Here is a 57,671-nt window from a genome sequence, read left to right as displayed (position 1 = left end):
GCGCGGGATTGGCGCGGCGAGCTTCCGCAAGCGCCTCCTCCAGGCTGGAGGGTGTCGGCGGCGCCTCGCCCAGCGTCGCCAGATCGTCAGGCTCCGCGCCCACGACCGCAAGGAAGTGGGCCCGGCTGCGCTCTACCTCCCCCTCGGCTCGCGCGAGTCCCGCGCGCGCTTCGGCCAGACGCGCCTGCGCCTGGCTGAGGTCTGTGCGAGGGATTTCCCCACGCGAGAAACGCAGATCCGCCTGGCGCGCGACCTCCTGCATCTGGGCGACCTGGGCCTCGTTCAGCGCCAGCAGTTCCCGCGCGCTCAGCACGCCGACATAGGCGTCCGCGACCTGGGCCGACAGCAGCGCCCGCGCGCCGCCGGCCTGGGCCAGCGCCGCATCCTTCCCTGCCCTTGCCCGCGCGACACCGGCCACGATCGCCCCGCCCGCGAACAGCGGCTGGCGCAGCTCGACCGCGCCGGCGCGGGGATCCACATCGGCCTTGCCGAAGCCGAAGAAACCGCCGAGGTCGGTCTCGCCCGTCCCGGCCTCCCCGCTCAGCGTTACGGACGGCAGTCCAGCGGCGTAGGCCTGCGTCACCCGCGCCTTTGCGGCATCCGCCTGCGCCTCGCTCTGCGCCAGGGCCGGATTGTGGCGTCGGGCGAGCAGGATGGCCTCGTCCAGCGTCAGGGCCTGAACGGAGACGGGCGTGAGACACGCGGCGCAGGCGGCGAGCGCAGCCAGCCGTCGAAGGCTGTTCACCGGAACGCGGCCCCGGGCCGGACGCCCAGCTTCTTAAAGATCATGGCCGCGGGGCAAAATCCCGTGAATGCGGCCTGGAACATGTTCAGCCCCGCGAACACCGGCAAGGCGATCCACCACGGGTGGACGTAGTGCGCGAGCGCGACGCCCAGGAGGACCACGACGCCGGCGAAGGCGAAGACAGCGCGGTCGACAGTCATCTCTCAAGCTCCGGTCTGGGCGCCGGCCTTGGCCTGCGCGAGCGCCTGGCGGGTCCAGGCTGTGATCTGGTCGGCGTTCATCAGTCCGGCCGAGCGGGCGACAATCCGCCCGTCAAGAAACAGGAAGAGCGCCGGAATGCCCGTGACGCCAAGATCGGCGGCGGCCTGCTGCTCTTCTTCGGAATTGAGTTTCAGAAGCCGCACCTGGGGCTCCAGCTTCGCGGCGGCCGCTGCGAACTGCGGGGCCATCGCGCGGCAGGGGCCACACCAGGGCGCCCAGACGTCGAGCAGCAGGGCCACGCCCTTGGTGGAGTCCCGATGCTTCCGCAGCTGCGCGCCGTTCACCTCGAGTGGCTGGCCCGAAAAGACGACGGCCTTGCATCGACCGCAGCGGGCCTCGCGAGGATCCTTCCCATCCGGCGCCCGGTTCACGGCGCCGCAGTCCGGACAGACGAACTGGCGCATGGCGGCTCAGTCCTTCAGCTTGCGGACGCCCATGACGTCCAGCGCCAGCTTCTCGTAGAACGGCTCGCTCTCGCCGCGCTTCACCTTGCCGATGAAGTATTTCTCGAACCCCACCTTGGCGAGGTGGACCCACTTGCCGTGCGCCGACCAGTTGACGTTGCGCGGCGGGATCTGCGGCTGGGCCACGAGCGCGACGCCCCCGTCGCCGAAGTCGGCCAGGCAGATGGCGTTCCAGGTCGCCTCGCTGGTCGGTTCGTCGCCGGCAATGAGCTGGCGCAGATTGGCGGCGATGGCGGTCACCATGCTTTCGATCATGAAGCCCGTCTTCGGCACGCCCACCGGCACCGGGGTCTTGCCAGTGGGGGCGATGGCCACGCAGACGCCCAGGGCGAAGACGTTCGGGAACGTCGGGTTGCGCTGGTGCTTGTCCACCACGATGAACCCGCGAGGGTTGGCCAGCCCCTCGATGCCGCGCACCGCTTCGACGCCCCGGAACGCCGGCAGCATCATCGAGTAGGCGAACGGCAGGTCATGCGTGGCCTTCACCGCGCCGTCCTCGCCGACCTCCTCGACGTGCATCATGCCGGCCTCGACCGACGCCACCTTGGCGTTTGTGATCCACTTGATGTGGCGGTCCCGCATCTCGCTCTCGAGCAGGCCCTTGGTGTCGCCTACGCCATCCAGTCCGAGATGGCCGATGTAGGGTTCGGAGGTGACGAAGGTCATCGGCACCCGGTCGCGGACCTTGCGGCGCTTCAGCTCGGTGTCGAGGATCATCGCGAATTCGTAGGCCGGGCCGAAGCAGGACGCGCCCTGCACGGCCCCCACGACGATCGGGCCCGGGTTCGCGACGAACTGCTCGAAGGCCTGCGCCGCCCGTTCCGCGTGATCGACATGGCAGATGGACTGGGTATGCCCGCCGTGCGGGCCGAGCCCGGCGATCTCATCGAATGCGAGTTCGGGGCCGGTCGCGATGACGAGGTAGTCGTAGGCCAGACTGGAGCCGTCATTCAGCTCGAGCCGGTTTTCCTGGGGCGCGACCCGCTTCACCCCGACGCCGGTGAATCCGATCTTCCGCTTTTGGAAGACGGGCGGCAGGTCGACCTCGATCGCCTTGCGGGTCCGCCAGTTCACCGCGACCCAGGGATTGGACGGGACGAAATGGAAGGTGTCGCCGTTCGATACGACCGAAACCTCGGCCCTGTCGCCGACGGCGTCCTTGATCTCGAAGGCGGCGATGGAGCCACCGAGCCCGGCTCCCAGGACGACGATGCGCGGCTTGCCCATAGGCCAATCTCCTCCGGAGGCCCCAGCCGGCCGGCAGTCTGAGACGCGCCGGTCCGGAGGGCTTTGATGTGCATCACGTCCCGCCGGCTTGGGTCCGCGTAACGTGATGTCGATTGACTAAATATGTGAAATCGCGCATATACGCAAATATGAATTTTGACCCTCGCATGATGAAGGACTCGGCGGACGACGCCTGCGCCCTGCTGAAGGCGATGGCCAATCCGCACCGGCTGATGATCGTGTGCGCCCTGACGGAGGGCGAACAGTCGGTTGGCGCGCTCGCGCAGATGCTGGGCGCGCGCGAGACCCTGGCGTCGCAGCATCTGGGCCTCCTGCGCCGCGAGGGCGTCGTGTCCGCCCGGCGCGAGGGACAGCAGATCTTCTACGGCCTGCAGAGCGGCCCTGCCCGCGCGCTCGTCGAGACCCTGGCGCGCCAGTTCTGCTCGCTTCCACAAGCTTCCTAAGGAGCCATCCCATGTTCGGCGCCCCCAAGACCCGAGACCTGACCGCCCCAGAGGTGAAGTCCGCCCTGGACGAGCACCGCATCCTGCTCGTGGACGTGCGCGAGCCCGCCGAGTTCGCGGCCGAGCGCATCCACGGCGCCCTGAATTTTCCTCTCTCCACTTTCGATCCGGGGGCGCTGCCCGAGGCCGGCGACAAGCTGATCGTCTTCCAGTGCGGGACGGGCAAGCGCTCAGGAATGGCCGTGGAGCGGTGCCGAAAGGCTGGGCATGAGATCGACGCCCATCTCGCCGGCGGCATCACCGCCTGGAAGGCGGCCGGCCTGCCGACCGTCAGCCTCGACGTCGCCACCGGCCACGTCCGCGATCCCCGCTGACACACCACGTACGGGAGGCGGAGAGTCATGCCGAGCCGGCTTCACCTGGCGACCGCCGTCGCAGCCGCCGCCCTGGCGCTGGCGAGTTGCGGCCGCTCCGAACCTGAGACGCCGCGGGCCCAGGCGGCCCCGGCCGCCGGCCGACTGACGGTCCAGGTCCAGACCGTGGCCGACCTGAAGCCTGCCCCCGCCACACTGACGACGCGCGACATGGCCGATGCCCGCGCGCGCATTCCCGGCGTGCTCGTCTCGCTCAACGTCAAGGAAGGCGACGTTGTCCGTCAGGGTCAGGTGATCGCCCGCATCCAGGACGACCGGCTCAATCTCGAGACCAGCGCGTTCGACGCCCAGGTGCGCGCCGCCGCCGCCGAGGCCGAGCGCGCCCAGGCCGACCTCGCCCGGACGCAGGATCTCTTCGAGCACGGCGTCTACGCCAAGGCGCGGCTGGAGCAGGTCCAGGCCCAGGCGCGGGCCGCCAGCGCGGCGCTCGCCGCCGCGCGCGCCCAGCGGGGCGCCAGCGCCGAGCTCGCGGGCCAGGGCGCCATCGTCGCGCCTGCAGCGGGCCGGGTGCTCGGCGCCGACGTGCCGGTCGGCTCCGTGGTGATGCCCGGGCAGACGATCGCCAGGATCACTGCCGGCCCGCCGGTCGTGCGGCTGGAACTGCCCGAGGCCGACGCGGCGGCGCTCAAGGTCGGAGACACCGTGCGGCTCAGCGCCGAGGACCTGCCGGGCGCCGGTGGGCAGGGCACGATCATCCAGGTCTATCCGGCCGTCACCGGCGGACAGGTGATGGCGGACGTGACCGCCCCGAACCTGCCGCAGGACCGGGTCGGTCAGCGCGTCCGCGCCAGCGTCAAGATCGGCGAGCGCAAGGCCATCGTAATCCCCCGTCGATATGTCGCCACGCGGTTCGGCGTCGACTACGTGCGCCTCGTCCGCGCCGACGGAACCCTGTCGGAAACGCCCATCCAGACCGCGCCCGGCTCCGCCCCCGACAATGTCGAAGTGCTGTCCGGCCTCCGCGCCGGCGACGTCGTGAGCCCGGCGGCGGCGCGATGAATCTCGGGATTTCCGGCCGGCTCACGCGCGCGACGATCCGCTCGCCGCTCACGCCGCTCATCCTGATCGCGGCCATCGCGGTCGGGCTGCTCGCCCTGATGTCGATCCCCCGCGAGGAGGAGCCGCAGATCAGCGTGCCGATGGTCGACATCATGGTCGCCGCGCCCGGCCTGCGCGCGCCCGACGCGGTCGAGCTGGTGGGCAAGCCGCTCGAAGCGATCGTGAAGAGCGTCACCGAGGTCGAGCACGTCTACACCTTCGCCGACGACAACCAGGTGATGGTCACGGCCCGCTTCAAGGTGGGCGTCGATCCGGACGCGGCGGCGGTGCGCATCCACGAGAAGGTCCGCGCCAACTACGACCGCATCCCCGCCGGCATTCCCGAACCCCTGATCCAGACCCGCGGCATCAATGACGTGCCGAGCCTGGTGCTGACGCTGTCGCCCAAGCCCGGCGCGGCCGGCCAGTGGTCGGACCAGGCGCTCCACGAGATCGCCGGCAAGCTCCGCACCGAGGTGGCCAAGGTCGACGACGTCGGGCTCACCTTCATCGTCGGCGGCCGGCCGCAGGAGATTCGCGTCGAGCCCGACCCGGCCCGGCTGGCGCTGCACGGCGTGTCGCTGGGCGCGCTGATGGACACGGTCCGCCAGGCCAACCGCGCCTTCCCCGCCGGCCAGGTGCGCAACAGCGGCCAGGCGGTCGACGTCACCTCCGGCCGCACCCTGGCCAGCGCCACGGAGATCGGCCTGCTGGCCCTGCCGTCCGTCAAGGGCGAACGGGTCTATGTGCGCGACGTCGCGCGGGTGACCACCGCGCCGCGCGAGGACCAGGCCCGGGTTTGGCGACAGGTCCGCGCCGGCGATACCTGGACCGAGGGCCCGGCCGTCAGCCTGGCGATCGCCAAGCGCAAGGGCGCCAATGCGGTGGTGGTCTCGCACGCCGTGCTGCAACGGGTCGACAGCCTGAAGGGCACGCTGCTGCCCGCCAGCCTCGACGTGGCGGTGACCCGCGACTACGGCGAGACGGCCAACGAGAAGGCCAACGAACTCCTCTTCCACCTGGCGCTCGCCACCGTGTCGATCGTCGTGCTGATCGGCTTCACGATCGGCTGGCGCGAGGCAGGCGTGACCGCCGTCGTCATCCCCACCACCATCCTGCTGACGCTCTTCGCCTCGAACCTGATGGGCTACACCATCAACCGCGTCAGCCTGTTCGCCCTGATCTTCTCCATCGGCATCCTCGTCGACGACGCCATCGTGATGATCGAGAACATCGCCAGGCACTGGGCGATGAACGACGGCCGCAGCCGGATCGACGCCGCCGTCGAGGCGGTGGCCGAGGTGGGCAATCCGACCGTCGTCGCCACCCTGACTGTCGTGGCCGCCCTCCTGCCGATGCTGTTCGTGTCCGGCCTGATGGGGCCTTACATGGCGCCGATCCCGGTGAACGCCTCGGCGGCCATGGTCTTCTCGTTCTTCGTCGCCGTGGTGATCGCGCCCTGGCTGATGATCCGCTTCGCCCGCCAGACCCTGGCCGCGGGCGGCCACGGCGCTCACGACGAGGGAAAGCTCGGCCGCATCTATCGCCGCGTCGCCGGCCGCGTCATCGCCACGCGGCAGAGCGCCCTGCGGTTCCTGATCGGCGTGGGTGTCGCCACGCTCGTGGCTTGCGCCATGTTCGCCACCAAGACCGTGACGGTGAAGCTGCTGCCGTTCGACAACAAGTCCGAGCTGCAGGTGGTCGTCGACCTGCCGGAAGGCGCGTCCCTGGAGGACACCGAGCGCACGCTCGCCGAGGCGGCCGTTATCACCCGCACGCTGCCCGAGGTGGTGGCGATCGACAGCTACGCCGGCACGGCCTCGCCGTTCAATTTCAACGGCCTCGTCCGCCACTACTACCTGCGCAACCGGCCCGAGATGGGCGACCTCTCGGTGGCGCTCGCCCACAAGGCTGACCGCGACCGCAACAGCCACCAGATCGCGCTCGACCTGCGGAAACGCCTGGAAAAGCTGCGCCTGCCGGCCGGCGCGGCGATCAAGGTGGTCGAGGCCCCGCCCGGGCCGCCCGTCATGGCCACCCTGCTGGCCGAGATCTACGGGCCCGACGCCCCCACGCGGCGCGCCGTCGCCGAGCGGGTCAAGGCGATCTTCCAGGGTGTGCCCTACATCGTCGATGTCGACGACAGCTGGGGTCAGCCCCGCCCGGGCCTCCGGCTCGTCCCCGATCGTGATCGCCTGGAGGCGCTCGGCGTCAGCGAGCGCGAGGTGCACGACTCCATCGCCGCCGCCCTGGGCGGGCAGGTGCTGGGCTATGCGCACCGGGGCGAGAGCCGCGATCCGCTGGAGATCGCCGTCCGCCTCCCGCAGTCGGCCCGCACGTGGGGCGAAGGGCTCGCCACCCTGCCCGTCGCGCGGACCCGCGACGGCCGGTTGGTCGAACTGGGCGAGGTGGTCACCGCCAGCTCGGCGCCAGGCGCCACCCACATCTTCCGCCGCGACGGTCGCGACGTGGACATGGTCATGGCCGAACTGGCCGGAGCCTACGAGGCCCCGATCTACGGCATGCTCGAGGTCAACAAGGCGATCCGCGACGGGGAGTGGAAAGGCGTCCCCCAGCCCGAGATCCGCCTAAACGGCCAGCCCGACAGCGAGTTGAAACCCACTGTCCTCTGGGACGGCGAGTGGGAAATCACCTGGGTCACCTTCCGCGACATGGGCGCCGCCTTCGGCGTGGCCATCCTGGGCATCTACGTCCTGGTGGTGGCGCAGTTCAAAAGCTTCCGCCTGCCCCTGGTGATCCTGACGCCGATCCCGCTGACGCTGGTCGGGATCGTGATCGGCCACATCCTCTTCCGCGCCCCCTTCACGGCGACGTCGATGATCGGCTTCATCGCCCTGGCCGGGATCATCGTGCGCAATTCGATCCTGCTGGTGGATTTCATCCGCCACACCCAGGCCGAGGGGCGCCCCCTGCGCGACGTTCTGCTGGAGGCCGGCGCCATCCGCTTCAAGCCGATCCTGCTGACCGCCCTGGCGGCCATGATCGGCGCGGCCGTGATCCTGACCGACCCGATCTTCCAGGGCCTGGCGATCTCGCTGCTGTTCGGTCTCGCCTCATCGACCCTGCTGACCGTGCTGGTGATCCCCGCGATCTACGTCGTGCTACGCGACGACGGCCGGCCTGCGACAGCATGACATCGGCCGGAGCCGCTTGAATGTATTTGCGAACATTCTAAGTCACAAAGCGATGACCACCGCCCTCGCGCCCTCGCCCCACGACGTGGCCAACCTGCAGGACTGCGCCCACAGCGCGGCCCGGCTCCTGAAGCTGCTCGCCAGCGAACAACGCCTGCTTCTGCTCTGCCGCCTGCTGGAGGGAGAGTGCTCGGTGGGCGAGCTGGCCGAGCATGCGCGCCTCGCGCCCTCCGCCACGTCCCAGCACCTCGCGAAGATGCGCTCAGAGGGCTTGGTGAAGACCCGGCGCGAAGCCCAGACGATCTTCTACTCGCTCGCCGACCCCGCGGCGGTGCGGGTGCTGAAGACTCTTTCTGAGATCTACCGCCAGGACGCCGACGCGGGCTGCTGAGCCGCCGAGCCCCTACCCCGTGATCGACCGCCAGGCCACGTAGGCCGCGACCAGGAGGACGAGGCCGGCGAACAGCCGCCGCGCCAGCAGGGCCTGGCTCGCCAGGAGCCCCGCGCCGCGTACGCCGAGCGCACCGCCCGCCACTCCGCCGGCGATGAACAGGCCGGCGACCGGCCAGTCGACCTGGCCCGAGCTCGCGTAGTTCAGCGACGTCGCCGCGCCGAACAGGGCGACCGAGACCAGCGACGAGGCGGTGGCGTTGGCCAGCGTCATCCCCGTCGCCGCCATCAGGCCGGGCACGATCAGGAACCCGCCGCCGATGCCGAAGAAGCCGGCCGCCAGCCCCGTCAGAACGCCGATCGGCGCGAGTTTCATGGTCATCGCCCCGGTGATGTGAACCTCCGGGTCGCCCTCGGAGCGCGGCCGGCGCAGCATCGAGAGCGCGATGGCGGCCATGGCGAACGCGAAGGCCAGCAACAGCTTCTGGCCGTCCACGGCCTTGGCGAGGCTGGATCCCAGGAACGAACCCGCAAGTCCCGCGCTAGCGAAGACGATGGCGCAGGGCCACTTCACCCGGCCGCCGCGGGCGTGCCCGGCAAGGTTCATGGCGGCGTTCACCGCGACCGCGGCCGCCGACGTGCCGATGGCCACGTGCGGATCGCGAACGCCCACGACGTACAGCAGGAGCGGCGTGGCCAGGACCGATCCACCGCCGCCGAACAGGCCCAGCAGCGCGCCCACGAGCACACCGCTGGCGATGGCGGCGACGATGGCTGGAACGTCGAGACTGAGCATGACCGGGCCTTGTATCTGCGCATATTCGCATATATGTATCCTGGCGCGCTGACAAGAGAGGATGACGGTGATGACGACGACGATGACGAAGACGGACGACGCCCTCGCCGCGGCTGCCGCCATCGTCCAGGCGGCCCGCGCGGAACGGTCGCTGCGGCCGCAGGTGAAGGCCTTCTTCGACGAGGCCACCTTCACGGTGAGCTACGTCGTCCGCGATCCGGCTTCGACGGCCTGCGCCATCATCGACAGCGTGCTGGACTACGACCCCGCCGCGGGTCGCACCAGCCACGGGTCCGCCGACGAACTGATGGCCTACGTACGTGCCGAAGGGCTGGAGGTCGTCTGGCAGATCGAGACCCATGCCCACGCCGACCATCTCTCGGCCGCGCCCTACCTTCAGGAGGCGCTGGGCGGCCAACTGGCCATCGGCGAGCGGATCACGAAGGTCCAGGACACGTTCGGCAGGCTTTTCAACGCCGGGCCCGATTTCGCGCGCGACGGGCGTCAGTTCGACCACCTGTTCCAAGACGGCGAACGGTTCACGATCGGCGGCCTGCAGGGCGTCGCGCTGCACACGCCCGGCCACACGCCGGCGTGCATGTCCTACGTCATCGGCGACGCCGTGTTCGTGGGCGACACCCTGTTCATGCCGGACTACGGCACCGCCCGCTGCGACTTCCCCGGCGGCGATGCGGCCACGCTGTTCCGCTCGGTGCGACGCCTGCTGGAGCTCCCCGACGAGACCCGGGTGTTCCTCTGTCACGACTACAAGGCCCCGGGTCGCGACGCCTTTGTCTGGGAGACGACGATCGGCGTGCAGCGCACCTCCAACGTCCACGTCCACGAAGGCGTGAACGAGGCCGAGTTCGTGGCGCTGCGCGAGGCTCGCGACCGCACCCTGGACATGCCCCGGCTGATCCTGCCGTCGGTCCAGGTGAACATGCGCGGCGGACATCTGCCCGAGCCCGAGGACAATGGCGTCAGGTACCTGAAGATCCCGCTGAACGCCCTCTAGACAGCGCCGGCGGCGGTCGCCGCCGCTCTAAATCAAAGGTTTGAGCGCGTTCTGACCGCAAAACCGGTTCCCACTTTTGCGGAACGCGCTCTAGCGTCGCAGATCTCGAGGAAGCCCGCGGCCATGAACCGGGCCATCCGCTGCTTGATGGCGACGAAGTCCTCGGACTTGCATAGGCCGCCCGACAGCTTGTCGATCCGCCCCGTCCGCGCGAGCGTCACCATCAGGGCGCCGGTCACGAAGTGGTAGCCCCAGAAGATGTCCTCTTCGGCGCACTCCGGCAGCGCCTTCTTCAGCAGGTCGATCAGGCGCAGGACGACCGGATCGAAGTGCTTGTCCATCAGCTCGGCGCCCCACTCCGGGGTGTTCGATACCAGGGCGCCCAGCGCGCCATAGTTCTTCCAGCTCTCGCCGCCCTGGATGTAGAGGTCGAGGTCGGTGTCGAGAAAGGCGTGCAGTGCGCCCTCCACCGTCGGCGTGTCGCCCGCGGCGGCCTCGTACTCGTCCAGCGCCTTCATCCGCAGTTCGCTGGTGATCACCGCGCGCCGGGCGAACACGGCGTCGAACAGCGTCTTCTTGTCCTCGAAGTAGTAGTTCATCAGCGTGTGGTGCACGCCCACCCGCTGGGCCACGTCCTTCAGGGTGACGCCGTACAGGCCGTGCTTCGAGAAGAGGTGCTCGGCGGCGTCCAGAATCTGCTCGATCGACTCGGCGCGCTGTTCGGCCTTCTTGGAGGATCGCCGGGGTTTGGGGGTTTCGGGCACGCGGAGTTCTTTCAGACGGGGCGGGGGGAGCGTCAAGTGACTCGCCGGTGGCGGTCAGGACCGGGCCTGCTCTTTGGCAAGCACCCGCGCCAGCAGGAGAAAGAGCCCCACCGCCACTAGGTACATCGGCGCGAGGGCGTAGAACGCGACCTGCAGCGAGCCCGTCGGGTGGCTGTCGCGAAACGCATCGCTCACCGCCCCGACAACCGTTGGGCCGACCCCCATGCCGACCAGGTTCATCACCAGCAGCAGCAGCGCGCCGGACAGCACCCGCTGGTTCGGAGCCACCTCTTCCTGCACCAGGGTCACCGCGCACGACAGGTAGAAGTAGTTGAGGAAGGTCGGCCCTAGCAGGAACACCAGCGCCAGCGGCCAGGAAGGCGCCCAGACGAAGGCGAGGTAGGGCGCGACCGCGAGGGAGAGCGAAAGGGCCGGAACCAGCGCATAGGCCGTCCGGCTCTTACGCGCGTACCGGTCGATCACCCGCCCCGACGCGAAGATCCCGCCGCCCATTCCGACCAGCACGACCAGCGCGTACCAGAGGGATACGTCCGGCAGCGTCATGCCCTTCTCCCGCATCAGGAACAGGGTCGTGAAGTTGCCGGAGCCATAGGTGATGATCTGGGTCGCCGCGCTCGCCAGTGCGACGAGGACAAGGGAGGGCGTCGAGAAGAACATCCGGACCGTCGGCCAGAACGCGGCCTGGCCGGATGACGGGAGCGGAGCGGTCCCGGCCACGCGATCGAGGCGTCCGCGCTCGGGCTCCCGCACGCCGAACAGGACGACGAAGGCCGTCACGACGCCTATGGCGCCGAGGACGATGAACGCCATCCGCCAACTGTAGGCCGCCGCGATCGCGGCCCCGAACGCCACGCCCAGGGCCTGGCCGATCGGAGGCCCCAGGTTGAACAGGCCCAGCGCCGTTCCTCGGCGGCCGGGCGGGAAGTAGTCGCTGATGATGGCGTAGGACGGCGGCACCCCGCCCGCCTCACCCACGCCCACGGTCATCCGGGCGGCCACGAGCTGGGCATAGTTGGCCGAGAGGCCGCACGCGACGGTCGCCGCGCTCCACAGCCCGCAGGCGAAGGCCAGGACCCGCGCCCGGTTGGTGCGGTCGGCGAGCCAGCCCACCGGGATCGAGATCAGGCAGTAGAACAGCGCGAAATAGAGCCCGCTGATCAGGCCGAGCTGGCCGTCGGTGACGCCCAGCTCGTCCTGGATCGGCTTGGCCAGGATCGAGAGGAGCTGCCGATCCAGGAAGTTCAGGACATAGACGAAGCAGAGGATCACAAGCACCGGCCAGGCCCCTGGGGCGGGTCTCTGCGCCTTGGCGGGGGCCGCCGCGGAGGCGGCCTGATCTGCGGCGGCCACGCCTAGAAGTCTCGGCCGACACGGACCCCGATGGTGCGCGGCCGTTGCTCGGCGTATCGGCTGACGAGGAAGGCCTCGGGGTGGACGTAGGTGACCTTGCGGCTGTTGAAGAGGTTCTCGACGTAGGCGCCGACCGTCCACCGGTCGAAGGCCACCGCGAAGGTCGCGTTCACGTTGGTGTAGGCCTCGGTGTAGTCGTACGTCGGCTGCAGCACGCCGGGACGGCCGGGGACATAGGGGAACATGCCCGGGAACTTGCCCACCCGCTGGACCGTGGCCGACAGGTTGGCCCGGGCCTCGGGCGCAAGATCGAAGGCATAGTTGAAGAAGGCCGCACCCTGGAACCTGGGCGAGGCGAGCCGGACGCCCTCGCCGGCCCCCGAGATGGCCGCCTCGGTCGGCGTGAGCTTGCTCACCTCGGCCTCGTTGAAGGCTCCGTTCACACCGATCGTCAGGCCCTCGGCGGGCGCGCCAACGATCTCGAACTCCAGCCCGCGGCTGAAGGCTGCGCCGATGTTGGTGGCGAACTGGACCGAGTCAGAGACGCGGTTGGCCTGCACCTGGATGTTCTTCCAGTCGATCCAGTAGGCGGCCAGGTTGGCGGTCAGGCGGCCATCGAGGAAGCGGCCCTTCAGGCCGATCTCGTAGTTGGTGAGGTCGTCGGAATCCGCGCCCGCCGGGATGATGATGTCGCTCGGGTTCACGACGCTGGGCCGGCCGGCGAAGCCGTTCACCACCGGGGTGCGGAAGCCGGTCGCGAGGGTGGCGTAGGTCGTGATGTTCGGCACGGGCTTGTATGAGACGCTGATCTTGTACGAGGGCCCGGTCTCCTTGGCCTTCACTCCGGTGACGGGCGCCACCTGCGTGACGGTCAGCGCGCGCCCATTGCCGGGCGTGAGCGCCTGCAGGAGGTAGTTGCTCGTGTACCCGCCCTCGACGAAGGACTGGGCCTCGAAGCCGCCGTAGCGCAGGCCGCCGGTCACCCATAGCTGGTCGCTGAACCTGTAGGTGACCTCACCGAAGCCCGCGAGCTCCTGCGACTTCGTGTGGTTGTACTGTCGCTGGTAGTACTCGCCGGGCAGGCCGGTGAAGCCTCGAAAGGCCAGATAGTCGGGCCGGGAGCGATAGTTGTAGTCGACGTCCAGGCGGCGATCGAGGAAGAAGCCGCCGACAACCCAGTCCCATCGCCCCCCGGGGTCGGACGCCAGCCGCACCTCCTCCACGAAGGTGTCCATGTAAGCAGTGGCGTCCAGGCCGAAAGCGATGCTCGTCGGGGTGGGGGTGGCGCCGACCGGAAGGAACGTGCCGGCCAGATCGACGAAGAACTTCTGGTCGAAACCCGACAGCGTGGACGAGCTGGTGAACTGGGCCCCGTTGAACTGGTACTCGACCGTAGCGTTGTAGCTGACCAGCTGCCCCTGGAAGAGGTCCAGCCGGTCGGTCGCGCGCGTGTCGTGGCCGAGGTTGGGGTTGATGAGCGAGGAGTCCCTCGGCTCGCTGTCCTCGTACGAGGCGAGCAGCCTGACCGACAGGCGATCGGTGGGCGCCCAGAGCAGCGAAATCCGGCCGCCCCACGCGTCGAGGTCGTTGGAGTTCGATTTCCGGGCCAGGCCGATGTTGTCGACGTAGCCCTCTTCGTTGCGGACGAAGCCCACGGCGCGCACCGCCAGCTTGTCCTCGACCAGGGGGACGTTGACCATGCCGTTGTAGCGCTGACGCAGGGAGTCGGAGCCGGTCATACCCAGGTCGACCAGCACCGAAGCGTCGAAGCCCGACGGGTCCGGCTTCTTCGTCAGGATGCGCAGCGCACCCGACAACGAGCCCGAACCGAACAGTGTCCCCTGCGGCCCGCGCAGGAACTCCACGCGCTCCACGTCATAGAGGTTCGGGTCGAGGACCGTGGTGTTGCCGATCGTCGAGATCGGCAGCTCGTCGATGTAGACGGCCACCGTGCTCTGCAGGTTCGCGCCATAGCCGTTGGTGGCGATCCCGCGCGCGGTGAAGTTGTTGAAGTTGGCGCTGGGCCGGTTCAGCACCACCCCGGGCGTTTCCACCGCAAGCCCTTCGTAGCCGACGATGCCTTTGGCGGTCAGGGTCTCCTGCGAATAGGCGGTGACGCTGAGCGGAACGTCCTGCAGCCGTTCGCTGCGCCGGGTGGCGGTGACGATCACCTCGCCGACGTCGGTCGCCTGCGTGTTCCCCGACGCGGTCTGGGCCACGGCAGGCATAGCCACGGCCAAGGTCCCGGCGCACGCCGAGCCAAGTAGAAGCGCCCTCATCGTTTCCTTCCCTCTCTCGCAGCACCGGTCATTCACGCCGGACTGTCGAGGCGAGGATGTCCAAGCGCCCGGGTTGAGTCAACGTTCACTCTCTTGCGCGTGAATGTATTGTGCAGCGACAGGGCCCCCGGCCACCGCCCTGGATCGCGTGACCGAACTGGGACCAGACGCCCCAGGGGCTGAGGCTGGCGTTCTCCCCGCCCCCGGGCTAGCAGACCGCCCGATGATCCGCCTCGACAACATATCCAAGCAGAACGGCCACCAGATCCTGTTCATCGAAGCCTCGATGGGCGTCCAGAAGGGCGAGAAGGTCGGGCTGGTCGGCCCGAACGGCGCCGGCAAGACGACGCTCTTCCGCATGATCACAGGGCAGGAGCAGCCCGACGACGGACTGGTCGTGATCGATCCCGGTACGACGATCGGCTACTTCAGCCAGGATGTCGGCGAGATGTCCGGCCAGAGCGCGGTCGCCGCGGTGATGGACGGCGTCGGGCCTGTCAGTGCGCTGGCGGCCGAAATGGCCAGCCTGGAAGCGGCCATGGTCGATCCTGACCAGGCGGACCAGCTCGACGCCATCATCGAACGCTACGGCGAGGTGCAGGAGCGCTTCCAGGAACTGGACGGCTATGCGCTTGAGGCGCGGGCGCGCGAGGTGCTGGCGGGCCTGAGCTTCAGCCAGGAACGCATGGACGGCGACGTCGGCCTGCTGTCCGGCGGCTGGAAGATGCGCGTGGCGCTGGCGCGCATCCTCCTGATGCGGCCCGACGCCATGCTGCTGGACGAACCCAGCAACCACCTGGACCTGGAAAGCCTGATCTGGCTCGAGGCCTTCCTCAAGAGCTACGACGGCGCCCTGCTGATGACCTCGCACGACCGGGCGTTCATGAACCGCATCATCGGCAAGGTGGTGGAGATCGACGCCGGCTCGCTCATCACCTATTCGGGCGACCTCGACTTCTACGACCAGCAGCGCGCGCTCAGCGAACAGCAGCGCCAGGCGCAGTACGAGCGCCAGCAGGCCATGCTGGCCAAGGAAATCAAGTTCATCGAGAAGTTCAAGGCGCGCGCGTCGCACGCCGCCCAGGTCCAGAGCCGGGTGAAGAAGCTCGACAAGATCGAACGCGTCGAGGCGCCGCGCCGGCGCCAGACGGTTCAGTTCGAATTCAGGAGCCCGCCGCGGTCGGGCGACGACGTGATCAGCCTGCGAGGCGTCCACAAGGGCTACGGCGCCCAGCCGATCTATGAGGGCCTCGACTTCCTGGTGCGGCGCAAGGAACGCTGGTGCGTTCTAGGCGCCAACGGCGCGGGCAAGTCGACGCTGCTGAAACTCGTGGCCGGCGCCGTCGCCCCCGACCAGGGAACGGTCAACATCGGGGCCAGCGTGAAGATGGGCTATTTCGCCCAGCACTCGATGGACCTGCTGGACGGCGAGGAGACCATCTTCGAGTCGCTGGACGGCGCGTTCCCGCAGGCGGGCCAGGGCGCGCTGCGCACCCTGGCGGGATGCTTCGGATTCTCCGGCGACGACGTCGAGAAGCCCTGCCGCGTCCTGTCCGGGGGCGAGAAGGCGCGCCTGGTCATGGCCAAGATGCTGTTCGACCCGCCGAACCTGCTGGTCCTCGACGAGCCGACCAACCACCTGGACATGGCGACCAAGGAGATGCTGGTCGCGGCCCTGGCGGATTTCGAGGGCACCATGCTCTTCGTCTCGCACGACCGCCATTTCCTGGCGGCCTTGTCGAACCGCGTGCTGGAGCTGACGCCCGACGGAATCCATCAGTACGGCGGCGGCTATACGGAATATGTCGCCCGCACTGGCCAGGAAGCGCCGGGGCTGCACCCGGGAGGGTAAGGGAGTTCTGAGGGGGCGCCGGCGCTCCAAGCGACGGCTCAGAGGCAGCGAAGCGGCCTCCAGCGCGCGCGGACAGGAAGATGCGCTACGTGTGCCCGCGATTCCGAACCGATCGCGAATGGGCCGTGCTGCACCAGGAGGTGCTGCCGGCTACATCGCCCGGGGCGGAGGAGGCGCATACATCAGTTCGCGCACATGGCCGACGCGGGAGGCTCCTTTGCTCCGGCTGGTGAGGCCCTCGCAGGCTCTTGCAACGAAGCCGCTGGCCTGGGCGACCGCAAAGCTCGCGCCGTACAGGTTCCGCTGCGGTGGAACGCCCGGGATGGGCCGCGGATAGCCCGATGCCCGGACGACCGGAGCGCCGGCCCGCCATGCCACGCCATACGTCGTGCGCGCACAATCCCAGTCGGCCTCGACGCCGATGACTCCCGCGAGCGAGCCGGGATAGCAGGGCGCCCCGTTGGCCTCATAGGCGGCCACCACCACGACGCCCGCGGCTGCAGCCTCGTCCACGATGGCCGCAAAGGCGTCGCGATGCGCCGCGTTGACCGAGCCCAGACTGAGGTTGATGACGTCCACGTCGCGCGCCACGGACCATCGGATGGCGGCGATCAGGGACGCCGCGCTCGCCTTCAGCGCATCGCGAAAGACCCGCACCGGGATACACTGCGCGTCAGGCGCCTTTTCCTGGATGGCGGCCGTCACCGCCGTCCCATGGCCGAGCCTGTCGAGCGAGACCCCTTCTCCCTCCACGATCATGCCATCGGGCAGGACCATGACGCCCGGGTCGAGGCGACTTGCCGTGATGTGCCCGTGAGCGGGATGGACGCCGCTGTCGATCACGGCGATCGAGATTCCCCGGCCGGTCAGCCCCGCGAAGGGCTCAGCCGTCGCCACGTCCAGGGCCTCCCCGGAGGGCTCACGCACAGGCGGCCTCCCGCGCATGCCTCATAGTGGCGCGGCCGCTATCCAGCGTTACGACGGTGTCCGCCATCTCGGCCAGGACGGGCCTGTGGGTGATCAGCACGATCGTCGCGTGCGGCAGGGCCTCGCGCAGCCCCCTGGCCACCAATTGCTCGGTTTGGCCGTCCAGCGCCGACGTGGGTTCGTCGAGGATGAGCACGCTGGGCTTGCGCAGGAGCGCCCGCGCTAGGGCCACGCGCTGCCGCTCTCCCGCGGACAGCGCCAGGCCCCGTTCTCCGGTCCGGGTCGCCAACCCCTCCGGCAGACGGGTCAGCAGGTCGCCGAGGCCTGCCATGCGCGCAGCCGCCTCGATATCCTCCGCGCTGGCGCCGGGCATCGCGAAGGCGATGTTCGCGGCGATGGTGTCGTTGAAGAGATGCGGGGCCTGGTCGACCAGGATGACTTCGCGGCGCAGGTCGCCGAGCTTGAGATCGCGGATGTCTCGCCCGTCGACAAGAATACGGCCGGCCTGGGGATCTTGGTAGCGGACCATGAGGTCGGCCAGCGTCGACTTGCCGACCCCGCTCGGCCCCAGGATCGCGCAGAAGCTGCCCTGGGCGATGTCGAGGTCGATATCCACCAGCACCGGCTGGCGGTCGTAGCGCATCGAGACCCCCTCGAAGCGGATGCCTTGCCGCACGCGCTCAAGCCCCGTCGCGTCCGGCTTCTCGGTGACCTCCGCGGGCGTGTCGAACAGCTCGAATATCCGCGCCAGCGACACCCGCGCCGACGCCAAGCCCGCGGTCAGCCCCATCAGGGTCTGGATCGGCGCGAACAGCCGTCCCTGGTAGGTCATGAAGGCGACGAGTGTGCCGATGGTCATCTGGCCGTCGATGATCTTCATGCCGCCGTAGAGGATCACCGCCGAGGTTGAGGCCGTGAGCAGGGCGCCCGGGATCGCCCCGGCCATGAACGACGTCATCTGCATGCGCAGCATGGCCCGGACGAAGCCGTTGTTGCCCGACTCGAAGCGCCGCACTTCATGTTCGCCGGCGCGGAGCGAGGCGACCACGCGCATTCCCATCACCGTATCGACCAGCAGGCTGCCGAGGTCGGCGCCGCGTTCTCGCATCTCGCGGGTGATGAGCGTGAGCTTGCGCTGGTAGTGCAGGAAGGTCAGCACGCACGCTGGGATGAGCACCACGCCAAGCAGGAACAGCCGCCAGTCCAGCCACACCATGAGCACGATGCTGCCCACCAGCACCAGCACGTTGCTCAGCACCGACAGCAGCGTGTCGGCGGCCACACGCTGAACGTCGCTCACGTCGCTGTTCAGCCGCGACATCAGATCGCCCAGCCGGAAGCCGCCATAGAAGCGCGGCGACAACGTCTGCAGGTGCCGCAGGAGCGCGACACGGATGTCGAACAGCATCGCCGCGGACGCCGAGACGTAGCGATAGCTGGCCAGGATGTTGAGCGCATAGGCCACGATGGCGACCACCACCATCAGGATTGCGATCTGAACTAGCGCGTCCATATCGCCGCGCAGCAGCGCCTGGTCGATCAGGAGCTTGGACAGATAGGGCTGCGCAAGACTGAGCGCGGTCCCGAACAGGCTGATCACCAGCACCAGGACGAGGGGCCGGATGTAGGGCCGCAGGAACGGCATGAGCCGCCCGTAGGTCCGCCAGCTCGCCACCGGCGGCCCTGGCGTGGGCGCACCGGGCTCGGCGGCCGGCGGGGACGGCGCCCGCTTCACGCCGCCACCCGTTCCACGAGCCGGAAGCCGTGCAGCTCGAACCGGGGCTCGGGCATCTTCGCCAAGCGAGCGGTGCACCAGTCGAACCCCTCGGCGAGATCGGCCAACTGCGCGCGCCACCACGACCCGTCCCCGCCGCTCGCGTAGAACTGGGCGCAGAGGCGCAGGTGCCGGCGCATCGCTCCGACCATCAGGGACTCGAAGTGGACCCGCAGCGCGGCTGGATCGTCGCCCTCCCTCATCGCTCGGATCACCGCGCTGGCCAGGATGGCCTCGCGCACGGCCTGCGCCGTACCGTCCCCGCAGATCGGATCGAAGGCGATGGCCGCCGACCCGCACGCCAGCCAATCCGGCCCAGCCATCGCAGCCAGCATGCGCGGGCTGGTCTCGAAGGCCGCGGACGGCGGTCCTTCCAGCTCAAGGCGCGGCGCGACGTGGCGGCTCTGGTCCAGAAGGGCTTCGGGCGCCGCGCCGACGGCCAGCAGCCACCCCGCGGCGGACCCGGAGGGAATGAGGAACAGCCAGCCCGTCTCCGTCGCCTCGATCCAGCAGGCCGATTGGTCGTCAGCGTGGCGCAGCCGGACCTGCGCCACGACCGTACCGCGCCGCCCGAAGGTGCGCATCGCCGGCTCTGGGAACGGCGGGGCGGTATGGATGGTCATGGCGGCCGGCGCCGCGGGCGCGGCCGGGCCGGCGAGCGCAGCATCCAGTTCGCCCTCCGACAGGACGACGGCGCCGTGCGGCAGGCTGACCGGGTCGGCCGTCCCCCAGGCGACGATCCGGCGGGTGATGCGAGGCCGGTCGATGAACAGGTCGGCGCGGTCGAAAACGCTGCGCAGCAGGGCGAGCGCGGCGTCGCTCAGGAGGATCGCCGGCACCGGCGTGCGGTTTCGGTGGGTTCGCCCGACGGACAGGCCAGCCCGCGAAAGCAGGTGCGCGCAGCAGTTCGCCGCGATCCCATCGCCGTGGATGGCCACGTGGGCCGCCCCCGGGATCACAGCGCTCACGGGGTGATGACCATGCCCGACATGGTGATGTCGTGGGTCAGCTCCCAGTCCGCCGTGGGCTTGAGGGTCCTGGCGTCATAGACCGCGACGTCGTAGCCAGCGCCATAGATGTAGAGCTTCTGCCCGTTGCCGGAGATGCCGAAGTAGAACCGGCGGCGGCACTGGAATTCCGCCTTGTCGAGCGCCTTGTTCTTGTCGATGTCGAAGCGCCAGAACTCGCAGCGCTGGTTGCCCAGGTCGCCCGTCACGGCGACCGTGTAGCCGTTCTTGCCGTCGGGCGAGACCTCCAGCCCCGACAGCGCCTTGGGCGACGGGCCGATCGGCGTGAAGGTGAACTGGCGAGTGTCCAGGTCCAGCCGCGCGATCCCGAAGATCTTGTTGTGGATGTAGGGATCTTCCGTCTCGAACAGCGAGACGAACTGGCCCGGCGTCTGCAGCCGGCCGACGCCGCCGCCGAAACTCACGTCCTGCATGCCGGGGAAGTCGGGCTTGCTGAGGTCGAAGCGGTCGACGGTCTTCAGGTCGGCCGTGTTCACGACCAGGACCTTGTCGCGGAAGGCGTAGAGCGTCTTGCCATCGGGCGACAGCATCAGCGGCCCGCGAGGTCCGAACTTCTGGTCCTCCGCGTCCAGGTCGGCGGTGCGGACGACCTGCTTGGTCTGCAGGTCCACGACCATGAATTGCTGCTTGCTGATCCGGAAGGCGTCGAGGCCTTTATCGATCCGCGTGCCGACGATGTAGAAATAGCGCCCGCTCCGGTCGGGGACGCCGCCGTTGAAGCGGTAGCGGACCTGCGGCGAGTTCAGGCTGAAGCTGTTGACGACCTTGCGGGTCGCCACGTCAATGACCTCGATGCCGCCGGTGGTGAGCGTGGTGACGTAGAGCAGCTTTCCGTCGTCCGAGAGCCGCATGCTCATCGGCAGCCCGGTCTTGAGGTCGATCTCCTGGGTGACCGAGCCCTTGGCCTCGTCGATGACCATGAGCTGGTTCGGATAGCCGCCCAGGAACATCGTGCCCGCCTGCGCCGGGCTTTGGATGGCGGCGGCCGCGCACAGGGCGATGAGACCTAGCCGGAGCGTCTTCATGCGACAGACTCTTCCTCGAACGTGGGGCTGGAACGGCGGGCGGCGCGTCAGGGGAAGACCAGGTCAAGCTTGCGCCAGTCCTTGGTCGCGATGGCGCAGTTGCTGGCCCAGTCCGGCGAGTAGTTGACGTGGTCGGCGACCTGCACGGGCCAAAAGCAGGTGACGTAGCAGTCGTAGATGTCGCGCTCGACCGGTTGGCAGAGGCCCGCCGTGCCGCCGCCGGCGTCGACCTCCCAGCCGGGGAAGAACGCCAGGCTGCACCCCATGGGGATGTGCGGCGTCTTGGGCTTGGGGTCGGGCTGCTGCTGCAGGGCGACCACGTCCTCCTCGGTCATCGAGGCCTGCTGGTCGATCCGTTCCGCCTTTTTGTTGATCGGCCGAAGGTGCTTCATTGCGGGGCCTTCCGTGCAGCGAGACGTTCCAGGAACTGCGGGTTCTGCGCACTCACCGCGCCGTAGATGCGCAGGCAGGTGTCCGTCCACTGGCGGATCCAGTCGCAGTAGTGGAGGTTGGCGTGGCCCGTGTCGCCGTAGCGGACGAAGGCCTCGTGATGGCAGCCGCCGGCGCAGAGCGGCCGCGCCCAGCACGTCTGGCACTCGTACTTCGCGCTCACGTGGCCGCGGGCGAGGAAGTCTTCCCGCTTCGCCGTATCGACGCCACTGGAGACATGGCCCAGCGTGTGGGTGTCGGCGTCGGTGAAGCGGTGGCAGGGCGACAGGTCGCCTGACGGGCTGACCCCGAGCAGGCCGATACCGGCGCCACAGGGATGGGACTTGTTCGCCCCCTGGATCAGCTCGCCGATCGTCTCGCTGACGTTGGAGAAGCCGTGGCGCTCGCCCCGCAGCGCGTACTCCAGCCATTCGTCGGCCAGCTTGTGGAACTCGGCCACGACATCGGTCATGCCGCGGTCATCGAGCGCGTAGGCCTGCGCGCCGCTATTGGTGACCGGCGCGAAGCCGACTTCGTCAAAGCCCAGGTCGTCCTTGAGATGGCGATAGATGCGGATGACGTCGGTGACGCCCTCGGTCAGGGTGACGCGGGCGGTGACGAGGCGGTTCCTCTTGCGGGCCAGCAGCTTGCGCAGCTTGGGCTCGATAATGCGGTAGGTGCCGCGCCCCCGCTTGTCGACGCGCCGCAGGTCCTGCAGGTCGGGCGGGCCGTCCATGCTGACGGTGACGCCGATGTCGTTGTCCGCCAGGAACTCGATGATCTCGTCGGTCAGCAGGGTTGCGTTGGTGGTGAGACTGAAACCGATGGCGCGCCCCTGCATCGCCACCTGCTCGCGTGCGTACTCCACGACCTGGCGGAGCAGCTTGAAGTTCATCAGCGTCTCGCCGCCGAAGAACGTGATGTGCACCGCCTCGCGGCCCGCCGACTGCGCCAGCAGGAAGTCGACCGACGCCGTCGCCGTATCCAGCGTCATATACTTGGGCTTGCCCTCGGGGGTGGCGATCTTGTCCGCCCCGAATTCGTAGCAATAGGTGCAGGCGAGGTTGCACTGGTTGGTGATGTTCAGCACCAGCGCCTGGAGCGGGAAGTCGGCCGGCGGGCTGGTCGGCCCCACCGCGGGCGCCGGGGTCACCACGTCCGAGACGATGCCGCGGACATAGCGCAACTCGCCGATCAGCTCCTCGGCATCGGCGCGCGCATGCCCATGCCCGACCAGAGCGTCGACGAGCTCGTCGTGCGACATCTCCTGCCGGCCCAGGCGGCGCAGCACGGCCGTGGCGGCGTCGTCCAGCGCGAAGATGGCGCCGGCGCTGACCAGATAGATGAACGCCTGCCCGGCGGCCTGGAACTCGTGCAGTTCGCCCCGGCGGTACTTCACCGCCGCCATCGACGTCATGCTGGTCATTGGGACAGCTCCGCATGATCCCACCGCCGGTAGCTCGGCACCGTCACGACGAGATAGGCCTTGCCGACCAGCGGATTGCCGAAGCGGTCCTTGGCGTCCTTGGCGGTCGCCACGACCCACACCTCGCCGTAGTTGTTGCGGCTGAAGCGGCGCTGCGGATTGGGCCCCTCCACCGCCGGCGTGAACAGCGCGGTCGGGCTCAGGTTGCCGACGAAGGCCTTGTCGTCGTCGTAGGTGACGGTGTGGAACTCCTCGACGCTCCAGCTCACCGGCACCGGGCCAATGGCCACGTCGTCGGCGGTCTTGGGCTTTCCATCGAGCCCGTTGGCGTAGCCTACGACCTCGAACTGCTCATAGCCCTTGTCGAACTTGATCCCGCCGAGGCGCGCCATCGCCGTTTCGGGCGTGACCTTGAGGTAGTCGACCTTGTCGTAGACCGGCAGGGCGTTCACCAGCACCGCGCCCTTCACGCCGACGTCGCGCTGGCCGGACACTGCCTTCTCGGCGACGTCGACGCTGACGACCAGTTCGCCGGGCCTGGCCGAGACGATCCTGGTCACGGTCACCCCCGCGCCCATGTCCACGTCCTTCGGAGTCAGCTTCTGGGGCAGCGCATCGCCGTAAATGTGCACCTCGACGCCCTTCGCCCCCGCCTTCAGCGCGAACGGCGTCACGGCGGCCACCGTCGGATCGGCCGACGCCCGGCTCAGGGTGACGTTGAACCCGAACTCGTTGTAGGCGCCCCAGTACCAGCGGCCCTGTGCCATCTTCAGGTCCGGCGCAAACCACATCACCTCGCGGCCGGCGCTCTTGGGATCGTCGGGCTGCCCGCTCGCGCCGCCGTCGCCGCTGCCGCGCCAGCTGTAGCCGCCGTAGACGGCGCCCAGGCCCTTGCGGGTGATCTCGGCGCCGGTCTGCAGCGAGCGGAGTTTCGTGACCGTGACGAACCGCTCAGGCGCCGACCCGGGGCTGATCATCATTTCGCCGAGGTAGCGGCCCTTGCCCGGAAGCGTGGCCGAGACCAGCCACTTACCCTCGAGGCGGGGCGGCCGGATGCGCGCCGACCAGGCCGCCCATTCCGGCGTGTGCAGCGGAGCCTTTTCCGCCAGCCAGTTCAGCGCCACCTGGGCGGGCAGCAGCGGCTTGCCGTCCGGCCCCATCGTGGCGCCCGGCCCCTGCACAGGCCGGAAGTACTGCATCTCGGCCTGCGAATAGAGGGCGACGTGCATGTTCTGCAGCAGCGCCCACTCGCGCTTGCTGCGGCGCGACGACAGCGGCTGGGCGAAGGCGTGGCAGGAGGCGCAGGACTGACGGATCGTGTCGTTGGGAATGTTGGTCTCGTCGATGATCCGGTTCTCGGCGAAGTACATGACCGGCTTGGCCTCCTCGGGCGCGAGGCCGTGGTAGGTCGCCAGGTACTGGACCACCCGGCGCGCTTCGTCGGGCTCCACCGTCGCACCGTTCAGCTTGACCATCCGCTTGACGGTCTGCGCCCACCCCTCCGGCGTGGCGCGCACCCACGATATCCGCGACAGGTTGCCTTTCGCGTCCGCCGCATGGCAGCCGCCGCACTTCTCCTTGGTGAGCGGGTCGGTCACCGGGATGCCCGGATCGCTCTCCTCCCAGTCCACGGGATCGGGGCCCAGGGGCTTGCCGCTGGCCTGGGCCAGCACGACCGAGGCGGATGCGACGCCTAGCAACAACAGCGCCGGAGCCAGGACCTTGCGCAGCAAGGCCGCCCGCGGGCGAACGGGCGCATCGACGTGGTGCTTTACGACGTTCATCGCGGCATTCCCCCTCGCCGAACCGGACGCCCGGCTCATCGAACTTGCAGGCACGAGGGGACCACCGCGGCCCGAGCCTGGTCAAGCTGTGGTCAGCCGGAACTCGCGTCGGGAAGCGCGACTGCAGCGCAATTCGGCAGGCAAGGCGCAGCGGGGATCGGCATGCGCCTATTTATTCGACTGAGCGTCCACGTCGCGCGACAGCCAGGCCCGCCAGTCGGCAGGCGGACTCGGATAGGCGTCCACCGCGGGGCCCAGCGCTTCGATGAGGGGGCCGAGCGACGGCGCGTAGTGCTTCCAGTGCTCGACGCCGTCCGTGAAGATCGGCTGGCGCACCTGCTCCGAGCTCGCCGTGCGCACGGCGCGGTCGTTATTGTAGAACTCCAGGCACGCCGCCTCGAACGGCAGGCCCAGCGCGCGCAGCAGGCGATCCACCTCGTCGGCTGTGTCGGCGACCATCTGCTCGTAGATCACGCGATGCACGGCCCCGGGCGCGGCCTGGTCGTAGGCGGTCATCAGGGCGACGTAGTCGCGGTAGTAGCTGCCGACGTCGCCGAGGTCGTACGAAAACACCTGTCCCCGCGCGAAATGCTGCTTCCAGGCCGAGAAGCAGCAGCCCAGCGGATGGCGCCGCGCATCGACGATCTTCGCATTCGGCAGGATCAGCCGGATCAGCCCGACGTGCTGCCAGTTGTTCGGCATCTTGTCGATGAACAGCGGGCGGCCGCTCTGCCGGTGGACGCGCGTCCGCTCGATATATTCCTCGCCCAGCCTCGTGCGGTCGGCGGGCGTGAGCGAGGCGATCATCGTGCGAAAGTCCGGGAACTCGCCCTGGTCCACCCGCGACTGCAGGCGACTGGCGATCACCATCATGTCCGGCAGCTCCATCGTACCTTCCACCTGGCTGTGGCTGGCGAGTATCTGCTCCACCAGGGTCGAGCCCGAGCGCGGCAGACCGACGATGAAGATGGGGTCCGGCGCGGCGCATCCGCCGGGGCCCATGTCCATCAGGAACTCGGCGGTGAAGGTGTTGGCCGCGGCCGATACTTCGGCCGAGAAGGCGGCCGCATCGTGCTGCACCATCGTGCGGCGCAGGCGATTGCCCAGATCGTAGTGACGGAATGAGGCGGGGTAGTCCCGGGCGTCCTCCAGGGCCTTGCCCAGCGAGAAATGCAGGTGGAACACGTCTTCCCGCCTCTCGTCCGCCTGCGGGGCGAGTGACGTCAAAGCCGCGTCCATCGCCGCGACGTCGTCGGCCCCCAGCTTCACGGTCTTGAGGTTGGCCAGGCTCCACCAGGCTTCGCCCATCGTCGGCTGATGCGTCACGGCCTGGCGGTAGGCGCGCACGGCCTCGGACTGCTTGCCCAGCGTCTTCAGGACGTGGCCGAGGTTCTGCCAGATCTGCGGCTGCCCGGGGTGCTCCGCCAGCAGGCGCTCGTAGATCATCCTGGCCTCCTCCTGGGCGCCCAGGCGCACCAGCACCGAGGCCCTGAGCAGATCGTGGCTCGGGCTCTGGATCGGAGAACGGGCCAGCGTCTCGGCATGCTCCAGCGCCTCGGGCAGACGGTTGGTCTGGATCAGGAGGCGCACCAGGAAATCACGGGCGAGGTCGAAGCCCGGCGCGACCCACACGGCCCGCTCCACCAGCGCCAGCGCCTCGGTCATATCGCCCTGCCGCCAGCGGATCTCTCCCAGCAGGCGGTTCGCCGGCGGATCGTCCGGATCCTCGGCCAGCCGCGCCCTCACCATGGCCTCGGCGTCCTGGAAGCGACCATCGTTCATGGCGACTGCGGCGTTCAGCAGCTCCGGGTCGCGGGACGCGGCATGCACGCCCGACAGGTCGGCGCGCCAGGCCGGGCCTGCACGCCCGACTTTGCGCAGCTCCCGGGCCAGGAGGAACCAGCCGCCGGCCACGGCGGGCTGCTGTCGAGTGAGATCTTCCAGCGCCGCGATCGCCCGCAGAGCATCGCCCGCCTCGCTCGCGGCCTGCGCCAGCTCCCAGATGACCGCGGGCACGCGCGGATGGTCGCGCGCCAGGAGACTCAGGCGGGCCTGCGCGGCCTGCGGGTTCCCCAGCCGCCGCAGGGCCTGGCAGGCAAGCAGTTCCACCGGCGGCGATCCCGGCGATTCCCGCAGCAGGGCCTCGGCCTGGAGAAGCGCCGCTTGCGGATGCGAGTCCAGCAAGGCCGCGATCTCGGCCTGCGCCGCCCGGCGCGACATTGCGAGGGCATCGGGACCGGCGGCTACGGTCATGGCGGGCTCGGCATAGTGGTTCCTTGTCAGGGGCTCAGGATCCGCCCGGCCCGCCGTCACATCCGGCAGCGCGCGGACGGCGCGGGCAACCATCGGCCCGGCTTGGCTCCCAACGGCCCGCAACGTGGCCGAGCCCTTGGGCGCCGACGCATAATTTTTAGGACAATTGTCGCCTGCAGGTGCTCGCCCCCGTGGCGCCCGGGCTTTCGCCGTGTAACACGCTTGACAGTGACCAGCGGCGTTACGTCTATCAGAATTGAAATGTCCTGACGGAGTTATCCGCCCGCGCGACGTCTCATAAATTCAGACGACACCAATATAGTGTCAGGCCGAAATTGACTTATCCGATGATTTTTATCTTCGGCGACGAACTAGTGACGCCGTCAAAATGTCCATAGTCGGGTTAAACACCACTCTTTGGACATGCCGGCGCATCTATAGACAATAAAAACAAAATCCTACGCAGGAAGGAAGGATCTTGGGAAAAGACTTGGGGGATAATCTACATGATGGCTCAAACGCCTTCTCGGAAGACACGTTTCCTTTGCTTGCTGGCGGCGACGACCGTCCTGACGCCTCTAGGCCTTGCAAGCCCCGCCTTCGCGGAAGGCGCTGACGCCGCCGGCGACGCCGATGAGGTCACCTCCGTCGGCGAGATCATCGTCACCGCGACCCGCCGGGCCGAAAGCATCCAGAAGGTGCCGATCTCGGTCCAGGCGCTAAGCACCGAGACGTTGGCGGAACGACAGGTCAAGGGCCTGTCCGACCTCGTCACCCTGCTGCCGTCGGTGTCGTTCGCGGGCCTCGGGCCTGGACGGCAGACCACCTACTTCCGCGGCATCGTCCCGGCGGGCGGCACCTACGCCTCGGTCGGCTACTATCTGGACGACATCCCGATCACCGGCGTCGGGGTCCCCGACATCCACGTCTACGACCTGGAACGCGTCGAGGCGCTGTCCGGCCCGCAGGGCACGCTCTACGGGGCCGGCTCGCTGGCGGGCACCATCCGGTTCATCACCAACAAGCCGAAGATCGGCGTGTTCGAGTGGGGCTACGACCTCGAGGGCAACAAGTACGGGCCGGGCGACGTCGGCGGTCAGATCGAGTCGTACGTGAACGCGCCGGTGAATGACACCATCGCCGTGCGCGCCATGGCTTACTACCGTCGGGACGGCGGCTACATCGACAACACGCCCAACAACGGCCTGCTGAACGACGGTCGTTCGGCGGTCCTGACGCTCGGCGACAACAACCCCGCCACCTCCTTCACGCTCGACAACTCCGCGATCGCCAAGGACGACTACAACACCGTCCGCGAGTACGGCGGTCGTCTCGTCGCGGTCTGGGAGCCGGCGCCAGGCTGGGAAGTCACCCCGCAGATCACCGCGCAGCACCAGGTCTCCAAGGGCTACTTCGGCTTCGACCCGCGCGTGGGCGACCTGGAAGTGCACGACTACGACGTCACCGAAAACGACGACAAGTGGTACCAGGCGCAGTTGTCGGTCCACGGCCATATCGGCGACTGGGACGTGGTCTCGGCGACCGGCTACCACCAGCGCAAGACCAAGCTTCTAAACGACTACACCTACTACACCGTGACCTACGACGGCTTCGGGCCGGGGTACGAGAACTACCTGCAGTTCTTCGACAAGAGCGGCTGCACGGGCGACGGCGCGACGCTGCGCTGCTCGAAGTTCCTCAACCCGACCCAGTACTTCCACGGTCTGACCTACCGGGACAAGTTCACGCAGGAACTCCGGGTCACCACGCCCGGCGACTGGCCGTTCGAAGTCACGGCCGGCGCCTTCTACCACTGGCAGAAGCAGGAGAATAACACCTACTACGCCATCCGCGGCCTGGATCAGATCGTCGGCTACACCCGGGCCGGAGGCGGGGACAGCAATCCTGCCGGCCTCGGGATCCCGGTGGCCAACGGCGGGACCATGGTCCTCGGCACGCCGGCGGTGAAGCAGGACGGCTTCTACGTCGTCGAGAACAACCAAATCTACCACGACAAGGCGCTCTTCGCCGAGGGGCACTACAACATCACGCCGACCCTGAAGCTCACGGCCGGCATCCGCTACTTCAAGACCGACTACAAGATTAAGGGCTTCGCCGGCGTCATGGCGTCCGCCCGGAACACCACGACGTCGCTCTTCGTGCCGACGGGAACCTTCGGGTGCACGCTGCCGCTGCCGGCCGAGCGCCTGCAGTGCCTGAACACGAACTTCGCCGCGCCGGACCAGGTCGGGCGCTACAAGGAGAGCGGCGAGACGCATAAGGTGGCGCTGGATTGGCAGATCACCCCCACAAAGATGATCTACGCCAACTACTCCACCGGCTTCCGGCCGGGCGGCTTCAACCGGCCGCTGCGCATCCGCAATGTCGGCGTCGCCACAGTGGACCCGTTCAAGTCGGAGGAGCTCACCAACTACGAGCTCGGCGTCAAGACCCGGTGGGGCGACAACTTCCGCTTCAACGCCGCCGTCTACTACGAGCAGTGGGACAACATCCAATACTCGGTGGTGGTTTCGGGCGCGCAGGGCGCGGGGATCACAGGAAACGCCGGCAAGGCGCGGGTCTACGGGGTCGAATACGACGCCGACCTGAAGCTCGGCGAGTTCACGATCTCGTCGTCGGGCGCCTACAACGATGCGGCGCTGGACGGCAACTTCTGCAACTTCGCCTTCGACCCGACGTCGCGCGCGATCACACAGCTGGCGTCATGCGCACTGGGCGCGACGGTGCCTGGATCGAGTCCACCGACCCCACAAGTCGCCGCGGCCGACGGCACCCGCCTGCCACGTCAGCCGAAGTTCAAGGGCACGACCTCGATCCGCTACGACACCGAGGTGGCCGGATACAGCGCCTTTGTGCAGGGGGCCGCGCTCTATCAGACGGGCGCCACCCAGGACCTGAACGTCTTCAACAACGACCTGCTGGGCAACACCTCGGGCTTCGTCACCTTCGACATCTCAGGAGGGGTGAAGAAGGACAACTGGACCTTCAACGTCTTCCTGCAGAACGCCTTCGACCGCCGCGGCCAGCTGACCCGAAACACGTTCTGCTCGATCACCTTCTGCTCGGGCTCATCACGCACGTTCCCGGTCAAGCCGCAGTTCTTCGGCGCCCGCTTCGGACAGAAATTCTGACGTCGAAGCGGAACTATCCTGCCGGGTGGGGCCCTGAGGGAGACCTCCGGGCCCCGATCCGGTCCCGAATACCCCTCTCCGGCGATGGCTGCCGTGGCGTGCTGTTGCGGATTTCGCGGCATCTCAGATCAGGCGCCCACCGGGCCCGCCGAAGGTCAGCTAGGGGTGCATGTGGTTGAAGAAGGCCGGGGTGCGTAACCGAACTAGCGCCTCGGAATTTTGCGCGTCCTTGCGGCGAGCACGGGTCGCAGATCTGGCAGCATCGGTGTCCGGCGCAGGCGCACGCCGGTCGCGGCGAAGATCGCGTTGGCCAGCGCCGGTGCGAGGGGCGGGACGCCGGGCTCGCCGAGGCCGGTGGGCGGCTCACGGGACTCGATGAAGGACACGTCGATGCGCCGGGCGGCGCCGTCCATCCGCAGCATCTCGTAGTCGTTGAAGTTCCGCTGCTCGACCTGGCCGCCCTGCACGGTGATCGCCTGGCCCAGCGCTGCCGACAGGCCATCGTTGATACTGCCTTCGATCTGGGCGCGCGCTCCGTTCGGGTTGACGATCATGCCGGCGTCGACCGCCGCGGTGACCCGGTCGATGCGCAGGCGGCCCTCCGCGACCGTCACCTCGACGACCTGGGCGACATAGCTCTCGAACGTGAAGTGCGCCGCAAATCCGCGCCCGCGGCCCGCGGGGAGCGGCTTGCCCCATCCGGACGCCTCGGCCGCCCGTCGGATGACCGCCGCGTAGCGCCGGGTGTCGAAGCTCCGGCGCGGCATCTGGGGCAGGTACATGTAGCTGTGGACGCCGCCGGCCCCGATCATGTCCAGGCGTAGCTCGACGGGATCCCGGTTCGTGGCGACCGCGATCTCATCAAGGAAGCACTCGATCGCGAAGGCGTTGACCACGTGGCCGGGCGCGCGCCAGGCGCCGCGCGGGGCCGCCGAGGGCAGCAGGTGGTATTCGACCTGCATGTTCGGGACGTGGCCGGCCGGGAAGCCGTCGGGATAGTATTCGGTCAGCCGCGGCGCCGGATCGCCGGCGGCGCCCGCCACCCGTGAATGCGTCGCCAGGCGGTGTCGCCAGCCCAGGATGCGGCCGCGTGGGGCCACCACGGCATCGAGGATGTGGCAGGCGCCGGGCCGGTAGAGGTCGTGCTGGAGGTCGTCCTCGCGGGTCCAGACGAGCTTGACCGGTCGCCTCACCGCCTTGGCGACGATGGCCGCCTCGGCGACCATGTCCTGGTCGAACTTCCGGCCGAAGCCCCCGCCCATGCGGACGAGCGTGACGTCGATCTGCACCGGGTCGATCCCGGTCACCCTTGCGATGGTGGCCGCGGCGGCGTCCGGCGCCTGGGTCGCGAGGATCGCCTGGGCGCGCCTGCCGTCGGGATCGACCGAGACGATGGCGTTCGGCGGCTCCAGGCAGGCGTGGGCGACCATTGCGGCCTCGTACCGGGCGCTGACCGTGCGCGCCCGCGACGCCGGCAGGCCGGCGAAGTCGCCGTCCTTGCGGACCACGTCGCCGGGGGTCGTCTCCATCCTTGCCCAGGTGTCCGCATAGGCGCGGGCCGAGCTTTCGTCGGCCGCGGCTCCCGGCCCCCGGCTCCAGGTGATCCTGAGCGCATCGCGGGCCTGCATCGCCGCCCAGAAGGACGTGGCCACCACCGCCACCCCGGCCGCCAGGGGCGTGCTCCGCGGCTCCAGCGGCGGCGCCGGCGCGTCGGCGGCAGGGATCGGGACGAGCGCCACGACGCCGGGAAGTCCGAGGCCATGGCCTTCATCCAGGGTGGCGACCTTGCCGCCGAGGTAGGGCGAGCGGGCGACGACGGCGTGGAGCATGCCCGGCATCTCGGCGTCGATCCCGAACAGCGGCTCGCCACGGACGATGCGGTCCGCATCCAGATGGCGCTGCGGTTTGCCGACGATGGAGAACTGGTCCGGAGTCTTGAGGACCATGTCGCCGACGGGTTCGCGGCGCTTGGCCGCCTCGGCGGCGAGCTCGCCGTAGGTGGCGGCGCGGCCGGACGGATGCCGGACGACGCCAGCTCGGGTGGTGAGTTCGTCCGCCGGAACACGCCAGCGCTCGGCCGCGGCGTCGAGGATCATGCGCCGGGCGCGCGCGCCGGCCTGGCGCAAGGGGATGAACCCTGTCCTGACGCTGTTCGAGCCGCCGGCGGTGCTCTGGCCCGCCCCCAGATACGAGCGCGCCTGCCCGCGCGCGTTGCGCGCCAGATGCAGCGGCATCGCCTGGATCGACACGCGCTCGAACGGCACATCCAGCTCTTCTGCGATGAGCATCGGCAGGGAGGTGGATACGCCCTGGCCCATCTCTCCGACATGACAGCCGATCGTCACCGCGCCGTCCGCGTCTATGCGGACGAAGGGACCGATCTCGCCCACGAAACGGGCCGCCGCGCGGCCGGCCTGCGGGCGCGCGAACACCAGGAGGGCGCCGGCCCCGGATGCGGCCTTCAGTAGCTCCCGCCGGGACGTGGTGGACGTCGCCGCGCTCATGCGACGCCCTGCTTCATGAGTTCGGCCGCGCGGCGGATCGCGGCGCGGATGCGCGTGTACGTGCCGCACCGGCAGAGGTTGGTGAGCCTGGCGTCGATCTCGTCGTCGGAGGGGCTGGGCGTCTCGGCGAGCAGGCTGACGACCGCCATGATCTGGCCGGCCTGGCAGTACCCGCACTGGGCGACATCCTCCTCGATCCAGGCCTGCTGGACGGGGTGAAGCGACGCCTTCCCCGCCAGCCCCTCGATCGTCGTGATCGAGGCCTGGCCGACGGCGCCGACCGGGGTGACGCAGGCGCGAACGGCCTGGCCGTCCACGTGAACCGTGCACGCCCCGCACGCGCCGATGCCGCAGCCGTACTTCGATCCCTTGAGGCCGAGCTGTTCCCGCAACACCCACAGAAGCGGTTGGTCGGGCGGCGCGTCGACGGGCCGGGTCTGGCCGTTAATGCGAAGGGCGAACGTCATCGGGGGTCCGGAAATCTGCGACGGAATAGGTCCGTGAAGCTCGGATCCGGTCGGCTCGACAACGCCGGTTTGCACGAATAGCGTTCGCTTTTCGCCAACGCCGCAGAATGCCTTTGATCTCCTCCCGGACCTGGACCTCCCCGCACTTCATCAGCGTCTACGGGGCGATCGCGCTGGCGACATTTCTGGGGTTCGCAGGGCCGTTCGGCTCGTTCCAGTCCCTGGAGCCACTCCAGCGCTACGCCTACTGGTTCTTCCTCGTGGCGATCGGCTACGTGCTGGCGATCGCCACCTTGCAGGTCCTCCGTCCCGTGGCGGCGTTCGCGCGCCTGCCGAAGGTCGCCGCGGTCGTGGTCCTGGGGCTGATCTCGACTCTGCCGTACATGTTCGTCGTGGCATGGACGCTGGACGTGGTGTTCGGGCGCTCGACCCCGCCGGGGCAGATCGTATCGCTCTATCTCTCGGTGGTGTCGGTCCAGCTGGTCATCGCCGGCATTGCGCTATGGCCGTTCCTGGCCGCCGACAGGCCCGCGCCTCCCGAGGACGCCCCGAGCGCCGATCCGTTCTTCGCGCGCGTTCCCGACCGACTGGGACGCGACCTGTTGGCCCTCGAGGCGCAGGACCATTACCTCATGGTCCACACACGCCGGGGGTCTGCGCTCATCTATATGCGGCTCAGCGAAGCCGTGCAGATCCTGCCCCCGCAGCTCGGCTTCCAGGCGCACAGGCGTTGGTGGGTCGCGCGCAAGGAAGTGGCCGGACTGCGCCGCGACGGTCATCAGACGCTCATCGAGCTGACGAGCGGCCTGACCGTACCGGTCGGCAGGACCTACCTCGCCGCCGTTCGCTCAGGCCTGGACGCGCACAGCGCCTGAGGGCGCCGGCAGACGCGGGCCGCCTGTAGCATTGCCGCAAATCAGCGGCGCGCGAATGACATTCGCGGATTGGGCCGTTGTCGGGGCCCGGGGAGCTGAGTGAGAGGGCGGCGACCGCCAGGGGCTCGTGAGACCTGCCCCCGCGGGTCCCCGATCAGATCCCCAAAGGAGATTCCAGTGCAGCTCAAGTCCAGGCTCTTCGGAGCCGCCCTCGCGTGCGGCCTTGCGATGTGGAGCACCGCCGGCGCGGCCACCACGATCAGCTTCGATGGCGGCGCCGATCAATGCGTAGCGAACGGGTCGCGCTGCATGATGCTGCAGACCTTCGGCGACACCGCGGCGGTCGATGTCAGCTATCAGAACGTCAGGCCTGACGGGACGGTGGTGGGCGCGGCCCAACAGTTCTACGCCAACTACGGCGATCTGGGCAAAGTCCTGACCGCCGGCAGCTACCTCGACGGAACCCTTGGTCAGGTCACGATCAAGGCGCGCGACGGCTACAGGATCTCGCTGCTGGATTTCGACTTCGTCGGCTATGTCAATTTCGCGCCGACCCTGCCGCTCAAGGTCCTGGATCTTCTGGGCAACGAACTGGTCGGCGGCGTCTACAGCACCGGCAGCGGATCCACGCACAGCAGCCTGGCGGTCAACAGCGCGTTTCTCGACGGCATCGTGATCCGCTGGGGCCCGGACGCCAGCGTGGGCGGCATCGACAACATTCGCTACGAAGTGCAGGGGGCCGTGCCTGAGCCGGCGACCTGGGCCATGATGATCCTGGGCTTCGGGGGCGTGGGCGCGCTGCTGCGCCATCGGCGGATGAACCCGCTCGCCGCCATGGCCTGAGGCGCCTGCGAAGACCGGCGGCCCGGATCGTCCCGGGCCGCCCCCAGTGGCGTTCCGTCGCCATAGATGGCGCCAGGCCGCCCCCCTCGGCTACCGCCCTTCCCGGGGCGGCGGTAGCGAACGGATGTAGGCGATCAGATCCGCACGCGCTTGAACGTCGGGCACTGCCATGACCATCCGGCTGCCCGGCGCGAACACGACCGGGGCCGAAAGGAAGGCGTCGAGATTTTCGGCCGTCCACTTCTGCGCAGACCTGGCCCTTAGCCCTTCGCTGTACCCACCGAAGCCCCCCACGCTCGCGATCGGCCTGTCCGCTACCCCTCTTAGTGTGGGCGCGATCGAGACCGTGTGACAGCCCTTGCACTGGGCGGCGTAGAGTTCGGCGCCGGCCTCCGCGTCGCCCTGGACCGCCTGCGCCTGAGCGTGGGCCGCGCCGCCCTGCGCAAACGCCAGCACCACCAGCGCCCAGGCCGCATTCGACAAGGCTCCGCTGCACCGCATGTCCGTCATTTCCATCTCCACGCTTCCATGACGACCTAGCTAGGATTTCTTATTGGTGCAATTATCGATTGACCGTCGCAACCAGGCTGCCTAGCCATGAGCGCAGATCACGGAGGGGGAAATGCGAAGGTTCGCCACCATCGCCGGCAGCGCTGCGCTCGCTACAGCCATCGTTTTGAGCGCCGGCATCGCCGTTCAGGCGGCTTGGGCGGACCCACCGCAGAGCACCGCCGGGGCAGAGCAGATTGTCGCGATACGTCGCCTGACGGAAAGCCAATATCGCCACGCCATCGCCGATGCTTTTGGTGCGGATGTCCGCATTGAAGGACGCTTCGAGCCCGAGCGGCGGGAAGCCGGCCTGCTGGCGATCGGAAGCGCACAGCTCTCCATTACTCCGGCGGGTTTCGAGCAATACTTCCGCCTGGCGGACCTCATCGCGGGACAGGTGACGGCGCCGGAGAGGCGCGCTCGCCTCGCCGCCTGTCAGCCTGCGGCGGAAACGGCCCGCGACGACGCCTGCGCCCGCCAGATCGTCTCCCGCGTGGGCGAGGCTCTGTTCCGCCGACCACTGACCGAAGCCGAGAGCGCCGCTCGCGTTCAGACCGCCGCCGCCGGGGCGGAGCATACCGGGGATTTCTATGCCGGCGTCGCCTTGGCGCTGAAGAGCCTGCTCGTGGCGCCCGAGTTCCTGTTTCGCATGGAGCGCGCCGAGCCCGATCCGGCCGCCCCGGGCCAATATCGCCTGACAGGGAGCACCAAGGCCGAACGGCTGTCCTTCCTGTTCTGGGACGCCCCGCCCGACGCCGAGCTGCGCCGCGCCGCCGCCTCGGGCGAGCTCCACACCGCACAGGGGCTGCGCCGGCAACTCGCACGCCTCGCCGCTTCGCCGCGCCTGCAGCAGGGTGGGCGCGCCTTCTTCACCGACATGCTCCAGCTGGAGCATTTCGACGGCCTGACCAAGGACTCCAAGGCCTATCCGAAATTCAACCAGGCGCTGGCGGACAGCGCTCGCGAGCAGACGCTCCGGACCACGGTGGACATGCTGTTCGTGCAGAAGCGCGACTATCGCGAGCTGTTCACCAGCAATTCCACCTTCATCAACCGTCACCTGGCCGCCCTCTATCGCGTGCCGTTCAATTCCAAGGGCGACTGGGCGGCCTTCACCTTCCCCAAGGACGCCGAGCGTTCGGGGATCATCACCGAGGCGACGTTCCTGTCGCTCTTCGCCCATCCCGCCGCCTCCTCGCCGACACGGCGGGGCGTGAAGCTCCACGAGATCTTCATGTGCGAACCGACGCCGGATCCTCCGGCCGACGTTGATTTCTCGAAGGTGCAGGCGCTGGAGACTGGCACGGTCCGCACGCGGCTCCTGGCCCACATGGAGAATGAAGGCTGCGCGGCCTGCCATCGGGTCAGCGATCCAGTGGGCCTGGCGCTGGAGCACTTCGACGGGGTCGGTCAGCGGCGCACCCTCGAAAACGGTCAACGGATCGACGTCGAGGCCGAGATCAATGGGGTGAAGTTCTCCGCCGCGCCGGGGCTCGGCCTGTACCTGCGTCAGCAGCAGAAGATACCCGCGTGTCTCGTGCGGAACGTCTACGGCTACGGCGTCGGCCGGGCGCCGGATGAACGCGACGAGGACTATCTGGCCGACCAGACCGAGGCCTTCGCCAGCGACGGCTACCGCGTTCCGCACATGATGGTCCGGATCGCCTCCAGTCCAGAGTTCTTCAAGGTCAAGCTGCCTGCGCGCGCCAAGCCCGCCACCAAGGTGGCCGCCGCCGCGACACACGAGGGAGGGCTGCAATGAGCCTGCGGTTCAATCGTCGATCGCTGCTCCGCGGCGTGCTTGGCGGCGGCGCCGTCGCTTTGGGTATCCCGACCCTCGACCTCTTCCTGGACGGCCATGGCCAGGCCTGGGCCGACGGGGCGCGCCTGCCCGTGCGCTTCGGCACCTACTTCTGGGGTCTTGGCCTGACCGACACCCCGGCCGGCGGCACGCGCTGGGTGCCGAAGACCACCGGGCCAGGCTACGAGATCACACCCGAGCTGGAGGCGCTGCGCCCGCTGCGGCACAAGGTGTCCGTGCTGTCCGGCTTCCGCGTTATCGGGGACGGCCGGCCGAACATCGTGCACTGGACGGGACACGCCTCGATCCTGTCGGGGGTCGCCCCCGCGGTGAACAACCGCATGGATGCGCCCTCGTTCGACACGCGGATCGCCGACGCTATCGGGGGCGGAACACGGTTCAAGGTGCTGGACGCTTCCGCGTCAGGAAAGGTGGTCAGCTATTCCACGCGGACCGGCGCGGCCTTCGCAACGCCGGAAACCACTCCCCTCAGCCTCTATACGCGGCTGTTCGGGCCTGGCTTCCAGGATCCCAACAACGCCGACTGGAAGCCAGACCCGTCCATCATGCTCCAGCAGAGCGTGCTCTCGGCGGTCGGGGACCAGCGTCAGGCGTTGATGGCCAGCGTGGGTCGGGCCGATCAGCAGAAGCTCGACCAGTACTTCACGGCGGTCAGGGAGATGGAGAACCAGCTCGCGCTGGGCCTGGAGCGCCCGGAAAAGTGCGAGTCCTGCGTCGTGCCAGGCGCGCCAAAGTCCTCGATCAAGGGCGCCTCCGTCGACGTCGTCAACGCCAACACCAAGGCGATGGCGCGCCTCCTGGCGATGGCGCTGGCCTGCAATCAGAGCCGCGTCTTCAACTTCGTGCATACGCCCGGGGCGTCGGAGACCTACATGGCCGGCGCGAGCAAGATCTATCACCAGATCACCCACGACGAGCCGACGGACACCAGGCTCGGATATCAGGTCGAGACCAGCCGGCTGGCCGAGCAGGTCATGCAGGGCCTGGGCGATTTCCTGGCGGAGCTCGATGCGATCAAGGAAGGCGACGGCACGCTCCTCGACCGGAGCCTGATCATGGCGTTCAGCGATACCGGCTACGCCAAGATCCATTCCATCGAGAACATCCCGATCTTCCTGGCCGGGGGTGCGGGCGGCCGTCACAAGGCCGGCCAGCACATCGCCGGCAAGGGCGACGCGGTCACTCGCGCCTCCCTGACCGCCCAGATGATTGCTGGCGCGCCGGCTGGCGAATTCGGCGTCGGCGGCATGCGCACGTCTCGCCCGATCATCGAACTCATGGCGTGAGACCGAGGGACATGAGCGCACTTCGCAGACTTCTGCTGCTCGCCGCCGCCTCTCTGGCGGCCCCGGCCCCCGCCATGGCGGCATGGACCCGGGCCTTCGCCATCGAATGGTACGAGCCGGCCATGTACTACGGTGCGCAGTCGGGCGTGACGGAACCGGGGACGGACTGTCCGGCGGGCACCAATCCGGAGCCCGACTGGATCAAGGTGCTCACCGAGGCCGGATACACGCGCGAACAGGCGCTGTGGCTGCGCAACCCTGCCAATCCCACACGCAGCCCGGTGCACGGGCAGAACCAGATGGCGTTCCGCGGGGCCGGCCGCGCCAACGTCTACATCGATCCGACCTCCACCCCGGATGGAGGACTCGTCGGCGTCACCGGGACGATCGGCGAGGGGCTGGACCTCGATGGCGATCCGAATACCGGCTTCGTAGGCCCCGCCGGAGAGCGGGGCGTCGACAACGCGTTCTACCGGACGCTGGGCTGCTGGAAGACCTTCCGGGGCCCTCCTCGCCTGTCGAGCGGCGCACTGCAGAACAACGACGCCATGCGTGACGGCGCCTGGACCGTGGTCGTGGTGGTTTCCGGCCGCGGTGACGACCCGATGAACGACGACGACGTCACCGTCGGCTTCTATCCGAGCGGCGACAAGCTGGTGAAGGACGCCATGGGCGGCGTCGCCGCCGACTACACGTTCCGGATCCGTCCGGACCGGAAACTGGAGGCGCTGTTCAAGGCTCGCAGCGTGAATGGGCGGATCCAGTCGAGCCGCGCGGAAGAGGAGGTCTGGCTGCGCGATCCGGGCGCGGCGCGCGACCTGCAGCTCCTCAAGGCCAGGATCGACCTGAGCCTGAAGCCGGACGGCAGCCTCAGCGGATATGTGGGCGGCTACCGCCCCTGGAAGCCCGTCTACGACGGCTATGTCCGGGCGCGAGGACCGGTGATCGAGGCGCTGACCTGGGTGAGGCTGCCGGACGTCTTCTACGCGCTGAGGCGAAACGCCGACTATAGCCCGACCGGACCGACCGGCGAGAAGACCCACATCTCGTTCGCGCTGCGCGTCGACGCCGTTCCAGCCTTCGTCGTCCCGCCGGACGCCAAGGGAACGGCCCGCCCGATTTCGTACAAGAAGCAAGCCCCGCCTTCCGGCCAGCCGGACTCCACCGCCGATCGCCTGCCGTTCAACGTGGTGGATGGCATCGTCATTCCGCGCGGCGCAAAGGCGGTCTCGCAGCCGGACAGCGCGCTTCTCCCCCCTTCGACTACCGGCGCGGGAGGCGCCCAGTGATCCGCGCCATCGCCTTGTCCGCACTCGTCGTCGCCGGCCCGGTGCTGGCTGCCGACCTGCCGCTCTTGGCCGAGCCGGACCGGCCCATTCGGGCATCCGGGGTGGGCCTGGTCGTCTCCGACCTGGAGCGTTCGCGCCAGTTTTACGAGACCGTGCTGGGCTTCAAGGTCGCCGCGCGCGTTCCGGCGCAGGGACAGGCGCAGGAATATCTCATGGGCCTGACGGGCAATGTCCGGGCCGATACGCTCATCGTCCTTCGCCAGGGAGCGCCTCCGGCGGGCGCTACGGGCTTCGGCCGCGTCATCCTGACCGCGCCGAACGCGCGGCGGCTGGCCGAGCGAGCCGCTGCCGCCGGCTATCCGCCGCCGCGCATCGCCGACGGGACCAATGTGATCCGCGACCCGGACGGCTACGCCATCGAGCTGTACCAGCGCCCGGCCGCGACCCGTTGAGCCTCGCGCAGCCGGCCTTGTCGCTCTGGCCTGCAAGCTAGCTCCGCCGCGCTCGCGGCGGTACGCTGGCGCCATGTCCGTTCCGCCGCCCACCGCCGTGAGCCGCCAGGCGCTCTACGATCGCGTGTGGTCGCGCCCGATGAGCGCTGTCGCCGCGGAGCTCGGCCTGAGCAGCAACGGCCTGTCGAAGATCTGCGACCGACTGCTGATCCCGTACCCCGGGCGAGGCCACTGGTCGAAGGTGGCGGCCGGACGCGCGCCGCCGCCGCCCCAGCTGCCTTCGCCCCCGGCGGGCGTGGAGGACCCGATCACGATCGGCCCTGCGCGAGCTGCTTCGCGCCGCCGGCGAACCCGCGCATCGACGGGCGAGCGGGTGGACCAGCTCATGGACGCTGCAGCGGCGGTGATTGTCGAGTCGGGACTACCTGCACTGACGATGAAGAGCGTGGCCCGCAAGGTCGGCATCAGCGAGGCCCAGGCCCACAACTACTTCCGGCAGCGCAAGGATCTCCTCGTCGCCCTCGCCCGCCGCGAGCTGGCCGCGATGGAGGCGCGGCGGCGGACCGAGATCGATCGGGGCCATGATCGCTATACGAAGATCGCCCTGTCCACGATCACCTATCTGCGCGAAGCCGCCGAGCGGGGCGCCCTGATTCAGGTCCTCACCCAGTCGTCCGAGGTCCGCGAGGCTCTGCGCGCCGAACGCGCCGCCACGCAGCGCGCCGACCGGGATCAGGTGATGAACACCCTGACCGGCGCCTACGGCGTCCCGCGGGACGTAGCCCGGACGATGACCTCAGTGCTCACCGCCATCTGCCTTCGCGCCGGCCGCCTCGTCGGGAACGGCAAGCTCGACCTCGACGCCGCCGAGCGGCTCACCCTGGCGATCACCATGACGGGCAACCGGGACCTTATGCGCCAGTATCGCCAGACTGACGACCTAAGCGGGGTCCGCTGACGCTGCCGGCGTGAGCGCCGTCACCGACGACGTCACCAGTTGAGCGACCAGCTTCTGGGCTGTCTCCAACGGGATATCTCCCTGCCAGACCAGCCGCCCCATTTCCTCCGGGATCGCGAGGACAAGCAGCACGGCCGCGATCGCCTCCGCCGCGGGCAACCTGAGTTCGAGCCTGGCCCGCCGCGCGAAGCCCCGGATGAGCCGATCACGCAGACGCACTGCGGCCGGGTCCACATGGCCCGCCATATAGGCGTCACGGAGAATGAAGTGCGCGAGCGGACCGGTGCTGGCGATGTGTCGCAGGTAGACGTCGGCGCAACGGTGGGCGGCGGAACTGCCAGCCACGTCCTCAGCCGTCTCCGGCATGCCATCGGCCCGAAGCGCCGCTTGCTCCTCGGCGAGCAGCGCGTTGAAGAGGTCCGGCTGAGTGGGAAAGTACTCGTAAATCAGTCCCTTGGAGACACCGACGCGGCCGGCAAGCCGCTCCAGCGACAGCGGCAGATGCCCCTGCTCGAGCACGAGCGCCGCCGCGGCGTCCAGGATCTGACGCCGGCGCACCTCAGCCGACAAACGCTGCCTCGGCGCCAATCCGCCCTCCCGATCGCGCCCCCTTGTATCCGCCTTTGCCTTGGGACGCGAAGCCCCAAGGGTTGCAGGAAAAAGAGCCGGCGGCCGCGGAGCGCGGCCGCCGGAGTTGGGAGGCGACAGCCTTGGGAAGAGGGGCCTGAGCAGATCAGAAGGTCTTGGTGATCGAGACGCCGTACAGCCGCGGATCGAGCAGGATCACGTTGCGCGTGGCCCCGAGGTTCTCGTCGCTGATGTCGAAGCCGACGATGGTGTCGTCATCGAGCAGGTTCTTGACGAACGCCTGCACGCTCACCCCTGCGTCAGCCTTGTTGAAGGTGAGGCTCGCGTTGACGTTCTCCCAGCTGCGGATGCGATCGAACGGATTGTTGTTGTAGCGCATGTAGCTGCTGGACTGGCGGTAGTAGTCGCCGCGCAGGGTGGCGTCCCACCCGCCGGGCATTTCCCAGCGATACTGGGCGCCCAGAGCCACGGTCAGCTTCGGGGCGGCCGGCAGTCGATTGCCTTCAAGGTCCTGGATCACCCCCTCGCCCGCGCCGCTGGAATAGAGCGCCACGTCCGGCCCGTAGGCATAGACGCCCGAGCTGAGCGACGCCGCGGTAGCCGCCGGCACGCCCGCGGCCGTGAGGCGCGCCGTGAGCGTCGCCGGCCCGCTGCACGCAACCGTGGAGAGCACGGACGGCCCGGCTGCCGTCCGCAGCACCGCCGCCACGCCCGCGGCATTCAGGATGCAGCCGCCGGTCGTGGCGTTTCCATAGATGTACGTCGCATCGCCCCGCGTACGGTTGAAGGTGTCGACGACACGTCCCTCGTCGATCCGGGTGTCGAGGTACCCGATGTTCGCGTTGAGCCGCAGCCCCTGCATCGGCTCCCAGATGCTCTCGAGCTCGACGCCCTTGATCGTCGCGTCGATATTCTCGTTGTAGATCGAGCGGTTGACGCTCCGGGCGATCTGGTAGCCCTTGTAGTCGTAGTAGAAGCCCGTGAGGTTCAGGATCAGCGTGCCGTCGAGGAGGGTGTTCTTGGTCCCGATCTCGTAGGCATTGACGAACTCCGGCGCGAAGCTCGGCTTCAGACCCAGGGCCACGACGCCCGGCGGATTGAAGCCCCCGCCCTTGTACCCCTTGGAATACGACGCATAGACGAGGGTCGAATCCGTGAACGACAGGTCCGGCGACCAGTCCACGTTCAGGCGGCCGGTGACCTCCTCGAAGCCTACCCGCTGGAGCGCATTGAAGGTGGGCCCGCGCCCGGGGGCCAGCAGGGTCGAGCCCGAGCCGCGCGTGCGCTTCTTGTCGTTGGTGTAGCGCAGGCCGCCGGTCACCCGCAGCGTGTCCGTCGCCTTCCAGTAGACCTCTCCGAAGAGCGCCTTTGAGGTCAGGTCGTACTCGGTCAGGCTGATGAAGTAGTTGTGGCCGGTGAAATCCGGCGGATTGGAAGGATCGACGAAGGCCGTGGGGGCGAGAACCCTGGTGGCCAGCGTCGTCACGTTCGACGCCGAATAGGTTGTCGTGCTGGATTCGTAGTCGATGTAGATGCCGCCGACGTTGAAGTTCAGCGGCCCGTCGAAGTTCGACTGAAGGCGGAGCTCCTGGGTCCACTGTTCGCTGTGTCCAGCCCCGCCGGACTCGGCCTGGAAGCGATCCGTCGTGCCGAACTGCCCGTCGGTGAGCGTGCCCTGCGGCGTGTACCGCGTCACCCCGAACGGAACGGTCGGCCGGGCGCCGGTCGAGTCCCCGCGGGAGTAGCTCTCATTCTCGTTGTAGCTCGTCAGCGACGTCACCTTCAGCGCCTCGGTGACATCCCACTCGACGTTGAACTCGTAGAGGTCCGAGCGCGGACGATAGACGGGGCGACCGGCGAGCTCGACCTCGCGCAGGTTCCTGGAGACCGTCGCGCCCGCCAGCGAGTCCACCGTCTGCAGGCCGATCTGACGCCCCAGGATGCCGGGGAACGTCGCGAGCTGGTTGGTCGTCTGGTAGACGTTCGAGCCGTAGACGGACGCGGGCAGACACCCTTGATTGAAGGCCGCCTGGGCTGCTCCGGTCGCTACGCCTTGCACGCTGCTCAGGCCCGGATCCTTCGCGCAGAGCTGCTTGCGGGCGCCGCGGGTGTCATCCTCGGCGAAGCTCTCCCAGAGCGCCCAGGCGCGGAACGAGTCTGTGGGCTCGAAGGCGAGGGTGGCGCGACCAGCCCAGATCTGGCGTCCGTCGACGCGCTGACCGTTCAAGGTGTTCTTCGTGTAGCCTTCGCGGTCCAGACCGAAGGCTGCGACACGCAGGGCGAACATGTCGCCGAGCGGCAGGTTCACGAACGCCTGAGCCTTGATGCTGTCGTAGTTCCCGTACTCGGCGGTGACGCCGGCGGCGAAGGCGTTCTTCGGCTTGTTGGTGATGACGTTGACGACGCCGCCCGTGGCGTTGCGGCCGTACAGCGTGCCCTGGGGCCCGCGGAGCACCTCGACCCGCTCGACGTCGAAGAACTCGGCTTCGGCGATGCGGTTGGAGGTGAGCGGCGTGTTGTTGTGGTGGACCCCCACCCCGTCGTCACCCGTGGCGGCGATGAGTTGAGCGCCCACCCCACGGATCTGGAAGTTGGTGCGCAGCGAGCGCCGCTGGAACGTCAGGTTGGGCACGGACTGCACGAGGTTGCCCACCCCGTCGATGCCCTGGGCCTTCAGGGCCTCCTGGCTGAAAGCCGAGACGGCGATCGGCACGTCCTGAACTGACTCCTCGCGCTTCTGCGCGGTCACGATCAGTTCGTCGAGCAACGAGTCGGCCGGCTGGGCCCAGGCCGGCGCGGCCGCGAGCACAGTGAAAAGCGACGTAGAGGCCAGCAGAAGATGGCGCATCAAATCCCCCCATTGGTGTTGTTTCGTGCGCCGTATTGCGATGATAATGGTTCAATCGTCAATATGAGGACGGACGGGATTCACCGCGCCAGTCGACGACGCAACGGCCCGTACCGAAGCGACGCCCCGACTTGACCAGGTAATTTGGTGAGGTCGTCAGAAAAAATGGGAGGTTCACATGCCCTATGCCGCAGGCCGCGTGATTCACGACGCCGACAGCCACGTGATGGAGCCGGGCGACTGGCTCGCCGCGCATGCCGATGAGGCGCTGGCTCCGCGCCTGACGGCCAGGGCCACACCCGAGCGGATCGAGCGCCAGGTGGCTCAGGCGCGGGCGCGCAAGGGCGATACAGGCGCAAGCGCCGCCGCCGCGGACAACCTGATCGCCGGCCCCAAGGGCTGGATCGCCTATGGCGCCTTCGACGCCGACGAGCGGCGCGAAGCGCTGGACCGGCTCGGCTTTGCACGCCAGCTCGTCTTCGCCACATCGTCCTTGGCGATCTTCCGCACCTCCAGCAATCCCGATGTCCTCTACGGCGGAGCACGGGCGCACAACCGCGCCATGGCGGCCTTCTGCGCCGATCCCCGCCTCATCGGCGTGGCCTTCGTGCCGCTCGACGATCCGCAGCGCGCGCTGGAGATCGCGGCCGAGGCGATCGATCAGGGCTGTGGCGCGGTGTGGGTGCCGTCCACGCCCGCCGGCGGCATGTCGCCCGGCCATCCCGAGCTCGATCCGTTCTGGCATCTGCTGGCAGACACCAGGACCCCCTTCATGCTGCACATCGGCCCCGGCACGCGGATGCTGCCGCCCGAGTACGCCAACAACGGCAAGCCGCGATCCCCCGACCTCCATGGCGGAGGTGAGAATCTCCGCTTCAAGGACTTCGTCGTCCTGCCGTTCTCGGCCCAGATGTTCCTGGCCGCCCTGATCTACGACGGCCTATTCGACCGCGTCCCCGAATTGCGAGGCGGCGTTATCGAGTTCGGCGCCGCCTGGGTCCCGGGGTTCCTGCAGCAACTGGACCTGGGCTACCGCAGCTTCAGCAAGACCGATCCACTGCTGCAGGCGCTTGCCCTGAAGCCCTCCGACTACATCCGCCGGCACATCAAGTTCACGCCGTTCCCCGGCGAGGACGCCGGCGCGCTCATCCGGGACGCCGGACCGGAGCTTTTCCTTTTCTCGAGCGACTACCCTCATCCCGAAGGGACGACCGATCCGATCGGGCGGTTCGAGAAAACCTTCGAAGGCGTCACGGAAGATGACAAGGACCGCTTCTACCGGCGCAATTTCGAGGAAATGATGGGCGGCTAGCGGGACTTTAGAGAACAGGTCCAACGAGGGGGAGCGGGCCGACCAGCGTCGGCCCGTCACGGGGCGACGAACCATGCGAAAGTCTGTGTTGCCGGCGGCCGCCGGCCTGTTGCTGGCTGGAGGGCTCGTCGCAGGGTTCTCGCCCGCGCGCGCCGTCGATGGCGCGCGGCTCCAGGCCACCGCCCCGGGAGAGTGGTTGGCCGCCAGCAGAACCTACGACGAGCAGCGCTACAGCCCCCTCACGCAGATCAGCGGCGCGACCATCGGCCGGCTGGGCCTGACCTGGTACGCCGACATCGACACCGAGCGCGGTCAGGAGGCGACGCCGATCGTCGTGGATGGCGTGCTCTATGTCACCATCGCCTGGAGCATGGTGAAGGCCTATGACGCGGCCACGGGCCGCAAGCTCTGGGAGTATGATCCCAAGGTCGACCGCGCCGTGGGACAGATCGCCTGCTGCGACGTGGTCAACCGCGGCGTCGCGGCGTGGAAGGGGCGCATCTATCTCGGCGCGCTGGACGGCCGCCTCATCGCGCTCGACGCCAGAACCGGCCAGGTGGCGTGGTCGGTCCAGACCACCGACCCGGCCAAGCCCCACACGATCACCGGCGTACCCCGGATCATCCGCGGCAAGGTGATCATCGGCAACGGCGGCGCGGAATACGACGCCCGCGGATACATCACCGCCTACGACGCAGCGACAGGCCGCCAGCTCTGGCGGTTCTTCACCGTGCCAGGGGACCCGGCCAAGGGCTTCGAGACCCCCGAGCTCAGGATGGCGGCCGAGACCTGGACCGGCGAGTGGTGGAAGCTGGGCGGCGGCGGCACCGTCTGGGACGGCATGGCCTACGACGTGGAAACCGGCCTACTCTTCATCGGCGTCGGCAACGGCACGCCCTGGAACCAGAGGTTCCGCAGTCCAGGCGGTGGCGACAACCTCTTCCTCTCCTCGATCGTGGCGCTGGACCCGGACACCGGACGGTACCGCTGGCACTATCAGACGACGCCCGGAGAAACCTGGGACTACACCGCCGCTCAACCGATCATGGTGGCTACCCTCCCCGTCGGCGGTCGCCCGCGGCGCGTGGTGATGCAGGCGCCGAAGAATGGCTTCTTCTACGTGCTGGACGCCCGTACCGGGGCCTTGCTGTCGGCCGAGAAGTTCGCGCCCGCGGACTGGGCCGAGCGGGTGGACCTGAAGACGGGGCGGCCGGTCGAGAATCCGGCCGCGCGCTTCGACAGGACCGGACAGCCCGCCATCGTCACTCCAGGGCCGCTCGGGATGCACAACTGGCACCCCTGGTCGTTCAGCCCGCGGACGGGTTTCGTCTACCTGCCGGTGACCGTGAACAACGGCGCCTACGGCAGCGCCGCCGAACTCAAGGTCAACGATCGCGCCTTCAACACGGGCGTCGACGCGGGCCCTGCCATGAAGCTGTACGCCCGGCCAGGCGCGCCGAAGCCCGGGCCCATCACGAGCTACCTGCAGGCCTGGGACCCCGTCCGACAGACGGAGGTCTGGCGCATGACCAACCCGGTCTATGGCGCAAGCGGGACCCTGGCGACCGGCGCCGACCTCGTGTTCAGCGGCGATCATGCCGGACGTTTCGCCGCCTACGACGCACGCACCGGACGCCAGCTATGGACCACCCCGACCCAGGCCAAGGTGGTCGCCGCGCCAATGACCTATGAAGTCGGCGGCGAACAGTACGTGGCCATCCTGGTCGGGGCGCGAGGGCTTCCCGGCGCCCAGGTCCGCACCAGCCCCGTCAGCGCGAACAACTCGCGCCTGCTGGTCTACAAGCTCGGCGGAAACCTGCGCCTTCCCGAGGCCGAGTTTAAGCCCGCTCAGGCCTCCACCACCCTCCGCGTCCTCAACCCGCCGCTCCTTACTGGCACCAACGAGCAGGTCATCGACGGCCAGACCTCCTACGGCCGTGTCTGCTCGGGGTGTCATGGCGCGGGCGCCGTGGCCGACAAGTCCGTCCCCGACCTCCGTTACTCGACGACGCTCAACAGCCTGCCCGCCTGGAACGCCATTGTCCTCGACGGAGCCCGGGCGGGGAATGGGATGGCGTCCTTCAGGCCGCTCCTCGCGCCCGGCGAGTCGGAGGCGATCTGGCACTACGTCATCAGCCAGGCGAACAAGGACAAGGCCGCCGGCAGGAACTGACGCGCCGCTAGAGCAGAGGCGATGAGGCACGGACAACACGGCCGAGGTGAGGCGCGTGCATGCTCAGCGAGAGATGGCCCGCCAAAGCGGCGGTGATCCTAGGGACTATCCTTGCTTGATGACCGCCATGCGGCACGAGGCGACATGGGCGCCGACGGCAAGCGGACGCTTGCGGGCGCATGGAGTGATGCGGTCAATCCTCTTCGGAGAGCCACAGTTCGTGCGCGTCGAGCGCCATACGCAGCAGCGTGCGATGGGCCTCGGCGCGGGCGGCCAGTTCGAATCGGCGGGCCTCGAAAGCTTGTCGCTCGGCCAGCAATCGGTCGGACAGGTCGCGCTCGCCGAGCTGGTAGGCCCGGGTGATGCGCGCGGCCGCGACCTCGCTCGCCGCCCGCGCGGTCTCCGCGTCATGCCAGGCCGCCAGGGCCGCCTCAGCCGCCACAACGTCGGTGTCGGCCGTCGCCCGGATCTCGCGCGAGACCAGCGCGTGGCGCGCCAGCGCCTGGGCGGCGATCCCTGCCTGCCGGTCGGCGACCGCACTCCGACGCGGGCCGCTGAACGGGATCGAGACGAACACGCCGACGCCAGTCTCGTCCCCTCCCCGCTCGCTGAACGTCCGCACGCCGATGGTCGGATCGGGGGCGCGGTCGAGACGCGCCCGCCGCGCGAGGGTCTCCTCGCGATCCGCTTCGGCGCGGGCCATGCTGATCTCGTGGCTGCGCTCGACGATCAGCGCCGCCCAGCGGTCGAAAGCCCGCCGCGGCGCCGACGGCGGCGGCAGCGTAGCGGTGGCTGGCGGGACCAGTCCGGGAAAGACGCTCACTAGCTCCACGCGCGCGCGGCGCTCCAGGCCGGCCGACTGAACAAGGGCCGCGCGGGTGCGCGCCTCGGCGCCCTGGGCTTCCTGAAGCTCAAGGAGAGCGGCGTCCTTGAGTTCGACGCGTCGCTTCAGCGCCTGGACCTCCCGCGCATAGGTCTCCGCTTCCGCCGCGTCGATGGCATGGCGCTCACTGGCCTCCATCCAGCGCACCCAGCGGTCGACGAAATCGAGGGAGGCCTGGTGGCGCGCGTCCTCCACGGCGTCCTCGGCGGCGCGAACCCCGGCCATCCCCGCGGCGCGGTCGAGACGGCCCTTGCCGGGCAGCCGGAGGCCGCGGCTGAGCTGGCCGGACCACTCCGAATAGTCGCCGTCGCCGCGGACGCGCCGGTCGTCGAAGGTGGCGGTGAATGTGGTCTCGTGTTCGCCGGCGACCAACTGACGGGCTTCGGCGCGCGCCTGCGAAAGGCGGCCCTGGGCCAGAGCGACCGGTGGCGAAGCGTCCAGCACCTCAAGGACTGCCGCGTCCGGCGGCAGAAAAGGAGGGCGGTCAATCCCTGGCTCCGCCGCGTGGCCTCCCGAGGCGGTGGCGGCCGCCACCGCAACGCAGATGAAGATGCGTCGGATCATGCAGTCACCTCGCGGGCCGCCGCGCCCCGCTCGAGCCCGAAGCGCCGGTACAGAATGGGAAGCAGGATCAGGGTCAGCAGCGTGGACGTGACGAGGCCGCCGACCACCACGATCGCCAGGGGCTTCTGGATCTCCGAGCCGGGACCGGTGGCGAGCAGCAGCGGAACAAGGCCAAGGGCCGTGATGCTGGCCGTCATCAGCACCGGGCGCAGCCGCCGGCGCGACCCTTCCACGACCGCGTCACCGATGCTGAGCCCCCGCTGGATCAGGTCGTTGAAGTGCGAGACCAGGACCAGTCCGTTCAGCACGGCGATCCCAAGCAGGGCGATGAAGCCGACCGAGGCCGGCACAGAAAGGTACTGGCCCGACGCCCAAAGGGCCAACATCCCGCCGATCAGGGCGAAAGGGATGTTGGCCAGGATCAGCAGCGCCTGACGCATCGAACGCAGGGTGGCGAACAGGACGAGGAATATGAGGCCGAGCGCCGCCGGTACGACGATCCCCAGCCGCGCGGCCGCGCGGCGCTGGTTCTCGAACTGACCGCCCCAGGCCAGGCGATAGCCCTGAGGCAACGGGACCTCGCGCGCCACCCGCGCCTGGGCGTCGGAAACGAAGCCGACAAGGTCGCGGCCGGTGACGTAGGCCTGGATGACGGCGAAGCGAGAGGCGTTCTCCCGATCGATCTTCAGGGGACCGTCGACCCGGCGCGCGGCCGCCAGCTCCGAAAGGCGTGCGAGGCCCCCGTCAGGCGTGGCGATCTCAAGCTGCTCGATCTGCTCGGGCTGTGCACGGGCCGCCTCTGGCCCCCGCACGAGGATCGGCGTCCGGCGGCCCGGCTCGAACACGACGCCAGCGGGCGCCCCTTCGATCTGGGCCCTCAGTTCGGTCTGGACGTCCTCGATCGACAGGCCGCTTCGTCCGGCCGCGGCCCGATTCATGTCGAACTGCAGATAGGCCAGGCTGTCACCAGCTACCGTGTAGACATCGGCCGCGCCCGGAGTGGACTTCAGCACCGCCTCGATGCGGGCCGCCAAGTCCCCGAGCGTGGCGAGGTCCGGACCAAAGACCTTCACCGCCAGGTCGCCGCGGCTGCCGGTGAGCATCTCCGAGACCCGCATCTCGATCGGCTGGGTGAAGGCGGCGTCCACGCCGGAGAAGTCCGCGACCACCCTGCGCAGTTCGTCCGTCAGCCAGGCCTTATCCTGCCGCCGCCACTCGGATTTTGGCGCCAGCACAAGGAAGCTGTCGGTCTCGTTCAGACCCATGGGGTCGAGCCCAAGCTCGTCAGAGCCCACGCGCGCTACGATGCGCTTCACCTCGGGCACGCGCTCCAGAACGGCGCGCTGGACCGCCATGTCCTGGCGCGTGCTCTCGTCCAGGTTCACGGAGGGCAGCTTTGCGAGCTGCATGAGGATCGCGCCCTCGTCCATTGTGGGCATGAAGCTCTTGCCGATGAAGACATAGCCCGCGCCCGCGGCCGCCATCCCGACGACCGCCGCGGCCACCACGGGCATGGGACGGGCGAGGGACCGCTCCAGCAGCCGCGAATAGGCCGGTCCAACCCGCCGCATCAGCCAGGAGTCGTGGTGTGGCTGCGGCTTGAGGAGGAATGATGAGAGGACCGGGATCAGCGTGAAGGACAGCGCCAGCGACGATCCCAGGGCGAACACGATGGTCAGGGCCACCGGCGCGAACAGCTTGCCCTCCAGCCCCTGCAGGGACAGCAGCGGCATGAACACGAGGCAGATGATGATGACGCCCGAGACGACCGGGGTCGCCACCTCTCGGCAGGCCTCGTGGATGAGGTGCAGCTTCCGCGAGCCCTTGATGTCGGGGCTGTTGAGCCGCTCCACGGTATTCTCCACCACGACTACGGCCGCGTCGACCAGCATGCCTATCGCGATGGCCAGTCCGCCCAGGCTCATCAGGTTCGCCGACAGGCCGAAGGTCCGCATGAGGAGGAAGGTGGTGAGCGCCGCGAACGGCAGGGTCACGGCCACCACCACCGCGGCGCGCAGCTCGCCCAGGAACAGCAGCAGGAGCACGACCACCAGGATCGTCGCCTCCATCAGGGCCTTGGTCACCGTGCCGGTCGCGCGCTCGACAAGTTCGGAGCGGTCGTAGAAGGGGCTGATCGTGACGCCCTTGGGCAGGCTGGTCTGGACTTCGGCCAGCCGCGCCTTGACCTGCGCGACCACGGCCTTGGCGTCGGCGCCCTTCAGCGCGATCACGATCGCCTGCACGGCCTCGCCGCGACCGTCCTCGGTGACGGCGCCGTAACGGGTAAGCGCCCCTGTTCGCACCTCGGCGATATCGCCCAGCCGCACCGAGCCGCCGCCCGGCAAAGCGATCGGCGTGGCGCGAAGGTCGTCCAGCGTGACGGCGGCGCCGACGACGCGGACGACCAGGGCTTCCTCGCCCTCAATCAGGCGACCGGCGCCGTCGTTGCGGTTGGCGGCTTCGAGGGCCTGCCGCAGGCTGGCCGTCGTCAGGCCAGAGGCCGCCAGCGCCGCGGGATCCGGAACGACCTCGAACGCCCGGGCCCGTCCGCCCAGCACATTCACGTCCGCCACACCAGGCAACCCACGCAGGGCGGGTCGGACCGTCCAGTCCAGCAGCGTCCGGCGCTCCTCCAGGGAGAGACCCGGCCCTTCCAGGGTGAACATGTAGACGTCGGAGAGCGGGGTCGAAATCGGCGACAGGCCGCCGCTGACGCCGGCCGGCAGCGCGTCCATGGCGTTCGCCAGTCGCTCGGCGGTCTGCTGGCGCGCCCAGTAGACGTCCGTCCCTTCCTGGAAATCCAGGGTAATGTCGGCGATCGCGTACTTGGCAGTGGACCGCAGCATGGCCTGTTTGGGAATGCCCAGGAGCTCCATCTCCAGTGGCGCGATGACCTGGTTCTCCACCTCCTCCGGCGTCATGCCCGGGGCCTTCAGGATGATCTTCACCTGGGTGGGCGAGATGTCCGGAAAGGCGTCGACCGGCAGCTTGCGATAGGCGTCGATCCCCGCCAGCAGCAGGCCGAACGCCGCCACGAGGATCATGAGGCGCTGGGAGAGGGCCAGGCTGACAAGGCGGGCGAACATCGATCAGCGCCCCGCCGCGGCCTTGAGTTGGCTGACGCCCGCCGTGGCCACCGGGATTCCAGGGCGCAGGCCCGTCACCACGGTGGTGGTCGGCGACTGGCCGACCAGCGCGACGGGAACCGGCTGGTAGCCGGCGGCGGTGCGGGCGAAGACGGTGTCGCGCCCATTCACCGCCACGACCGCCGCGCGGGGCACGCTGACCGCGCCCGGCGGCGCCTTGGCGTAGACCGTCATCCAGACCGCACGGCCCGGAAGCACCTCGGCCTCTGGCGGCAGTTCGGCGCGCAGGATGACGGACCGGGTGCGGGCGTCGATGGCCGATCCGACGGCGACCACGCGCCCGCGGCGGCCTTCGGCATCGACCGCAGCGCCGACCTTCACGCGCCCGGCCTGGGCCGCCGGCAGCCTGGCCTCTAGCCAGGTCCGGCCACCCCGGTCGATGACCACCGCGGGCGCCATGGCCTCGACCCCCGCCCCAGGCTGAAGGTTGAGCTGGGAGACCCGGCCCGCGATGGGCGCGCGCAGGACGTATTCGCCCGCACGGCCGCCGCCCCCGGCGGCGGAGAGCAGCCGCCGCTTCTCGCTCACCAGCGCCCGGGCCTGGCCTGCCCGCGCGCCAGCCTCCTCGGCACGGGCGCCGGCGATGATCCCCTCGGCGGCCAGGGTGCGGGCGCGTCTGCTGGCGGCGTCGGCGGCGCGCAGCTCGGCCTCCGCCTGCGCCAGCTCGGCGCCCACGCGCAACGCATCCTGGCTGAACAGCAGGGCCAGCGGCTGGCCGGCGCGGACGTCCTGGCCCTCCAGTACGTCCACCCGCAGGACCGTCCCGGCGAAGGGCGCCGCGGCCACCATACGCCCGTTCATCGCCGGGGCGGCGGTGGCCGACAGAGTGGCGACGGGCGCTTCGGAAACGGGCGATGCGACTGCGGTGCGCAGCCCCATCGCCCGCTCCTGCGCCGGCGTGACCTTCACGAGCGGGGGGGATGCCGCGAGGGCCGAGCCGGCAAGGACAGTGAGGGCAAGCGCGCCGAAAGCGCCACGGACTCGGGAGTTGAGCGTCGGCAAGACTTAGGGTCCTCGCTGGCCGTGGAGTTCACGGCGAGCCCTCTCTGGCAGGCCTCGCTGAAATGACCCTGACGCGAAGCTGAAATGAAGCTGAACGTCCGCGCGCCGGCTTTCAGGCAGGTTTCAGCCCAGGCGTGCTAGGCAGGCGCATGCGTGTGCTTCTGGTCGAGGACGACAGCGAGCTGGCGCGCCGGCTGGAGCTGGCGCTGACGGAGGCGGGGTTTGCCGTCGACCGCGCCGGCGATGGCGAGGAGGCCGCAGAGCTGGGGGAGACGGCGACCTTTGACGCCGTAGTGCTGGATCTGGGTCTGCCGCGCCTTCCCGGACTGGACGTCCTGCGCCGCTGGCGGCGGGCGGGGCGGAATATGCCCGTGCTTGTGCTGACGGCGCGCGACGCCTGGACCGACCGTGTGGAGGGCCTGAACGCCGGCGCCGACGACTATCTGGGCAAGCCGTTCCAGTCGGCGGAGGTCGTGGCGCGCCTGCGGGCGCTGGTTCGCCGCTCGGGCGGCGGGGCCTCGCCAGTCCTGTCGCTCAACGGACTGGACCTCGACCCCGCGGCCGGCGTCGCGCAGGTGGACGGCCACACCGTCGAACTGACGGCGCGGGAGCTGCGGATCCTCGAATACCTCATGCATCGGCGCGGGCGGATCGTCTCGCAGGGCGAACTGATGGACCACGTCTACCCGATGGAGGAGGTGCGCGAGTCCAACACCATGGAGGTCTATGTCGCCCGCCTCAGACGCAAGCTAGGCCGTGAGCGGATCCGCACGATCCGTGGCCTCGGCTACCGGATGGGTTGACGTGAAGGCGCGTTGGCGGAGCTTTCGGGCGCGACTGATCGTCGGGTCCGTAGTGTGGATCATCGGCGGCGTAGCGCTCAGCGGCTTGGCGCTGTCCGAGCTGTTCCGCGAGCATGTGACGGAGCAGTTCGATGGGGAGCTGCATGGCCACGCCGAAGAACTGATCGCCCTGGCGGCGGTGGACCCGACCGGCCGGCCCTACCTGCACCGGCGCCTCAGCGATCCCCGGTTCCTGCCACCGGGATCCGGCTTCTACTGGCAGATCGAGCGGCAGGGCAGCGCGCCCGTGCTGTCGGGGTCCCTGGCGGGACATCCGCTCGTCCTTGATGGTGCGCCGCCGGCCACCGGTGTGGAGCGCCATGTCTTCATCACCGGGCCGCGAGGCCCGGTACGCCTCGTCGAGCGGACCATCGTGCCGGCCGGCGCGGGCGGCGAGCCCCTGCGGATCGCCATCGGCGTCGATGAGCGGGAGCTCGACCTGGTGCTGGCCGACTTCAACCGGACACTGGCCCTCTCCTTGGGCGTCATCGCCCTCGGGCTGGTGGTCGCGGCCTTCCTGCAGGTGACCTTCGGCCTGCAGCCTCTGGGCCGGGTCCGCACGGCCCTGGCCGACGTCCGCAGCGGGCGCGTGCGACGCCTGCCCGAGGACAGCCCCAGCGAGGTGAGACCGCTCGTCCAGGACCTCAACGCCCTGCTCGACGCCAATGAGGAGATGATCCGCCGGGCGCGCGCCCAGGCCGGCAACCTCGCTCATGCGCTCAAGACCCCGCTCGCCATCCTGGTGGATGAAGGCGAGCGATTGCGCGCCGCAGGCCAGTCAGAGGCCGCGTCGGCGATCCTGGCCCAGTGCGACCGGATGCGGCGGCAGATCGACTACCAGATGGCCCGGGCAAGAGCGGCGGCCTCGCGCAGCGCGCCCGGCGCGGCGGCGGATCTGAATGCGACGCTGGCGCCCATACTCTCAGCCATGGACCGCCTGCACGGGCGCCGGGGAATTCGATACCGGATGGAGTGCGCTGACCAGGTCGCAGCGGCGGTCGAGACGCAGGACCTGGCGGAGATGGTCGCCAACCTGCTGGACAACGCGGGCAAGTGGGCGACCGACGAGGTGTTCGTCGGGGTCTCGACCTCGCGCGAAGGGGTCGTCCGCATCGTCATCGACGACGACGGCCCGGGGCTGCCGCCCGAGAGCTGGGAACTGGTGTTCGATGTGGGTCAGCGGCTCGACGAGCGGGCGCCGGGTTCGGGCCTGGGCCTGCCGATCGTGCGCGACCTCGCCAACCTGTACGGCGGTCGGGTCTGGCTCGAGGATAGCCCGCGAGGCGGCCTGCGCGCGGTGCTGGAGTTGCCTGCGGCGAGGGCGTGATGAGCTGAACCGAAATCCCGCGCTGGCGGGCCCGGCAGGTCGGGCGCAGCGGTGGGTGATCGCCTCCGGCGCAAGTCGCGGCTTGAATGACGTCGCGTAGACTGTTTTTCGCTAGGAGCTACAGACCTGGTCCGGCCGCGGCCTGGGTGAGCCAAATCCTCCTGAGGCATCATGCAATTTGACGACGTCATCCTCGGTCGCCGGAGCATCCGCGGTTACAAGCCCGACCCTGTTCCCCGGGAGTTGATCGAGGAGATCATCACCCTGGCGATGCGGGCGCCTTCGTCAATGAACGTGCAGCCCTGGAACTTCTACGTCATCACGGGCGAGCCGCTGGACCGCATCCGCGCCGGCAACACCGAGCGCAACCTCGCGGGGGTGCCCCACTCGCGCGAGTTCCGCGTCGGCGGCGCCTTCGAGGGCAAGCACCGCGACCGGCAGGTGGGCGTCGCCAAACAGCTCTTTGGCGCCATGGGCATCGCCCGGGACGACAAGGAGGCGCGCCAGGACTGGGTTCTGCGCGGCTTCCGCCAGTTCGACGCGCCGGTCTGCGTGATCGTGACCTTCGACAAGGAACTGGAGGGCAGCGACGATGCGCCCTTCGACTGCGGCGCAGTGGCGACCAACCTCGTCAACGCCGCCTGGTCGCGCGGCCTGGGCGCGGTGATCAACAGCCAGGGCATCATGCAGTCACCCGTGGTCCGCGAGCACGCCGGGGTCGCCGACGACCAGGTGATCATGAAAAGCATCGCCCTCGGATGGCCGGACGACACCTTCCCCGCCAATGCCGTCGTCTCCGAACGCAAGTCGGTCAAGGAAGCAGCCGTCTTCGTCGGCTTCGACGACTGACTGCCCTCGGCAAGAACACTGGTGCGACCAGGACGCCGGCTCCAGGTCCCGGCCCCCGCCAGGAGCGGGACTGGGACTTCAGCCGACGCGGACCTTTCGAAGCAAGCCCTGCCCCGCAAAGGGGGAGGCCGAAGCCGCATGGTTCGGGCTCAGGGAAGGGTTCACTTCAGACTTCGATCCTGGATGAGCCCGATGCCTCTTCTGAAACTGGCTGCTGGTGGGCCCGGCAGGACTCAAATTTCCCTCGGTGATTGCTCTATTGGAACGCCACGTACCAACACTGCTACCAACGCGTCCCGCTGCGCCATGATTCAGAGCTCCGCTTGAACCGCACGGGACGAGGATTCTCCCCGCGTCAGCTCGCCGCTTCCCTTCTCGCGTCCTCAGTCACGCGACCGTCGGTCAGGGTGACACGTCGGGCGCACTGCGCCGCGACATGCTCGTCGTGGGTACAGATCAGGAAGGTGACGCCATCCTCTCGGTTCATCGCACGCATCAGCTCCAGCACCTGCTCGGCCGATTGCCGATCAAGGTTTCCCGTGGGCTCGTCGGCCAGGACGAGGAGCGGGCGATTGATCAGTGCGCGTGCGATCGCCACGCTGTGTTTCTGACCTCCGGAGAGGCGCGTCGCCCGACAATCAGCGCGATCCGCGAGCCCTACGCGGACAAGCAGCTCGCGGGCTCGCTGGCGCAGCTCTCGGGAGATCCCCCCGGCACGCGCCGCCGCCGGAAACGCCACATTCTCGAGCGCGCTGAAATCGGGAAGCAGGTGATGGGCCTGGAAGACGAAGCCGAGCTTTCGGTTGCGGAATACGGCCCGTTCTCTGTCCGGGAGATCGTCGACGCGCTCTCCGCCGATCCGGATCTCGCCCGCCGAAGGCGTCAGCAGCAGCCCGAGGATGGAAAGCAGCGTCGACTTGCCCGATCCGGACGCCCCGACGAGGGCGACCAGTTCGCCGGTATCCAGATCGAGGTCGATACCGTTCAGGACTGGCGTGACCTCCTCGCCATTGCGGAAGCTCTTTTCGACGCCGCGGGC

The 57,671-nt window shown here is 68.9% G+C and carries 45 protein-coding genes (1 of these 45 running past the window's edge); 20 read left to right on the top strand and 25 right to left on the bottom strand.

What is annotated here, in order from left to right; genetic code table 11:
- The 4 genes in view from DJ019_RS08375 to DJ019_RS08360 are tightly spaced (at most 6 nt apart) and all read right to left on the bottom strand, a layout consistent with a single transcriptional unit that may run on beyond the window.
- A protein-coding gene (locus DJ019_RS08375) for a TolC family outer membrane protein (RefSeq protein WP_111275573.1) crosses the window boundary here: on the bottom strand, nucleotides 1–745 show its 5' portion. 521 nt of this gene lie to the left of the window's left edge; 745 of the gene's 1,266 nt are visible here — the first part of the coding sequence; its start codon is at nucleotides 743–745; its stop codon lies beyond the left edge, outside the window.
- A complete protein-coding gene (locus DJ019_RS08370; protein WP_111275572.1) occupies nucleotides 742–945 on the bottom strand; it encodes a YgaP family membrane protein in 204 nt (67 codons plus the stop codon). The genes DJ019_RS08375 and DJ019_RS08370 overlap by 4 nt, the downstream gene beginning before the upstream one ends.
- Before the next feature lie 3 nt (nucleotides 946–948).
- Nucleotides 949–1,410: a thioredoxin domain-containing protein gene (locus DJ019_RS08365; protein ID WP_111275571.1), complete on the bottom strand. Its 462-nt coding sequence runs from the start codon at nucleotides 1,408–1,410 to the stop codon at nucleotides 949–951.
- Between the two features lie 6 nt (nucleotides 1,411–1,416).
- Nucleotides 1,417–2,697, bottom strand: coding sequence for an NAD(P)/FAD-dependent oxidoreductase (locus DJ019_RS08360; protein ID WP_111275570.1), 1,281 nt, complete (start codon nucleotides 2,695–2,697; stop codon nucleotides 1,417–1,419).
- Between the two features lie 167 nt (nucleotides 2,698–2,864).
- Here DJ019_RS08360 and DJ019_RS08355 point away from each other — a divergent pair, with 167 nt between their 5' ends.
- The 5 genes from DJ019_RS08355 to DJ019_RS08335 are packed head-to-tail and all read left to right on the top strand — an operon-like array spanning nucleotide 2,865 to nucleotide 8,179.
- Nucleotides 2,865–3,161, top strand: coding sequence for an ArsR/SmtB family transcription factor (locus DJ019_RS08355; protein WP_240606418.1), 297 nt, complete (start codon nucleotides 2,865–2,867; stop codon nucleotides 3,159–3,161).
- A gap of 11 nt (nucleotides 3,162–3,172) precedes the next feature.
- Nucleotides 3,173–3,535 carry a rhodanese-like domain-containing protein gene (locus DJ019_RS08350; protein ID WP_111275568.1) on the top strand — a complete coding sequence of 121 codons (363 nt, stop codon included), beginning with the start codon at nucleotides 3,173–3,175 and terminating at the stop codon, nucleotides 3,533–3,535.
- Nucleotides 3,536–3,562: 27 nt separating this feature from the next.
- Nucleotides 3,563–4,594: an efflux RND transporter periplasmic adaptor subunit gene (locus DJ019_RS08345; RefSeq protein WP_111275567.1), complete on the top strand. Its 1,032-nt coding sequence runs from the start codon at nucleotides 3,563–3,565 to the stop codon at nucleotides 4,592–4,594.
- Nucleotides 4,591–7,788, top strand: coding sequence for an efflux RND transporter permease subunit (locus DJ019_RS08340; RefSeq protein WP_111275566.1), 3,198 nt, complete (start codon nucleotides 4,591–4,593; stop codon nucleotides 7,786–7,788). Before DJ019_RS08345 ends, DJ019_RS08340 begins: the two co-directional genes overlap by 4 nt.
- A 52-nt stretch (nucleotides 7,789–7,840) precedes the next feature.
- Nucleotides 7,841–8,179, top strand: coding sequence for an ArsR/SmtB family transcription factor (locus DJ019_RS08335; protein WP_111275565.1), 339 nt, complete (start codon nucleotides 7,841–7,843; stop codon nucleotides 8,177–8,179).
- A 12-nt stretch (nucleotides 8,180–8,191) separates the two neighbouring features.
- Here DJ019_RS08335 and DJ019_RS08330 read toward each other — a convergent pair whose 3' ends face one another.
- Nucleotides 8,192–8,974, bottom strand: a complete 783-nt coding sequence (locus DJ019_RS08330) for a sulfite exporter TauE/SafE family protein (protein WP_111275564.1) — start codon at nucleotides 8,972–8,974, stop codon at nucleotides 8,192–8,194.
- A 70-nt stretch (nucleotides 8,975–9,044) separates the two neighbouring features.
- On the opposite strand from DJ019_RS08330, the gene DJ019_RS08325 reads away from it, so the two are divergent.
- A complete protein-coding gene (locus DJ019_RS08325) occupies nucleotides 9,045–9,989 on the top strand; it encodes an MBL fold metallo-hydrolase (RefSeq protein WP_240606417.1) in 945 nt (314 codons plus the stop codon).
- A gap of 32 nt (nucleotides 9,990–10,021) precedes the next feature.
- Here DJ019_RS08325 and DJ019_RS08320 read toward each other — a convergent pair whose 3' ends face one another.
- From DJ019_RS08320 to DJ019_RS08310, 3 genes are all read right to left on the bottom strand, one after another.
- Nucleotides 10,022–10,753 carry a TetR/AcrR family transcriptional regulator gene (locus DJ019_RS08320; protein ID WP_111275562.1) on the bottom strand — a complete coding sequence of 244 codons (732 nt, stop codon included), beginning with the start codon at nucleotides 10,751–10,753 and terminating at the stop codon, nucleotides 10,022–10,024.
- 54 nt (nucleotides 10,754–10,807) lie between these two features.
- Nucleotides 10,808–12,049 carry a spinster family MFS transporter gene (locus tag DJ019_RS08315; RefSeq protein WP_111275907.1) on the bottom strand — a complete coding sequence of 414 codons (1,242 nt, stop codon included), beginning with the start codon at nucleotides 12,047–12,049 and terminating at the stop codon, nucleotides 10,808–10,810.
- A 77-nt stretch (nucleotides 12,050–12,126) separates the two neighbouring features.
- A complete protein-coding gene (locus DJ019_RS08310; protein WP_240606430.1) occupies nucleotides 12,127–14,352 on the bottom strand; it encodes a TonB-dependent receptor in 2,226 nt (741 codons plus the stop codon).
- Nucleotides 14,353–14,626: 274 nt separating this feature from the next.
- Between DJ019_RS08310 and DJ019_RS08305 the strand changes: the two genes are divergently transcribed.
- Nucleotides 14,627–16,255 (top strand): ABC-F family ATP-binding cassette domain-containing protein, encoded by a 1,629-nt coding sequence (locus tag DJ019_RS08305; protein WP_111275560.1) that lies wholly within the window; start codon nucleotides 14,627–14,629, stop codon nucleotides 16,253–16,255.
- 150 nt (nucleotides 16,256–16,405) lie between these two features.
- Here the strand turns inward: DJ019_RS08305 and qhpE are convergent, their stop codons facing one another.
- The 8 genes from qhpE to DJ019_RS08265 form a co-directional block, all read right to left on the bottom strand.
- Nucleotides 16,406–17,182: a subtilisin-like serine protease QhpE gene (gene qhpE, locus DJ019_RS08300; RefSeq protein WP_205854117.1), complete on the bottom strand. Its 777-nt coding sequence runs from the start codon at nucleotides 17,180–17,182 to the stop codon at nucleotides 16,406–16,408.
- A complete protein-coding gene (locus tag DJ019_RS08295; protein WP_205854116.1) occupies nucleotides 17,175–18,917 on the bottom strand; it encodes an ABC transporter ATP-binding protein in 1,743 nt (580 codons plus the stop codon). Before DJ019_RS08295 ends, qhpE begins: the two co-directional genes overlap by 8 nt.
- Nucleotides 18,914–19,924: a hypothetical protein gene (locus DJ019_RS08290; RefSeq protein WP_205854115.1), complete on the bottom strand. Its 1,011-nt coding sequence runs from the start codon at nucleotides 19,922–19,924 to the stop codon at nucleotides 18,914–18,916. The genes DJ019_RS08295 and DJ019_RS08290 overlap by 4 nt, the downstream gene beginning before the upstream one ends.
- The gene (locus DJ019_RS08285; protein ID WP_111275556.1) at nucleotides 19,921–21,009 is read right to left on the bottom strand and encodes a YncE family protein; all 1,089 of its coding nucleotides are present in this window, start codon (nucleotides 21,007–21,009) and stop codon (nucleotides 19,921–19,923) included. The genes DJ019_RS08290 and DJ019_RS08285 overlap by 4 nt, the downstream gene beginning before the upstream one ends.
- 47 nt (nucleotides 21,010–21,056) lie before the next feature.
- Nucleotides 21,057–21,401: a quinohemoprotein amine dehydrogenase subunit gamma gene (gene qhpC / locus DJ019_RS08280; protein WP_111275555.1), complete on the bottom strand. Its 345-nt coding sequence runs from the start codon at nucleotides 21,399–21,401 to the stop codon at nucleotides 21,057–21,059.
- Nucleotides 21,398–22,864 (bottom strand): quinohemoprotein amine dehydrogenase maturation protein, encoded by a 1,467-nt coding sequence (peaB, locus tag DJ019_RS08275; protein ID WP_205854114.1) that lies wholly within the window; start codon nucleotides 22,862–22,864, stop codon nucleotides 21,398–21,400. Before peaB ends, qhpC begins: the two co-directional genes overlap by 4 nt.
- Nucleotides 22,861–24,648 (bottom strand): quinohemoprotein amine dehydrogenase subunit alpha, encoded by a 1,788-nt coding sequence (gene peaA, locus DJ019_RS08270; protein WP_111275554.1) that lies wholly within the window; start codon nucleotides 24,646–24,648, stop codon nucleotides 22,861–22,863. The genes peaB and peaA overlap by 4 nt, the downstream gene beginning before the upstream one ends.
- 168 nt (nucleotides 24,649–24,816) lie before the next feature.
- Nucleotides 24,817–26,994 carry a tetratricopeptide repeat-containing sulfotransferase family protein gene (locus DJ019_RS08265; protein ID WP_240606416.1) on the bottom strand — a complete coding sequence of 726 codons (2,178 nt, stop codon included), beginning with the start codon at nucleotides 26,992–26,994 and terminating at the stop codon, nucleotides 24,817–24,819.
- A 455-nt stretch (nucleotides 26,995–27,449) separates the two neighbouring features.
- Here DJ019_RS08265 and DJ019_RS08260 point away from each other — a divergent pair, with 455 nt between their 5' ends.
- Complete coding sequence (locus DJ019_RS08260; protein ID WP_205854113.1) at nucleotides 27,450–30,053, top strand: TonB-dependent receptor; 2,604 nt, start codon at nucleotides 27,450–27,452, stop codon at nucleotides 30,051–30,053.
- 203 nt (nucleotides 30,054–30,256) lie between these two features.
- Here DJ019_RS08260 and DJ019_RS08255 read toward each other — a convergent pair whose 3' ends face one another.
- Nucleotides 30,257–32,557: a xanthine dehydrogenase family protein molybdopterin-binding subunit gene (locus tag DJ019_RS08255; RefSeq protein WP_111275552.1), complete on the bottom strand. Its 2,301-nt coding sequence runs from the start codon at nucleotides 32,555–32,557 to the stop codon at nucleotides 30,257–30,259.
- Entirely contained in the window at nucleotides 32,554–33,024 is a 471-nt protein-coding gene (locus DJ019_RS08250; protein WP_111275551.1) for a (2Fe-2S)-binding protein, read from the bottom strand. The genes DJ019_RS08255 and DJ019_RS08250 overlap by 4 nt, the downstream gene beginning before the upstream one ends.
- A 107-nt stretch (nucleotides 33,025–33,131) precedes the next feature.
- Here DJ019_RS08250 and DJ019_RS08245 point away from each other — a divergent pair, with 107 nt between their 5' ends.
- On the top strand, nucleotides 33,132–33,899 hold the full coding sequence (locus DJ019_RS08245; RefSeq protein ID WP_111275550.1) for a LytTR family DNA-binding domain-containing protein: 768 nt from the start codon (nucleotides 33,132–33,134) through the stop codon (nucleotides 33,897–33,899).
- A 177-nt stretch (nucleotides 33,900–34,076) separates the two neighbouring features.
- Complete coding sequence (locus DJ019_RS08240; RefSeq protein ID WP_205854112.1) at nucleotides 34,077–34,742, top strand: PEPxxWA-CTERM sorting domain-containing protein; 666 nt, start codon at nucleotides 34,077–34,079, stop codon at nucleotides 34,740–34,742.
- A 90-nt stretch (nucleotides 34,743–34,832) separates the two neighbouring features.
- On the opposite strand, the gene DJ019_RS08235 is transcribed toward DJ019_RS08240, so the two are convergent.
- The gene (locus DJ019_RS08235) at nucleotides 34,833–35,252 is read right to left on the bottom strand and encodes a c-type cytochrome (protein WP_165843940.1); all 420 of its coding nucleotides are present in this window, start codon (nucleotides 35,250–35,252) and stop codon (nucleotides 34,833–34,835) included.
- 112 nt (nucleotides 35,253–35,364) lie between these two features.
- Here DJ019_RS08235 and DJ019_RS08230 point away from each other — a divergent pair, with 112 nt between their 5' ends.
- The 5 genes from DJ019_RS08230 (at nucleotide 35,365) to DJ019_RS08210 (ending at nucleotide 41,098) form a co-directional block, all read left to right on the top strand.
- A complete protein-coding gene (locus DJ019_RS08230; protein ID WP_111275548.1) occupies nucleotides 35,365–37,053 on the top strand; it encodes a DUF1592 domain-containing protein in 1,689 nt (562 codons plus the stop codon).
- Nucleotides 37,050–38,399, top strand: coding sequence for a DUF1552 domain-containing protein (locus DJ019_RS08225; RefSeq protein ID WP_111275547.1), 1,350 nt, complete (start codon nucleotides 37,050–37,052; stop codon nucleotides 38,397–38,399). Before DJ019_RS08230 ends, DJ019_RS08225 begins: the two co-directional genes overlap by 4 nt.
- A gap of 11 nt (nucleotides 38,400–38,410) precedes the next feature.
- Nucleotides 38,411–39,688, top strand: coding sequence for a hypothetical protein (locus DJ019_RS08220; RefSeq protein ID WP_111275546.1), 1,278 nt, complete (start codon nucleotides 38,411–38,413; stop codon nucleotides 39,686–39,688).
- Nucleotides 39,685–40,140: a VOC family protein gene (locus DJ019_RS08215; RefSeq protein ID WP_111275545.1), complete on the top strand. Its 456-nt coding sequence runs from the start codon at nucleotides 39,685–39,687 to the stop codon at nucleotides 40,138–40,140. Before DJ019_RS08220 ends, DJ019_RS08215 begins: the two co-directional genes overlap by 4 nt.
- A 73-nt stretch (nucleotides 40,141–40,213) precedes the next feature.
- The gene (locus DJ019_RS08210; RefSeq protein ID WP_111275544.1) at nucleotides 40,214–41,098 is read left to right on the top strand and encodes a TetR/AcrR family transcriptional regulator; all 885 of its coding nucleotides are present in this window, start codon (nucleotides 40,214–40,216) and stop codon (nucleotides 41,096–41,098) included.
- Here DJ019_RS08210 and DJ019_RS08205 read toward each other — a convergent pair.
- Together DJ019_RS08205 and DJ019_RS08200 are read right to left on the bottom strand one after the other, a co-directional pair.
- The gene (locus tag DJ019_RS08205; protein ID WP_165843939.1) at nucleotides 41,081–41,686 is read right to left on the bottom strand and encodes a TetR/AcrR family transcriptional regulator; all 606 of its coding nucleotides are present in this window, start codon (nucleotides 41,684–41,686) and stop codon (nucleotides 41,081–41,083) included. The two genes, DJ019_RS08210 and DJ019_RS08205, sit on opposite strands and share 18 nt — an antisense overlap.
- 145 nt (nucleotides 41,687–41,831) lie before the next feature.
- Nucleotides 41,832–44,534, bottom strand: coding sequence for a TonB-dependent receptor (locus DJ019_RS08200; RefSeq protein WP_111275542.1), 2,703 nt, complete (start codon nucleotides 44,532–44,534; stop codon nucleotides 41,832–41,834).
- Between the two features lie 178 nt (nucleotides 44,535–44,712).
- On the opposite strand from DJ019_RS08200, the gene DJ019_RS08195 reads away from it, so the two are divergent.
- Together DJ019_RS08195 and DJ019_RS08190 are read left to right on the top strand one after the other, a co-directional pair.
- On the top strand, nucleotides 44,713–45,846 hold the full coding sequence (locus DJ019_RS08195; RefSeq protein WP_111275541.1) for an amidohydrolase family protein: 1,134 nt from the start codon (nucleotides 44,713–44,715) through the stop codon (nucleotides 45,844–45,846).
- Nucleotides 45,847–45,919: 73 nt separating this feature from the next.
- Nucleotides 45,920–48,019: a PQQ-dependent dehydrogenase, methanol/ethanol family gene (locus tag DJ019_RS08190; RefSeq protein WP_111275540.1), complete on the top strand. Its 2,100-nt coding sequence runs from the start codon at nucleotides 45,920–45,922 to the stop codon at nucleotides 48,017–48,019.
- A gap of 193 nt (nucleotides 48,020–48,212) precedes the next feature.
- On the opposite strand, the gene DJ019_RS08185 is transcribed toward DJ019_RS08190, so the two are convergent.
- Genes DJ019_RS08185 through DJ019_RS08175 form a run of 3 tightly spaced genes read right to left on the bottom strand, consistent with a single transcriptional unit; the run spans nucleotide 48,213 to nucleotide 53,491 of the window.
- The gene (locus tag DJ019_RS08185; RefSeq protein WP_111275539.1) at nucleotides 48,213–49,466 is read right to left on the bottom strand and encodes a TolC family protein; all 1,254 of its coding nucleotides are present in this window, start codon (nucleotides 49,464–49,466) and stop codon (nucleotides 48,213–48,215) included.
- Entirely contained in the window at nucleotides 49,463–52,552 is a 3,090-nt protein-coding gene (locus tag DJ019_RS08180) for an efflux RND transporter permease subunit (RefSeq protein ID WP_111275538.1), read from the bottom strand. The genes DJ019_RS08185 and DJ019_RS08180 overlap by 4 nt, the downstream gene beginning before the upstream one ends.
- A gap of 3 nt (nucleotides 52,553–52,555) precedes the next feature.
- Complete coding sequence (locus DJ019_RS08175; protein ID WP_111275537.1) at nucleotides 52,556–53,491, bottom strand: efflux RND transporter periplasmic adaptor subunit; 936 nt, start codon at nucleotides 53,489–53,491, stop codon at nucleotides 52,556–52,558.
- A 272-nt stretch (nucleotides 53,492–53,763) separates the two neighbouring features.
- Between DJ019_RS08175 and DJ019_RS08170 the strand changes: the two genes are divergently transcribed.
- The 3 genes from DJ019_RS08170 to DJ019_RS08160 all read left to right on the top strand — a co-directional run bounded on the left by DJ019_RS08170 (nucleotide 53,764) and on the right by DJ019_RS08160 (nucleotide 56,632).
- Nucleotides 53,764–54,417: a response regulator transcription factor gene (locus DJ019_RS08170; RefSeq protein ID WP_111275536.1), complete on the top strand. Its 654-nt coding sequence runs from the start codon at nucleotides 53,764–53,766 to the stop codon at nucleotides 54,415–54,417.
- A 1-nt stretch (nucleotide 54,418) separates the two neighbouring features.
- Nucleotides 54,419–55,783 (top strand): ATP-binding protein, encoded by a 1,365-nt coding sequence (locus DJ019_RS08165; RefSeq protein WP_165843938.1) that lies wholly within the window; start codon nucleotides 54,419–54,421, stop codon nucleotides 55,781–55,783.
- Between the two features lie 171 nt (nucleotides 55,784–55,954).
- On the top strand, nucleotides 55,955–56,632 hold the full coding sequence (locus DJ019_RS08160) for a nitroreductase (protein WP_111275534.1): 678 nt from the start codon (nucleotides 55,955–55,957) through the stop codon (nucleotides 56,630–56,632).
- A gap of 355 nt (nucleotides 56,633–56,987) precedes the next feature.
- Here DJ019_RS08160 and DJ019_RS08155 read toward each other — a convergent pair.
- Nucleotides 56,988–57,671 (bottom strand): ABC transporter ATP-binding protein (locus tag DJ019_RS08155; protein ID WP_111275533.1); only part of this gene is annotated, 684 nt, incomplete at its 5' end.

Source organism: Phenylobacterium kunshanense (assembly GCF_003254525.1).
Classification (GTDB): domain Bacteria; phylum Pseudomonadota; class Alphaproteobacteria; order Caulobacterales; family Caulobacteraceae; genus Phenylobacterium; species Phenylobacterium kunshanense.
This window is presented reverse-complemented; position numbering and strand designations above follow the sequence as displayed.

What these genes read in the sequence shown, in the direction of transcription:
- DJ019_RS08370 (WP_111275572.1), bottom strand. Translation starts at nt 945, where the DNA reads ATGACTGTCGACCGCGCTGTCTTCGCCTTCGCCGGCGTCGTGGTCCTC.
- DJ019_RS08365 (WP_111275571.1), bottom strand. Translation starts at nt 1,410, where the DNA reads ATGCGCCAGTTCGTCTGTCCGGACTGCGGCGCCGTGAACCGGGCGCCG.
- DJ019_RS08360 (WP_111275570.1), bottom strand. Translation starts at nt 2,697, where the DNA reads ATGGGCAAGCCGCGCATCGTCGTCCTGGGAGCCGGGCTCGGTGGCTCC.
- DJ019_RS08355 (WP_240606418.1), top strand. Translation starts at nt 2,865, where the DNA reads ATGATGAAGGACTCGGCGGACGACGCCTGCGCCCTGCTGAAGGCGATG.
- DJ019_RS08350 (WP_111275568.1), top strand. Translation starts at nt 3,173, where the DNA reads ATGTTCGGCGCCCCCAAGACCCGAGACCTGACCGCCCCAGAGGTGAAG.
- DJ019_RS08345 (WP_111275567.1), top strand. Translation starts at nt 3,563, where the DNA reads ATGCCGAGCCGGCTTCACCTGGCGACCGCCGTCGCAGCCGCCGCCCTG.
- DJ019_RS08340 (WP_111275566.1), top strand. Translation starts at nt 4,591, where the DNA reads ATGAATCTCGGGATTTCCGGCCGGCTCACGCGCGCGACGATCCGCTCG.
- DJ019_RS08335 (WP_111275565.1), top strand. Translation starts at nt 7,841, where the DNA reads ATGACCACCGCCCTCGCGCCCTCGCCCCACGACGTGGCCAACCTGCAG.
- DJ019_RS08330 (WP_111275564.1), bottom strand. Translation starts at nt 8,974, where the DNA reads ATGCTCAGTCTCGACGTTCCAGCCATCGTCGCCGCCATCGCCAGCGGT.
- DJ019_RS08325 (WP_240606417.1), top strand. Translation starts at nt 9,045, where the DNA reads ATGACGACGACGATGACGAAGACGGACGACGCCCTCGCCGCGGCTGCC.
- DJ019_RS08310 (WP_240606430.1), bottom strand. Translation starts at nt 14,352, where the DNA reads ATGCCTGCCGTGGCCCAGACCGCGTCGGGGAACACGCAGGCGACCGAC.
- DJ019_RS08305 (WP_111275560.1), top strand. Translation starts at nt 14,627, where the DNA reads ATGATCCGCCTCGACAACATATCCAAGCAGAACGGCCACCAGATCCTG.
- DJ019_RS08285 (WP_111275556.1), bottom strand. Translation starts at nt 21,009, where the DNA reads ATGAAGACGCTCCGGCTAGGTCTCATCGCCCTGTGCGCGGCCGCCGCC.
- qhpC (WP_111275555.1), bottom strand. Translation starts at nt 21,401, where the DNA reads ATGAAGCACCTTCGGCCGATCAACAAAAAGGCGGAACGGATCGACCAG.
- peaB (WP_205854114.1), bottom strand. Translation starts at nt 22,864, where the DNA reads ATGACCAGCATGACGTCGATGGCGGCGGTGAAGTACCGCCGGGGCGAA.
- peaA (WP_111275554.1), bottom strand. Translation starts at nt 24,648, where the DNA reads ATGAACGTCGTAAAGCACCACGTCGATGCGCCCGTTCGCCCGCGGGCG.
- DJ019_RS08265 (WP_240606416.1), bottom strand. Translation starts at nt 26,994, where the DNA reads ATGGTTGCCCGCGCCGTCCGCGCGCTGCCGGATGTGACGGCGGGCCGG.
- DJ019_RS08255 (WP_111275552.1), bottom strand. Translation starts at nt 32,557, where the DNA reads ATGAGCGCGGCGACGTCCACCACGTCCCGGCGGGAGCTACTGAAGGCC.
- DJ019_RS08250 (WP_111275551.1), bottom strand. Translation starts at nt 33,024, where the DNA reads ATGACGTTCGCCCTTCGCATTAACGGCCAGACCCGGCCCGTCGACGCG.
- DJ019_RS08245 (WP_111275550.1), top strand. Translation starts at nt 33,132, where the DNA reads ATGCCTTTGATCTCCTCCCGGACCTGGACCTCCCCGCACTTCATCAGC.
- DJ019_RS08235 (WP_165843940.1), bottom strand. Translation starts at nt 35,252, where the DNA reads ATGACGGACATGCGGTGCAGCGGAGCCTTGTCGAATGCGGCCTGGGCG.
- DJ019_RS08230 (WP_111275548.1), top strand. Translation starts at nt 35,365, where the DNA reads ATGCGAAGGTTCGCCACCATCGCCGGCAGCGCTGCGCTCGCTACAGCC.
- DJ019_RS08225 (WP_111275547.1), top strand. Translation starts at nt 37,050, where the DNA reads ATGAGCCTGCGGTTCAATCGTCGATCGCTGCTCCGCGGCGTGCTTGGC.
- DJ019_RS08220 (WP_111275546.1), top strand. Translation starts at nt 38,411, where the DNA reads ATGAGCGCACTTCGCAGACTTCTGCTGCTCGCCGCCGCCTCTCTGGCG.
- DJ019_RS08210 (WP_111275544.1), top strand. Translation starts at nt 40,214, where the DNA reads ATGTCCGTTCCGCCGCCCACCGCCGTGAGCCGCCAGGCGCTCTACGAT.
- DJ019_RS08200 (WP_111275542.1), bottom strand. Translation starts at nt 44,534, where the DNA reads ATGCGCCATCTTCTGCTGGCCTCTACGTCGCTTTTCACTGTGCTCGCG.
- DJ019_RS08195 (WP_111275541.1), top strand. Translation starts at nt 44,713, where the DNA reads ATGCCCTATGCCGCAGGCCGCGTGATTCACGACGCCGACAGCCACGTG.
- DJ019_RS08190 (WP_111275540.1), top strand. Translation starts at nt 45,920, where the DNA reads ATGCGAAAGTCTGTGTTGCCGGCGGCCGCCGGCCTGTTGCTGGCTGGA.
- DJ019_RS08185 (WP_111275539.1), bottom strand. Translation starts at nt 49,466, where the DNA reads ATGATCCGACGCATCTTCATCTGCGTTGCGGTGGCGGCCGCCACCGCC.
- DJ019_RS08180 (WP_111275538.1), bottom strand. Translation starts at nt 52,552, where the DNA reads ATGTTCGCCCGCCTTGTCAGCCTGGCCCTCTCCCAGCGCCTCATGATC.
- DJ019_RS08175 (WP_111275537.1), bottom strand. Translation starts at nt 53,491, where the DNA reads ATGGGGCTGCGCACCGCAGTCGCATCGCCCGTTTCCGAAGCGCCCGTC.
- DJ019_RS08170 (WP_111275536.1), top strand. Translation starts at nt 53,764, where the DNA reads ATGCGTGTGCTTCTGGTCGAGGACGACAGCGAGCTGGCGCGCCGGCTG.
- DJ019_RS08160 (WP_111275534.1), top strand. Translation starts at nt 55,955, where the DNA reads ATGCAATTTGACGACGTCATCCTCGGTCGCCGGAGCATCCGCGGTTAC.